Genomic DNA, 57,671 nt, shown 5'->3' with positions numbered 1-57,671 from the left:
TTACTATGGAAGAAGGAATGTACCGCTCGGAGGGTAGGAAAGCACACATGCTGAAACTGCAGATTCCCAAAAATCGAATGAACTACCTAATCAAGCAAATCCCGCTGCATTTCGATGCCGCCGTACTGGAGCAGGGCTGGGAGTATTATCATAAAGGCCGCGTGGCGGATGTTGATCTGAAGGGCACAAGCATTCAGTCGACGGTTGCAGGCAAGAGACTGCACAACACGACGGTGAATTTAGAACATTTTCAGGACAGCTCATGCAGCTGCTCCTTCGATGGTTTTTGCCAGCATATCGGTGCTACGTTCTTCAGCTTATATGCCCCATATGGTCGGCCGGAACTGCTGTTGCAACAGTTAAAGCAACAAATATTCGCTCGCAAAAAACCGCTGCGGGGCTCGTCTCCGGCACAGGAACGCAAAGATGCCGCCAAGGCCAATAAACCCGAAGAAGCGGCATCACCTGCCGATTGGCATCGCTTTTTCGAAGGAAGATTTCACGGGTTCTCGATCTCGCATCAGCACTCCATTGAAACGTTTTATGACTCTGCGTTAGAGTCATTGCCAGCTTTTGCAGCCGATTGGAAAAGCTCGATGCGCGAAATCTATATGCTTCATATTGTGCTTTTCATGATGCGTAAGATCGAACAATTTTATCAAGAGACCAAAAGTTCTTACTTGTCTTATTACCACGAAAATGGGTGCAAAATCGCCGCAAAAAACTGCGAGGATAAGCTCGTCGAGCTTGCCCAAGGGATGGATCTGAACGCTTCCTTCGCTGCTGAACCCAAACATATGCTGGCTACACTCAAAATGCTCGGTGAATTCGCGCTGCAAGGGAAAGACAGCCCGATTGACTGGCTATTCGTGTATCGGTTCATCTGGTGGAAACTGTCTGACCAAAAATCCGCGCAGAAAGAGGAGATCCAACGCCTCGATACCCTTCTGTCCAAAAAGGATCAGCTTGCTAAGAAAAAGGATGCACTGATCACGGCTAGAGCTCATTTTCACATTATTCAGGGAGATACAGACAGTGCCTTTAAGCTGCTGGAGCTCTTGGCTCATCCCCAAGCGAAGGATTACTTCCTGTACCTGAATTATTATTACAACGATAAGCAGTGGAAGGATATGCTGGTCTGGCTTCGCTGGTTGTTCAAGTCGATTGCACAGGCCAATCACGATGATTTCCGGACCTTCTGCCAATATTGGCTCGACACCACCAAGCATTTGGATTCTGACAGCGAATGGGTACAGGTCATGGAATCCCTGCTGCCTCGCTCCTATTACTATTACACAGCCTATTTGCTGCAGACCAAAAGGTATCGGCAATGGGTGGATTTGCAGCTAGCAAACCGTATTTCGCCACTGAATCTATATACGCTGGAGCTGAAAGCGATTGAAGAGCACGATGCCGCTTTGCTCCTTCCTCTGTATCATCAAGCGGCGGAACGTGCGGTTTTGGAGAAAAATAGAGCTTCCTACAAAACGGCTGTCCGGCTTCTCAAGAAACTGCACAGCATCTACAAACAATTAGGCCAGAACGATCGCTGGGAGCACTATGTGTATCGTTTAGCGGATAAATTCTCACGCTTGCGTGCCTTCCAAGAAGAGCTTAAGAAAGGAAAATGGATTCGATGATCGAAACCAGCGCCCTGACGGTTCATGTAAGCTCCCTCCCCAGCGGCTCCTTGTTTCTATGGGGATCCCGCGAGAACGGCGGCATTTGGGACGCCCTTGATTTGAAAAATATGCTCTTTGCCTGGCACCGCGCTTCCTTCTATGGCACTTTCATGGAGCCAAGCGAATGGCAAAATCGCGAAGGCATTGAGCTGCAGCCACTTGAGGCGCTCGATTATTTCAGCGATCCGCAGCCTGTGCAGCATCTACAGCTTAGCTGGCATCAGGACTCCGCGGATTTCATCAGCCTAGCGCCTGCGGTTCGCGAGGCATTAGCCACCGGAAGTTTCATGCCGGATTACGAGAAATGGAAGGCCGGCGAAATTGGCTGGAAGCTGCAGTTGCCGGAGGCTCTGCAGTCTCTGGAATCGCCAGCTGTTTCCCGCTGGATTCACGCGCTTATCCCCGAATGGGTGGACGCAGACGGCATCATGAAGGACAATCTGCGCAAGCTGGAGGCGGCGTACCCGCTCATGCGGCGAGGTGAACTCGCCGCTGATCTCTGGCTCGACGAGGAAGACTGGCTCGTCGCCATCGGCTGGCGCCAAGACCGCTCGCCGATGCGCACGTGCCTGCAGCTCGCAGAGCCGGACCTGGCGCATGGCGCGGGCTGGCAGCTGCGCGTGCTGCTGCAGGATCGGCTTGCGCCGGACGTGCTGCGCACGGTGACGCCCACCGGCGAGCCGGTGGCGGGCGAGCTGCCACTGCCGGAGGCGTGGCAGCCGGAGCTGAGCCGCGTCGAACGTGACGCGGCCAAATGGCTGCGCATCCTGCCTTGGCTGGATGCGGGCGATAACACCCTCCGTCAGACGTTGACGGAGGAAGAGGCTTGGCGCTTCCTCGCAGAGGGAAGCGTGCGGCTCGTGGAGGCCGGGACTAGTGTGTTCCTCCCGGCCTGGTGGGAGCGCATCCGCAAGATGAAGCCGAAGCTGCGCGCGAAGATCAAGTCTTCCGTCGGCTCAGGCCGGGAGACCATGTTCGGACTGACCCAGCTGATGCAGTTCGACTGGAAGCTGGCTGTTGGTGATTTGGAGCTGACGGAGGAAGAATTCCGTCTGCTGCTGGAAGAGAAGCGCAAGCTGATCCAGATTCGCGGCAATTGGATTCAGCTCGATCCGAAGTTCATGGCGCAGGTCGAGCAGATCATGAAGCAGGTTCAGAAGAAGCAGGGCCTCTCCTTCCGCGATGTGCTGGAGTTGCACTTCGCGGGCGATGCAGCCGGGCTGCTGCCTGAGGAAGATGATCCCGATGCGATGCGTTACATCGAGATGGAAGTCGAGCTGAACGAGCAGCTGCGCCACATGGTTGACCAACTAACGCAAACGGCAGCGATTCCCACCGTGGAGCCGCCGCCGAGCTTCCATGGCTCGCTGCGCCACTATCAGGTGGACGGCATCTCTTGGCTGCTATTCCTGCGCCGTTTCGGCCTTGGCGGCTGTTTGGCCGATGATATGGGTCTCGGGAAAACGATCCAGTGGATCACCTATCTGCTCACTGTCAAAGAGACCGAGCAGCCTGCTGCGCCTTCTCTCCTGATTTGCCCAACTTCCGTCCTCGGCAACTGGCAGATGGAGCTGAAGCGCTTCGCCCCATCCTTGAAGGTTCATCTGCACTACGGGCCTCAACGGTTCAAAGGAGCTGCCTTTACTGAAGCTGTTGGCCAAGTTGATTTAGTATTAACATCTTATACGCTGTCCCATCTGGATGAGGCGGAGCTGGGCGAAATCGCCTGGAACTCCATCTGTCTAGACGAAGCGCAAAATATAAAAAATGCTTATACCAAGCAAGCCTCGGCGATTCGCCGTTTGAATGGCTTCCATCGGATTGCCTTGACGGGGACTCCGATTGAGAATCGGCTCACGGAGCTATGGTCCATCTTCGACTTCGCGAATCCCGGTTATCTGGGCACGGTGCGTGAGTTTACCCATCGCTATGTGAATGCGATCGAGAAGACGCGCGATCCTGAGATCATCAACAAGGTTCAAAAGTTGATCCGTCCCTTCCTGCTGCGCCGCGAGAAGAAGGATCCCGCGATTCAGCTGGATCTGCCGGAAAAGAACGAGTCCAAAACGTTCATCTCACTCACCGCGGAGCAAGGCTCGTTGTACGAAAACTACATCCAGGACATGTTCGACCGGCTGGATACGCTCTCCGCGATGGAGCGGCGCGGGCTCATCCTCGCTGCCCTGACGAAGCTCAAGCAGGTGTGCAACCACCCTGCCTTGCTGCTGAAGGAAGGGCTGTCCGCTCCATGGAGCGGACGCTCGAACAAGCTGGAGCGCCTGCTTGAGATGGTGCAGGAGCTGCGCCAAGAAGGCGACAAATGCTTGATCTTCACGCAGTTTGTTGAGACCGGCAACCTGCTTCAGCATGTGCTGCAGCAGGAGCTGGGCGAGACCGTGTTGTTCCTGCATGGAGGAACAAGCAAAACGGGGCGCGATGAGATGATCGCGCACTTCCAAGACGCTGATGACCGGCCAGCAAACGAGAAGCGAAATGTGTTTATTCTTTCGCTGAAGGCCGGCGGCATCGGGCTGAACCTGACGGCGGCGAATCATGTGTTCCACTATGATCGCTGGTGGAATCCCGCCGTCGAGAACCAAGCGACGGACCGCGCCTTCCGCATTGGGCAGACGCGCCATGTGCAAGTGCACAAGTTCGTCACGCTCGGCACGCTCGAAGAGCGCATCGACGAGATGATCGAGCGCAAGCTCGGCCTCAGCCAGCAGATCGTCGGCTCCGGCGAGAACTGGATCACCGAGCTGTCGACTGACGAGCTGCGCGATTTGTTCTCGCTGCGGCGCGAGTGGGTCGAGGCTTAGGTAGGCGCACTGGACGCGGCTGAACTGGGTGCTTTAGGATGCAGTAGATGCGGTACATGCGGTAGGTGCGTAGAGTGCGGTAGTCCAGTAAACGACTAGATGCACAGCAGTCATAACCGTGTGGACCCAATGTGGCACTAGTTAGTTTAAGGCCGTATAGTGGAACTAAGGGGCCTTATTTCAGCAGAATGGGCCCTTTCTAAACTTAAAATGACGAAATAGAGGAACATAGTTCCCCGATTTTTGCTCAGATGGCTATTGTCGGTAAAATAGCGTCCTGTAGTTCCCTGAACGATGACGGAGAAGCTCACGCAGTTTATGTGTCTTTTCTTGCTTCCCATCTCATGCCCACAACAAAAAGACCGTCTAGGCAAAATGCAAAATGCCTGACGGTCTTTTCTATGTTGCACTTTGTACAACCATATTGCCGTAAATGCTCCTCTATTCGGCTCTATATTGCACAAATTGCAACGTTTTGGTTGAAATTCGCTGTTTTCGAGCTGTTTATGTCAATTTGATTGTATTTTGTACAATGAACCGCGGGATACCTAGAGGTAATTCGTCTTTATGCTGTATTTTATACAACGAAGATCAACGGTAAAGAGGCTCCTCATTTGTTCCTCTCTGCCTATATCAGCAAATCCAAAAACAAATAATACCCCTCACCCAACGTACAGGAATAAGTCTGAATCTGATGCGAGGTATCCAGATCTGTATACATTTGCGATAAGATCCCCTGCTTTTGCAGGTTCATCATAAGAATGTTGGAGATGAAATACGGGCGCCACGTCCAGTTCGCTCCGCGATAACTCTCGTCTCTGCTCCAAGCATGATCTTTGCGAATGTAATTGGATGAGATTTGATAGCCATCTTCCCTGCATATGTAGATCCGTATACAATTATCAGTTACGGTTTTGATCGTATGTACAATTAGCTGATCCGCGTCTTCTGCCGTTACGATACGAATAGCCGATTGGTTAAGTGCTTCCAGGCTTTGATGAATGGTTGAGAGGTGACTATTCCGCTGAAATTCCCCTTGGCTGAAAAGGCCCATCTCTTCTTTCAGCATAGGTTTAAAAACATCCTTATGCTGCAAATACGGTTCTGCTTTTGAGAAGAGATACCCTTGCACATACCTTGCACCAACCTGCAGCGCGCTGTGCAGTTCTTGCTTCGTTTCAATGCCTTCCACGAGTAGGGAAGCGCCCATTTGAGCAGCCAAGATGGAAAAAGATTGCATTAATGCTTTGTAACCCGCATGAATCGCGCTTTTTTTCAGTATATTAAGATCGATTTTCAATATTTTCGGCTGCAAACTCGCGATGCGATCGAAATTGCTAAACCCGCTGCCTACATCATCAATCGCAATGATACAGCCGAATTGCCGATATAACTCTACAATTTGGGTTAGCTCTTGCAGCTTTCCTGTGAATTCCTCTTCGGTAACTTCAATCACGATTCGCGCAGGATTTATATCATATTTCCGCAATAGTTCAATCGTTGGCAGCACGCCTGTGCGCTTATAGGTCCGATAGATCCATGAGGGTTTTAAGTTAATAAATAATAAACTTTCATCTTGCGTAGAGGCAAGCTGTTCAATAGCTCGCTCCCTTAGGTGTCGATCAATGGGAAGCTGCACATCTTCCGGAATGTCAGGATTTTTGAAAAAAGGCCCCAAGCTTTCGACGATATCCCCTCTAATTCGCCTTCCCAATGTCTCATAGCCGATGATTTCCTGCGTCTGAAGAGAGAGTATAGGCTGGAAGAATGGACGTACTTCATGTCTCAGCGGAATCCTGCTGTCTTTAACCTGCACGGTGTGCGCCCTCCTCATGTGAAATCTTCATGTTCTTAAATATGACATAAAATTTCAAAAACTTCGTAATGACTAGTATTGTAAACGACATTGTCGCTTCTTGCAACGAATTCATGGAAGAAAACATAACATGATTGATTTTTAAAGGAATATTGTTGAGGCTTGTCGAATTTTAAGCGAAATCGCATTCATTAATTCTATGTAGAATTCAGGTGACCAAGTGGCTATGAAAACATTCACGAGATCGCGAATCTCCATGCTATACGTTATTTTAATCGTGGCCTTACTTGCTTTTGTCAGTGTGTCGAACTATATTGCTTCCCGGAACATGGAAAGTGAGAGCAACGCGATCGTGAATGATGCCATTCCGATCTCCAAAACCACGAACAGTCTGCTCACCGACCTGATCAATCAGGAAACAAGCATTCGCGGTTTTGAATTAACGGGCAATGAGCAATATTTGGACCCTTATACCGCAGGCAAAAAACAACTGGAAGCAGATCTGGACAACATCCGTATTTATGATAAAAAGTATCCGACTCTCCAGCTCATCATGGATACACAAGCTATACCGGCCATTACTAACCTGCAGCGCTTCTTTGACAGCCAGTTAGAACTCATTCGTGCAGGCAAAACGGAAGAAGCCAGAACCCGGGTTAACTCAGGCAAAACGATGATGGATCGTTACCGTGTCATCCATACGAGTATCGAGAAGACGATTGTGCAAATCACAGAAGACGCCTACAACTCATCTCTCAAAGCTGGCCAAACCTCTCGTACGATTACCATGGTTGGAGGCATTATTGCACTCATCGCAGGCGTGATGTCCATCTTCATCTCATTCCGGGCTATTCATGCCGAAGAGGAGCTTCGTAAAAGCGAAGAAACCTATCGGTATATGGCTGAAAGCCTCGAAACCCAGAATGAGGAGATCATTGCACAGCAAGAAGAGCAGCAAATCACTTTAGCCAAGCTATCTGAAAGAGAAAGGGATCTTGAGCTGATCTCTTCCTACCAAGAGAAGCTTACTGGCTACGTAGAGCTCAAGGATTTCTTGAAGCAAACGCTGCCTGCCCTGCTAAACTCCCTACTACAGGACGCAGCTCTCGTTGTTATGAAACGTGAATCGGGCAGTAGCGATAATGGCTACTACACTTATGAAGTTATTCATTCTATCGGTTATCCGAAGGAGCATATTCAGGTTCATCAGAATGAGTTATTTGGACCGGCTAGGCGTGTTTTTGAAGAAGGTACGAATTTGATCCACACACGTGATGTATCCGGACATGAAAAGGGTGTACATGGCGGGATTATGCATGCCGTCGATCATTACGTTCCTCTTCTTGACGACAAACAGACGGTCATCGGCTTCCTGCTCCTAACGAGCTACCAAAGCTCTGTATTCCAGGAGAACAACCAGCGCCTGACGAAAGGCTTAGTCCGTCAGTTCGGCCTGGCATTTTTTGCACAAGTGATGAATGATGAGAGAGTGAAGCAAGCCGCCCATTTGGCGGAATTGAACGATGAGCTTATTGCCGAGAAGCTATTAATTGAAGGGCAACGCGACTTGATTCAAAATATTTTGGAATCGGCGCACGAAGGCATGATGATGTGCGACTCCGAAGGCACCATCCTTTTCGCCAATCATCGGATGAACCGCTATTTTGGCCTTAATGAGCGCATTGGCGAGAATTTGGTGGCTAGTTGTCACGCGATTGCTGCTGAAACTCCGAGTTTTTTCGGAGCAGCTTCTTCCATAGAAGCGCTAATTAGCGGTGCGCATACGCATCTGACTCAGCGCTTTGGTTTTGTGCTCGACGATCAGCCCCAGCATGCAGAGCTTTATGCGACTGTCGTCAGTGAAGATACGGAGCAGCAGGGTTACCTTTTCGTTTTCCGTGACCGGACGGAAGAAGAACGCGTCGATGAAATGAAAAATGAGTTCATTTCCATCGTCTCTCATGAGCTGCGGACTCCTTTGGCGAGCGTACTTGGCTTCATTGAGATTCTGCTCCATCGCGAGCTGCCGCAAGATAAACAGAAGAAATACATGGAAACCATCTATAAAGAAGCTCACCGCCTCTCGAATTTAATCAATGATTTCCTTGATTTACAGCGCATGGAGTCTGGGCGGCAGTTATACCACTTCTCCCCGATTAACTTGCTGCCAACCGTACAGGATATCGTTGATCAGTGGCAGGATAAACAAAACCACAGCATCGTCATCCATCAGCAGGAACCGGAATTATGGGTGCGGGCAGATGCGGATCGGATCCGGCAAGTCTTCCATAACCTGATCAGCAATGCGATTAAGTATTCTCCTGGTGCGGAGCGCATCGACGTTTATTTATCCACTGAGCATGGTAAAATCGTTGCAAAAGTGCAGGATTACGGTCTCGGTATCCCTGAGGATGCACATGATCAGATGTTCTCCAAATTCTTCCGTGTCGATAACTCCGACCGACGCCAAATCGGCGGAACCGGCTTAGGCTTAGCCATTGTGAAAGAGATCGTGGAAGGGCACAGCGGACAGATCTCCTACGAATCTCAGATGGGTGCCGGCACTACCTTCCGGATTGAATTCGATCAGTATCAGCTATCGTCCATGGATGGCAAAATCGTTATTTTCGAAGATGATGACGACCTCGCCAAGCTGATTCAAATTGCCTTAAATAAACTGGATCTCCCTTCCATCCAATTGCGGTCTGCCGAAGAGGGAATTATCGCTTTGAACCGTTGCAAAGGCGAACCGATTCTGTTCATCGTGGATATTCATCTCGAAGGCGTAAAAAACGGATGGGATTTCATTTCTGACTTATCCAGGCATCCCATGTACTATCAGACTCCAGTTATTGTTTCTACGGCGCTGGATCAACCACATGATTTCCATGAGAAGGAAATTCAGAAATATCTCAAAAAACCTTTCTCCATGGAGCGTCTGGTCCAGGTAGCGAAAAGTTTACTCGATAATAAGAAGAGCAATGCGTACGTTTTTCCCGCCCAGGACAAAGATTCTCTCTCAAATACTTTGCAGCGCAACGGCATCGATGTGGTTGAGATGAAAGAAAATATGGATATGATTGAGGTTGAAATTAAGAAGCCTACATCAGACGCCTAGCAGCGCCACATCTCTCCTTAACTAACTTAGTCATCTCTCCTCCTCCATCATGGGGGTGGGGGGATTTTTTTATTGTAAAGAGACAGGGATTTCTCTGCCCGGCAGCCAATATACTAGAGAATAACTAATTTATTTACGCAGGAAGGGTGACCCTGGTGGCAAAGCTTGAACCCGCTTCCAATCCCATGCAGACACGCAGCGCTTGGACGTTGTTCTTCTCCTTACCGATATTTGCTTGGGCCATGTACGATTTCGCGAACACCATCTTTTCCTCCAATATTGTGACGGTCTTCTACCCTTTTTACTTAAAAGAAACGTTAGGAAAAAGCGAGGAATTGAATCAGATAGCCAGCACCTTTATCACGTACTCCAATGCCTTATCGAGCTTATTTCTCGTCCTGCTCTCCCCTTTATTCGGGGTATGGATCGACCGTACTGGCAAAAAGAAAGCCTACCTTGTCCCCTTTACCTTGATTGCCATCGCGGCGACTCTGCTCATGGGCGCTTCGGCTATCTGGCATACCGATCAACAGTGGATGGGACTTAACACCTCGATTCTAGGTGTGATTTTCTTCTTCATGGTCGCCAAATTCTTTTATAATTCCAGTTTGATCTTCTACGATTCCATGATTTCGGATCTGGGCAGCGAGCGTGAAATTCCCATTATTTCAGGCGTAGGTGTAGCCGTAGGATATGTAGGCACGTTAGTCGGTCTAGTTGTTTTCCCATTAATTAATGGCAATCATTTTGAAAATACATTTATTCCAAGCGCGCTCATGTTCTTACTATTCTCCCTGCCGATTATGTTCCTCTACAAAGAGAAGCCACTAAAACCGATTAGCGAGAAAAAGTCGCTTCTAAGCGGCTACCGCGAGATTTGGGCTACCTTCAAGGAGGCGCGAAAGTATCGTGCTGCGTTCTTGTTCATGATTGCTTACTTCTTCTTTAACGATGCCATTGCCACAGCCATAGCTGTCATGGCGATTTACGCGAATACGGTGATGGGCTTCACAACGGGGCAGTTCATTCTGCTCTACCTGGTTTCGACCGTATCGAGCATCATCGGCTCCTTCCTCTTTGGTTATGTCACACGCAATGTTGGTCCAAAAAGAGCCGTAACCATCGTTGCTTTCGTTCTCATCATCGCGATTGCCATCGCAGCCTTAGCGACCAGTCAAAGCTTGTTCTGGGTTGCCGGAAGTCTCTACGGCGTATCGATGGGCGCCATGTGGGTAACGTCTAGGACCATGATCGTGCAATTGACGCCTGTAGAGAAACGCGGCCAGTTTTTCGGTCTATTCGCTTTCTCGGGAAAAGTATCCTCGATTGTTGGCCCTGCTCTGTATGGATCAATCACCTTGGCGCTCGCCTCCACAGGGAATTTGGCTAGCCGAGTCGCGCTTGGCTCTCTTCTGCTGCTGGTCATTATTGGACTCTTCGTGCACATGCGTGTTCCACAGAAATTGCATTCTTCTACCTAGTTCGTGTACAATAACTTTTAATCATAAGCGGAAAGGTGTGAGGGGTATGAAGGGTCCTGTGATCAAGCAGAAACAGTATCATTTCCTATTTCTCATTCCTAATAAACACTAAAGCGTTCATTGCTTTAGTGTTTTTTTTCGCTCTGAAAGCCGTCCTTTTCTAACGGGCAGCGTTGATTTTGAATCAAGGATAGGATACCAATTGTCTCAAGGGAGGAGAGATCCATATGCGGTACAAACGAGTCCTCATTAAGCTAAGCGGCGGGGCTGTTGCAGGGGAAAGCGAATTCGGTTTCGATCCTAAACAACTGGATCATATTGCGAATGAAATTATGACCGTTGTTCAATTAGGTGTTGAAGTGTGTCTTGTAATTGGCGGGGGCAATATCTTCCGCGGCAATATGGGCGAGAGCTGGGGCATTGAGAAAGCGGAGGCTGACAATATCGGAACTCTCGCTACCGTCATCAACAGCTTGATGCTGCGAGGTGTGCTGAAAGCGAAAACTGACGCGGAAGTGCGTGTCATGACGGCGATTCCGATCGCCTCCGTGGCGGAGCCTTTTATCCGGCTTAGAGCCATTCATCATTTGGAAAAAGGGTACATCGTTATTTTCGCAGGGGGCAATGGACAGCCATTCGTCACGACAGACTACCCTTCGGTCCAAAGAGCTATCGAAGTAAACTGTGAAGCCATTCTTGTTGCGAAGCAAGGTGTCGATGGCGTTTTCGACAAAGATCCCAAACATCATAAAGAGGCCCTCCAATACAAATCTCTCCACTACAACGACGTCATCCACCACAATCTGAAGGTCATGGATCAGTCAGCCTTTATTCTGGCGCGGGATTATCACATTCCTATCCATGTGTTCAATTTCGACAAACCCGGCTCCATGAAAGAAATATGTGTAGGGCAAAATACAGGTACGATCATCAGCGGTTCCTCTGAGCTCATTTATCAGCAAGCGTAATTGAACGGGCGAGGGCGCTATCTAGACAGAAAGTGATGATTCAGATTATCCAACGGGAACTACAGGCTCAACCGCCTATTTTCGCCGAAATAACACCATGCAGTTCCTCTCACTAGGCGCGAGACATAATAAAAGGATAGAGAACAGTCTAGCAACTGTCGCTCTATCCTTCTTTATTTACTCTGCTTGGTCTAGCATAAGCACGTAATAGTCATTTGCGTTCTTCGTTCTAAAGCCGCAAGATTCATACAACCCTAGCGCCTTCTCATTTTCCACCGAAACCTCGAGTTTGATCAAACCCGCCTGATGCTTCTGCTTCAGATACACAATAGTCTGACTCAAAATCTGACGCCCATAACCTTGACCACGACGCTCAGGCATTACGCAAAAGCCGTAGATGAATCCACTGGCATCTTCCCCAATCATGGCCCCGATTTTACCAATCGGCTCTTTCTGCTCCCCGTGCCCGAGCTCTGCAATCAAGGTTCGCTCTTTCTCCGCGGTAATTGTCTGGTTAACGTATTCTCTCGAATCGTCCTCCGACATATTGAAGCCGGACATGTTAAGTTGAATGAGCAGCTCGCTATCCTGCACATTCGCGGAACGCAGCGACAGCAGCTGTTCTCCGGTTTGCGGCACGCCTTCAGCACCCTCTTGAAGCTCCATCACGTATTCGGAGAAACGATAATCCGCCCCAAGTTTCATCAAAAAAGCTTTCCCGCTCACCGAGCCCCGTTCATTGATGAAAATCGCCTTCGGCACCCCTCTGCGTCTGCACGTTTCCAGCGCCGTCTGGACCAACTGGCCAAATATACCTTGGTTCCGCGCCTCTGGATGCACCATTCCGCTAATTTCCACTTCTGTAGACAGAAAGCAATATATCGCCAAAAATCCGATAATCCGGTCATCCCGGTAAAATAAAAAGTCATTCGTCACACCCGGTGGACGATCCGATAATGTACTCCAGTTTAACTTTATCTCAATATGGTCATGGCTGTTGCAGGCCTCCCATAGGTTCCTAACTTCCTCCAGCTCCTGCGGCGACAGCCCTGCCCGTGCAAATATGCCTTGTTTCAATAGATTGTCCTCCATACTACTTAGTAGCTTGCCTACTGTCATTATACATGTCTGTTCTTCAGCGTGGTAAGCTAATAAATAATTTTACATAAAGTTTCGTGCACGGTGAACGATTGATTCTTGTTGTTCGTATTATCTAAGAATTCAGGCAGAGAGGGTGACCCTTGACTTGGAAGAGCAAGACTTACTTGATCGGGCAACGCGGGGAGATCGCACCGCTCTGTCCTTGCTGTTACAGCAGCATTATAATTTTGTTTACAAATATTTGTTGAAAATAACGCTGAATCCATCGCTCGCGGAAGACCTTACGCAAGATACCATGATCCGATGCATCGAGAAAATAAAGCTGTATAACACGAAATCGAAGTTCTCCTCTTGGCTGATCACGATAGCCACTCGGTTGATGATTGACCAAGCGCGGCGGCGCAAACGCGAGAAGAAATGGCAAGAGCAGCAGCAGGCTGGGGCCCTGCGTCAGATGCAGTGGCACGCCGAAAGCCAGAACGAGGCTTGGCCCGATGTGCTGAACACCTTGGCTGAACTGCCGGAAGAAAGCCGCATTCCGGTCATTCTCAAGCATTACTACGGCTACACCTATGAAGAAATCGGCCAAATCCTTGCCATCGCGGAAGGGACCGTCAAATCGAGAGTGCATAACGCTTTGAAACAATTGCGAAAGGAGCTGGTGTAGATGGACGACTTTCAGGACGCCAATCATAAAAAGCCTCAGATGAGCAGCTCTGGAGGTGAGCAGGATGATCCCAGCAACAGCAACGAGGCTGAGTATGCCGTTCAGAGTCTGCAGCAAGGGCTAGACGCGTTGGACGGCTTATTCCCTGCTTCGCGTCCAAGCAGCGCTTGGTTCGATCAACAAATTGCGGCCGTTCAGAAAAAACAGCGTTCGCGGCTGCTCGGTGATCTGCTCAAACTGTGGGGCGCTGCTCTGCTGCTGCTTTATCTTCTCTTCATGATCGCAGCTGCACAGCCGGTTACCTTCATTACCTTCCAAGCCTTGGCGATCCTAGTGCCGCTAGCTTGGCTACTCCTTCGAAAGCAGGTGGATTCACATGAATCATGAGAATTGGGATGTACTGCCTTTATGGGCTTGGATTGGCCTTGCCCTTATTCTGCTCGTGCAAAGCACATGGCTGTTCGTTGACGCGCGCAAGAGGAGTGCTCGTTATCCTTGGTTTTGGGGGATTTGGGGTATCCTTCAGGCGCCGACGCCCCTCATTGTGTACTTGTTCGCGGTGCGTAAAATTCACCGCAGCTTCTCGGGCAGGGGGAATTGAGCTTTCATGTGTTGTTACTGGAGAAATAAATGGTGCTAGGCTGCCGCTAATTTCACCAGAACTAGCAGCTTTCGTCCAGCTACCGACGATTTAGCTGGAGTTTCTACCGCTATTTCATTCCCTGTCACAAAGCAGCGTAGAATAACGGTAGTTTCTCCATCTAGTATCAGCTAAAGTAGCAGCTAGATGGATTGTCCCCCTTGGAACTGGGATATAAAGATAACTGCAAGAAGAGCCAGCCCCACCAAGGGCTGGCTCTTCTTGCAGTTACAGCGCCTGCCGGGCATATTCGTCCGGCGTCTGCCCGATAATGGACTTGAAGTCCTTAATAAAATGCGACTGGTCATGATAGCCCAAATCCATCGACAGCTTGGACCAGTTCGGCTTATCGCTCACATCGGTCATCTCAGCCGCATTCTGGATGCGCGCCAGCTTAATGACCCACTTCGGCGTAACACCTACGTAGTGGTCGAAAAGGCGCTGCAGCGTCCTTTTGTTCACGTGAAAGTGCTCACAGAGACTGTCTACCTTCGTGATATCCGGCTGCTCGTTAATATAATCGATGATTTCATTGATAAAAGCTACCTGCATATCTTGTTCCGGCAGCTTCGGCCGAATCATTTGCTCGATGAGCGCTGCCATTTGCTGCTCATCTTCCTGTGCAAACATGTCGCCCTCTAACGCATGCGGATCGGCGGCATCAAATACGCTCTGAATGCTCAGCGGGTTGGTCATGCCGGAGACTGGCTGCTTGAAGAACGGATAGAAACCGCCGGGCTTAAATTTCACGCCAAAAACGCATGCATGACCTTCCAGGTGGTGGCCATATTTCTCTTTTCCAGGACCATAAATGGCCGATCGACCGGGCTCAACAATCAGGTTGACGCAGGGATTCGGAATCACGTGCTGTACATAAGGCTCTTGGCCCCTCAAATCCCAGCGAACAATCCAATAATGGCGAATGAAAAAGGCCAAGTCCTCCGAGGGTGCAAGCCTGGAAAGCTGAAATTTCTGTGCAGTTTGCTGGAGATTCATGATTCCTAGACTGGGCTTAATGAGGTCTGACATGACGTCAATCACTCCTTGTCGCGTTTTTACAATACTTGGTGCGAACAAACCTATATCATAAACTTAACACATACCGAGGGAGTGAATTAAAATTGGAATTAAAATACGAATTTTACATTGGTGCAACTTGCAAAGAAGTGTGGGATATTCTGGTGACACCGGAGGGGACGCGTCAAATTCTCTTCGGCAGCGTACTGGAGTCTACATTCGAGATCGGTTCTGATTACAGATACATTGGGCCCGGCAATGACGGCGATGACACGGTGCATGTATATGGCAAGATTCTGGCCTACGAACCGGAGAAACTTCTCTCCTGCATCGAGCATGCTGGCCCGTCCTACAACCCAAATCATGCGGATTTTGAATCGCGGATTACGTTTACGTTAGAGACAGTCGGCAGCTGTACGAAAATGACACTCATCAATGACCAATGGACGCCAAACCACCCAAGCTTCGAGACAACGAGGGCAAGCTGGTGGATGATTTTAAGCAATATTAAGACACTTGCGGAGACTGGTAAAACGTTAGACTTTGGTTGGTAAATAGACGGCTATCTCAGAGGGGGAAGAGTAACTTTCCGAACCCTTGAGATAGCCTTTTTCCACTTATAAAGGTAAAAGTGCAAGCGACGTTTTCCCCTCAAGCCCTTTAATCATAGCATGCCACGCTTGCGGTTTATTCGCGAGAACGGCATAGTAACGCTTCAAGAACTGCACGACAATCGCCGCATCAAGCTGTGTCATATCTTCATCTGTTGGAAGGAAGCACAGATCCAGCTCTTCCACAGCTTCCCCATTGTTTTCCCAAGAAGGATGAACATATGGGAAATCAATACGTTTGTAACCGAGATGCGACAAGACTTCTCGCCGCACGTAAGGGTCCATCGGCTTCACGCCGCCGAATGCATGCCCTTCGATCCGATAGGGATCATAGATCTCAGCAAACATCCCCAGCATCGGCTTGCCCGACTCGGCAGCTAAAGCCTCTAGGTCAGTCCAACGTTTGCGTGCCAGGAAACGGCCAATACCAAGTCCGGCTTGACCAATGATCGTGAAATCCGTCATTGCCACTTGAAAATCCTCATAGTAGCGGTACTCTGTCGTACCAACAACCTTCCCTTCGTGCACAGCGACGAACACCCGAATGCCCGGGTCTTCCAACGGCTCTTTCCATAGGGCATATTCCAGCACTTCTTCCGGTGGAAATACCTCTTTCATCAGATCATGCATCGCACGAAACAAAGGGTTGTCTATACTTGTTATCCGTATGTATTCCATTAGTTCCTCAAGCTCCTTTACGTCCTAATTCGAAATGGATTCCGCCATTCCATCAAAAGCGCATAGTTAAGTGATTCCTCGTCCTGCAAATAATCCGGCACTACCTGAACAGGTGTTCTCCCACAGCGTAGCAGAAACGTAATAACCGGGTCCTTGCAGGTACCTGCCATGACCGCCTTCGCATATTGCTCCGCAGTCATCTCTTCGGCCCGCTTGTGGTACCCCGGCATGCGCCCGCCTCCAAGCAGCCTGCGCAGCCCCAAATGCACGACCACCTCATACATGGACTGCATCATCCATTTACCGAGACCGAACTTGCGGAATGCAGGCATCACGCAAATATCTACAATATACAGGGTATCGCCGTCAGGCCGGTGCGTACGGATGTAGCCATCGTCTGTTAGCGTAGACCAGCTATGATCAGCGGCATGCTCTTCGTCATAGTCGACAAGCAGCCCCGTGATGGAACCAACAATCTTCCCCTCCACCTCTACACAGAGTGCGCCTTGGGGGAATCGCGTGATATGCTCCGTGAGCTGCTCCTCATTCCACCATAATTCGGATGGAAAAGGCAGCGGAAAGCTTTCCTGCTGAACGCGAATCAGCGCGCCAATATCCGCTTTTTCATAATTGCGTATAACTGCCTGAGTGGGCTTGTCGCCGTCGAAGACGTACAGCTTTTTAGCGTAAAATTTGTGCGAATTCACATACATAATGCTTGACATACCTCCTCGCCCTGTTTAGGACCAATCGGTGTACAGATCCGTCCTGCGGTCACGCCATGTGGTGACAGAGCCTTTTTCGCGAACGAGGGTTAGCAAATCTAGATCCAAATCAGCCGTGACTACCATATCACCGTTGATTTCGCCTTCGACCATAATGCCTTTTGGCGGAAAAGGCACATCATTCGGGGTTAGCACCGCGGCCTGCCCGAAATTCGCTCTCATGAAATCAACCGTTGGCAGAGCCCCGACCGTGCCCGTCGTAACGACGTAGATTTGATTCTCGATTGTCCGTGCATGGCACGTGTAGCGCACTCGGTGGAACCCGTGCCGGTCATCCGTACAGGAAGGAGCAAACAGCACATCAGCGCCGCGGGCTCTAGCCATTCGGACGATTTCCGGGAATTCCACATCATAGCAGACAAGTATCGCGATGCGGCCTTTCTCCGTGTCAAAAACCTGCAGCGAATCCCCAGCACCCATATGCCATTCCTTCACCTCGGTCGGGGTAATATGCAGCTTTTTCTGCTCCCCAACACGCCCGTCCGGATAAAATAAAAAGGCCGTGTTATACAGCTTCCCCTCCTCAGAGGTAATGTGCGTGCCACCAATGATGTGCATGCCCGTTTGCTTCGCCAACCCTTGAAAAAGCGTCCGATAAGCCTCCGTAAACGACGGCAATGCCTCAATCGGCAGCGCTTTGCCATGCTCATCGCCAATAGACAGCAATTGTGTCGTAAACAACTCGGGAAACAGTACAAAATCCGCCTCAAACTCCTGAGCCACCTTCACATAATGCTCCACCTGCGCAGCGAACTCTTCAAAATTATGTATCGTATGCAAATGGTACTGCACCGCCGAAACCCGCATTTTCAACGTCATCTCTCCCAACTTGTCATCATTTCTATAGGCCAGAGTTACAAGCTAACAAGCACTCGTCCTCTAACTTTTCCATCCAAAACCTCTTGTGTCGCCTGGGCAACTCCATCCAATGTCACTTCTTTGTACACCATCCGATCCAGAAGCCGCGGTTTCAATTCCCCAGCCATCCGTTCCCAAAGGGGCCGCCGAATGTCAGATGGGCAGAGCACCGAATCAATACCCAATAGATTCACTCCTCGCAGTATAAAAGGAAACACCGTCGCGGCAAATTCACCGCCACCTGTCACTCCGCTCAGCGCTACGGATCCACCGTATTTCATCCGGCTCAGCACACAGGCAAGTGATTCGCCTCCCACCGGGTCAACACAACCTGCCCAATATTCCTTGTCCAACGGCTTCCTGACGGACGGGGAGAGCTCCTCCCGGGGCACTACACGTTTCGCCCCCAATTCGAGCAAATACGCATGGTCAGCGGACTTGCCCGTACTGGCCTCTACCTCATAACCGAGGGCAGCCAACATCGACACGCTATTGCTGCCTACTCCGCCAGTAGCGCCGCGAACGAGTACAGGGCCCTTCTCCTTGCTCAGCCTGTTCTCCTCCATGCGCTGAATCGAGAGAGCTGCCGTAAAACCAGCCGTCCCCAGTATCATGGACTCCTTGTGGGACAACCCCTTCGGCAGCGGCACCACCCAATCGGCTGGAACTCGCGCGTAGTCGCTAAACCCGCCGTAGTGTCCCGTTCCCAGCTCATAGCTGGTCACAAGCACCTCGTCACCCTCGCGAAAGCGCGGGTCTGACGAAGCTGCCACTGTACCTGCCAGATCGATGCCAGGCACGATTGGGTACTTGCGCACAACGCGCCCGTTCGGAGTGCAAGCCAACGCATCTTTATAATTAATACCCGAGTAGCGCACGCGTATCGTCACTTCACCCGGTGGTAAATCTTCGATTCGCAGCTCTTTCACTTGGGCGGAAAAACGTTCCTCTGTCTTCTCCACCATTAACGCCTTAAAGCTATCCATGTTGGTTTAGCCTCCTCGGTCCTCATAGGATTCGATCAAGTGAATCTTCCATTAACTACCCCTTTAGTTTACTAAAATCGTGTCCAGTATTCAAAGGGTTGATGCGGGCATAGCATACCTTAGTTCCCTCCCGCTGAAATCCCCTGTGGTAGATCCGATGAAATTCTAAGGGGGTGGTTGTAAGAGAGGGGAACTACAGGGCCTTATTCACGCTCGAATCAGTTTAGTTCCACCAAAATTGGCAAAATAGTGGACTGTAGTTCCCACGGCACGCGGGAGTGCTCCTCCTCCCGGAAAAGAAGTAAAAAGCTCCCCGGTCCATATGACCAGGGAGCTACTCTTATTGCTGCTGCGCAAAGCCCGCAGCTATCAAAAACCGTTCAAAAGCCGCTTGCCCGGCTTCATCACGTTTGAACACGCCCGCGTCGAGCAGCACGTCCATGAACTTGCTGCCGACTTCCTCCTGCAGCACCGCTTTCGCGCCGTCTGCCGTCAACGCAGCGCCATGCTTCGCGATCATCGCCTCGATCCAAGCTGCATGCTTATGCAGGGGATGAACGGCTTCATCGCGGATCGCGCTGCCGAAGTCGGCTTCGCCAGTGAGGATCTTGGCGATATCCGCCAGTTCCTCCTGCAAGCGGCCTGGCAGTACCGCCAGCCCCATAACCTCAATCAAGCCGATGTTCTCCTTCTTGATGTGGTGCAAGTTCTGGTGCGGATGGAAGATGCCATCCGGATGCTCTGCGCTGGTGCGGTTGTTCCGCAGCACCAGGTCAAGCTCGTACTCGCCCCGTGCGTTGTTGCGGGCAATCGGGGTGATCGTGTTATGCGGGATCCGCTGTCCATCCTTCTCGCTGAAGGCGAGGACGTCCGCTTCCGCATCGCTGTATGCGCGCCAGTCTTCGAGCAGCTTGCTCGAGAGCTTATAGAGCTGCTGCTTGTTATGACCGCTCAAGCGGATTACCGACATCGGCCACTTCACGATAGCAGCCTTTACACCAGCGAACTCAGCGTTCAAGAATGTTTTCTCACTCGGAGCTTTTTCCATCGGGAATTGATGGCGTCCGCCTTGGAAGTGGTCATGGTTCAGAATGGAACCTCCCACGATCGGCAGATCCGCATTGGATCCGATGAAGTAATGCGGGAATTGATCGATGAAATCCAGCAAACGGTAGAACGTATTCGTCGTTGTTTTCATCGGGATATGTTTTTCATGGAAAATAATGCTGTGCTCGTTGTAGTACACGTAAGGTGAGTATTGCAAATACCATTTCTCATTATCCAGCTCTAACGGTATGAACCGCAGATTCTGTCTCGCCGGGTGATTCACACGTCCGGCATAGCCTAAGTTGTCTGCGCAGAGCAGACAAGCGGGGTAGCTGCTTTGCGGCAGCGTTTTGAGCAGGGCAATTTCCTTCGGATCCTTCTCCGGCTTGGAGAGATTGATCGTGATCTCAAGATCACCGTAAGCAGTGCCCGCGAGCCAGTATTCATTTTTCTGAATACGATCCATCCGAATATAGTTGGAATCAATGGATTGTTTGTAGAAATAATTCGTTGCCGTCTCTATTCCATTGGTCTTCGCCGTGTTCCAGAATTGATTCACAACCTCGGAAGGACGAGGCATGAGCAGCCCCATAATCCGTGCGTCCAACAGATCTCGGTACGTGGCTGTGTTCTCTTCCAGAAGGCCTATCTCGAAAGCGGCATCCAGCAGCTCTTCTAGCAGGGCTACAGGGCTGCTTAACTTCTCATCCGGCACTTCTCCTGCATAAGGCTCAGCAAGCCCGAATAAATCAAGCAAAGCATTTCGTGAAAGATAGACATCCAACTGCTCAATGAGTCCATTTTGCTTCGCAAACTGAAGGAGCCTTTCTATGGTCAATGCCGTAAACGGCGATGCTTCAACTGTCCGTTCCATGTGCCACATTCCTTTCTAGACAAGCCTACTCAGCGTAACCGCTCGGGTTATTTTGGTGCCAGTTCCATGCGCTTTCAATGATCGATTCCAACGAATCGCGGCTCGGCTTCCAGCCCAATTCCGTTCTTGCACGCTCAGAAGAGGCAATCAATGTTGCAGGGTCACCCGCTCTGCGCGGCTCCATCACCGCAGGAATTGCATGCCCCGTTACTTTGCGGGCGATTTCAATGACTTGTTTAACCGAGAAGCCTGTACCGTTGCCCAGGTTATAAATATTGCTTTCCGCTCCGCCGCGCAGCTTCTCTACCGCAAGCACATGGGCGCTAGCCAAATCGCTGACGTGAATGTAGTCGCGAACGCAAGTGCCGTCTTCCGTAGCATAATCGTCTCCGTAGATGGAGATATGTGCTCTTTGACCGAGTGCTACTTGTAAAATGATTGGAATAAGGTGCGTCTCCGGGCTATGATCCTCGCCGATTTTACCGCCGGCATGCGCGCCTGCTGCATTAAAGTATCGAAGAGATACATATTTGATGCCATGGGCCGTGTCGAACCATTTCATCATTTTTTCCATCGCGAGCTTCGTTTCGCCATACGTATTCGTAGGCAGGGTACGGTCACTTTCCAAAATCGGAATGTTCTCAGGCTCGCCGTAGGTAGCCGCTGTCGACGAGAACACGATATTTTTCACGCCGTATTGATTCATTTTCTCAAGCAAGCAGAGCGTTCCGTACACGTTATTGTGATAGTATTTGGCAGGATTCGTCATGCTCTCGCCAACTAGCGAATTCGCTGCGAAATGGATGATGGCATCAATGCTGTTTTCTGAAAAAACCGTATCGAGAAACTCACCGTCACGCAGATCGCCGACATACAGCTTGCCGCCAAGCACAGCATCTCTGTGTCCTTGTTGCAAGTTATCGACAATAACAACCTCTTCCCCTTTTTCCAGCAGCTCAGCCACTGCATGCGAACCGATATAACCAGCTCCGCCCGTTACTAGAATCGCCATTTACAACGCCTCCCCGATCTGTTCAACGCCATTCCCGATATCGCATACGTAGAAGCTTGGTGTCAAACCTGTTTGTTCTGTATATTCTTTGCCGACTTGATCGATAAATGTTTGTACGCTGTCTTCGTGAACCAAGGAAACCGTACATCCGCCGAAGCCTGCGCCAGTCATGCGCGAGCCTAGTACGCCAGGAACCTTCAACGCTGCCGCAACCATCGTATCCAGCTCAACGCCAGTTACTTCATAGAGATCACGCAGTGAGTTGTGGGAGCCAACCATCAGCTTGCCAAAAGCTTCAAGATCATTTTGCTCTAGAACTTCGATCGACTTAAGCACACGATCAATTTCTTCTACAACGTGCTGCGCTCTGCGGCGAACCGTCTCGTCCGGGATCAGATGCTTGTATTCGTTGAATTGATCAAGGGTTAACTGGCCAAGCAGCGTGATGGACGGGAACTGCTTTTGCAAGTAGGTGACCGCCTGCTCGCATTGGCTTCTTCTTTCATTGTAAGCGGAGTCGACGAGACCTCTGCGTTTGTTCGTGTTTCCGATCACCAGCTTGTAGCTGCTGCTATGGAACGGCACATGGCGGTACTCAAGCGTATCGCACATGAGCAGGATCGCGTTGTCCTTTTTCCCATTAGCTACAGCGAATTGGTCCATGATGCCACAGTTCACGCCAACGAATTGATTCTCTGTTTTTTGCGCTAGAAGGGCAATTTTCACGGTATCAATCGGATATTTCTCAAGAGTCTCAAGAGCATAGGCCGTCACAACCTCAATGGAAGCTGAGGACGAGAGTCCCGCGCCGTTCGGAATTTCACCGTGGAACAAAAGATCGTAGCCTTTCGTAACCGGCATGCCTTCTTGGGCCAAGTGGACAAAGATGCCCTTCGGATAGTTCATCCAGTTATCTTCTTCTTGGTAGGTCAAGTCATCTATGGAAATTTGTTTGCGAAGCGCCAGATTGGTCGATGCAAATCCGATGACACGGTCTTGTCTTGGACGGATCAGCAGAGTCGTTCCGAACGTTAATGCCGCTGGGAATACGTAACCGCCATTGTAATCCGTGTGCTCACCGATCAGGTTAACCCGGCCTGGAGCATGAAACGCTGAAATTGGCGCTGCGGATTCCCCGTAAATTTCAATAAACGTGTCTTTTAAAGCTTGCAAATCTGCCATTCTGGCACCGCCTTTAGTTTTTTATAGGATTGATGTAAGAGCAAGTTTGTAACTTCAGTATAAGAGAAGAACGCACTGTTGGCTATGGAAGCATGTTATTTTCACATGGAAAAATGTGATTTCAACCTTTCCACTTGTCAGCTGACTATGGTAAATTAAAAGGACCATTAAGACATATCCATCGGAGATGAAGACAAGCTATGCCCAAGCAGGAAAGCTACTATGTCGTTTCTAATCCATTACCATCTGGAGAGAGCGCTTTGACCGTGCTGTTTGCTGGAGAGAGTCAGACGAAGCCTGTACACCGGTTAGGTCCCAAAGTGTACGACTACTACTTAATTCACTATGTGATTTCAGGGAGAGGCGTGTTTTCCACACAAGGGGAAGAATATGCGCTAGGTGCGGGAGACAGCTTCGTCATAGAACCAGAGCAGCTTATTAGCTATGTTTCGGATGAAAATGATCCGTGGCATTACTGTTGGATTGCCTTCACAGGCGGACAAGCTCCCACGCTGGTAGCTTCTACAGGCATCAATCCCCTGCAGCCTATCCTGCACAGCAAACGCAATCGGCATATCCCTGTTCTGTTTCGCCATATTCAACAAGCTTTACGCGCCAAGAAAGTGAGCGCACAGTTGAAATCCATCGGATATTTACTCCTTTTATTAGGTGAGTATTGCGAAGCTCTATCTGCCTCCACAGCAGCCGGCACCGTCACGGAAGCGGAAAGTGACCGAATCGTGCAGCAGGCTATTCACTATTTGTCCACCCAATATGCCGAGCCGATTACCATTGAAATGATGGCAGAGAGCTTAGGCTATAACCGCGCCTATTTGTCACGCCTATTCAAGCGCCACACCAAGGTCACTCCCGTCACATTTCTGCTCAAGCTTCGTGTCGATAAAGCGCGTCAACTGCTCCGCGAGCGGCTGGAACTGACGATTGAGCAGATCGCAGCCTCTGTGGGCTTTTATGATCCGTTATATTTTTCCAAACAATTCCGCCGCTTATACGGCGTTTCTCCGAGTGAGTACCGGAATCAAATCAAATCGCTGTGAGGGTGTTGGTCCCTTCGCCGCAAAATCGGCAATAACAGCTCCCGCGTCCGTTAGAAATGAAACAGGATGATTTTCATAACATTAACGGCAGTGGTGTCCGTTAGAACTGGCAGGCTAGATCGCCCCAAGGTGTTCCACCTCGGGATGCTATATTCCCCTTGAAATCGCTACTTCTGGCTGGCAAAGGGAACTATGGTCCTTTATTCAGCAGGAAACCACCATTCTGCCGAGCAAAGGGAACTATGCTCCTCTATTTTGCCGATTTCGGTGGAACTAAGTCGATTCGAGCAAGAATAAGGCCCTGTAGTTCCCCACAAACAAAAAAACACCTCTTAGAATTCATCGAATCTACCCAAGGGTATTTCCAATGTCTATTCTAAGAGGTGCTCTTCACCGTTTAACGTTCTAGGTGATGTTTCCTGCTCTTATCGTTTGCCCGGATCGTAAGGCTCACCAAGTGCCGATGGCGCTTTCGCCCGGCCTACTGCGCCTGCCAGTACCAAGATCGTTAACACATAAGGCAGCATGTACAGGAACTCCTGCGGGATGTTCTTGGAGAAATCGAACAACCGCATGAAGTTGTTGAGCGCCTGTGCCATACCGAAGAATACGGCAGCGCCAAGTGCCCCAAACGGATGCCACTTGCCGAAGATCATCGCAGCCATAGCAATGAAGCCTTGGCCGGATATGGTGTTATGCGAGAAGGCACTTGTTGTCGTCAATGTGATCGTTGCGCCGCCAAGGCCGCCAAGCAAACCGCTGATCAAAACAGCGATATAACGAACCCGCTTAACTTTAATCCCAACGGTATCCGCAGCACTCGGGTGCTCACCAACGGAGCGAAGGCGCAGACCGAATGGTGTTTTGAACAACACATAGTACGTAACACCAACGAGAATTAAAGCAATATAGGTAGTCGGATAAGCGGTAAATAAAGCATATCCGATATACGGAATTTTCGACAAAAGCGGAAACTCCCATTTGGAAAATACATCGTTTAGCGTTTCAGTTTGCCCAGCGCCATTGAATAGCACTTTTACCAGAAAAAGCGTCACACCAGCAGCCAAGAAGTTAATGACCACACCGCTGATAACTTGATTCGCTTTAAAGGTAATTGTCGCTACCGCATGAATAAGCGCAAAGATCAGGGCAAACACCATAGCCGTTAGCAAGCCGATCCACGGAGACCAAACTCCCATGTTTGCCTCTTCCGCATAATAAGCGCCAACCGCAGAAGCGAAGGCTCCGGAGACCATAAGTCCCTCAATCCCGATATTGACCACGCCTGAGCGCTCTGAGAAAATACCAGCTAGAGCTCCAAAGATAAGCGCCGTGGAGTAAACGAGCGTTGTGTTAATAAGTTCACTGAATTTCGTGAAAAACGCGTTGAGCATTGTGAGCAGGTCCATGTTACGACGCCCTCTCTTTCTTGCGTTTGCTATAGAACGGGATGAGCACCCATTTGACGATACCTTGCGTGGCTACGAAGAAAATCACTGAGCCGATAACGATGCGGATAATTTCCGGCGGCACATCGGCCCCGAAGCTCATTCCCGCTGACCCGTAGGATAAACCGCCGAATAACGCGGCTCCGAGGACAATCCCGAACGGATTGTTCGCACCTAACAAGGACACGGCGATACCATCAAATCCATATCCAGGTGATGCCGCGGCTACGACCTGATAGTGGAACACTCCCAGAATTTCAAATACGCCGCCGAGACCGGCAAAAACACCCGAGATAAACATCGCTTTCACAATGTTGCGATTCACGTTCATGCCCGCATACTTCGCAGCATCAATATTATGGCCAACGGCACGCAGCTCGTAGCCTTGTCTTGTTTTCCAAAGAATCACATAGAAGATTACTGCCGCGAGGATCGCAATCACCGTACCCCAGTGGATCCTGGCATGGTTCATAAGATCCGACAACCAAGTAATACTAAGCGAAGCTGAGTCTTGAATCATATAAGAGCGCTGCTGCTTCGGCTCCAATAGGAATGTATTTACGATATAGTTCGAGAAGAATAACGCGATCCAGTTGAGCATGATCGTTGTGATAACCTCGTTAACTCCGCGTTTTGCTTTCAAATAACCTGCGATAGCTCCCCAAAGCCCACCAACAAGCGCTCCGACGATAACAGCCAAAGGCGCATGAATGATCCACGGAAGACCTGTCACTTTCACACCAATGAAAGTAGCCCCTGTCATTCCCATGACGAACTGCCCTTCAGCACCGATGTTAAAAAGGCCTGTCCGGAATGCGAAAGCAACGGATAATCCCGTCAAAATCAAAGGAGTAATCGCACGAATCGATTCCCCGATGTCATACGAATTTCCGAAAACACGAGAAAATAATGCCCCATAAGCAGCAATCGGATTATATCCGCCTGCGAGCATGACGAGCGCTCCGAATAACAGCCCGAGCACAATCGCCACGATGGGATTCACCGCTGATTCACTTGTAAAAATACGAGCAACCTTATTCATGAGCAGCTCCTTTCCCTGTGCGTTTACTGCCAGCCATCAGAAGTCCGATCTCTTGATCGTTCGTCTCTTGCGGCAGCACTTCTCCCACAATCTGTCCTTCGTAGATTACGGCAATACGGTCCGATACATTCACAATTTCATCCAGCTCAAAAGAAATCAGCAAAACTGCTTTGCCCTTGTTCCGCTGCTCGATCAGTTGACGATGTACGAATTCAATCGCTCCTACGTCCAGTCCACGCGTTGGTTGAGCGGCAATTAACAGGTTCGGATTCTTGTGTATTTCCCTGGCAATAATTGCTTTTTGTTGGTTTCCTCCCGACAAAGAACGGGCCTTGTTGTAAATGCTTGGCGTCCTTACGTCGAACTGCTTAATCAGCGCTTCCGCATGGCGATCAATCGCTTCGTAGTTAAGGAAGCCTGCTTTGTTATAGGCCGGATGGAAATACGTCTCCAACACCATGTTCTCACTCATGGAGAAATCAAGCACGAGTCCATGCTTATGCCTGTCCTCTGGAATGTGCGACAAGCCTGCCTCCGAGATCTCTCTCGGTGTATGGTTTGTAATGTCGCTCCCCGTTAGCAGAACTTGTCCGCTATCAATAGATCGCAGCCCAGTTAATGCCTCGATCAGTTCACTCTGTCCGTTGCCATCTACACCGGCGATACCCAGAATTTCTCCGGCTCTCACCTCGAAATTGATTTCTTTCAAAGCAGCCAGCCCTTGTTGATTCCGAACAACCAGGTTCTTAACTTGGAGAACAGGCTCCCCAAGCTTCACTTCTTTCTTATCCACTTTAAAGGAAACATCGCGCCCGACCATTTTCTCCGCCAAAATTTGCGGATTCGCATCTTTGCTTGCAATGGAACCAATCACTTTCCCGCGGCGAATAATCGTTACGGTATCAGCAATCTCCATAATTTCTTTAAGCTTATGTGTAATGAGAATGATGGATTTGCCCTCTTTCACAAGATTGCGCATAATGACCATCAATTCACTAATTTCTTGCGGCGTTAGTACAGCTGTTGGTTCGTCAAAAATGAGAATATCGGCGCCGCGATATAGCGTTTTCAATATTTCAACGCGCTGCTGCATGCCGACGGAAATATCTTCAATTCTTGCTTTGGGATCAACACGAAGCCCATATTGCTCAGATAGCTTGCGTACTTTGTCTTGCGCTGTTTTAATATCGACATTCAGACCTTTTTTAGGCTCCATGCCCAAAATAATATTCTCAGTTACTGTAAACGGCTGTACAAGTTTAAAATGCTGATGCACCATCCCGATGCCCAGCTCAATCGCCCGATTCGGGCTATCAATAAATACCTCGTTGCCTTGCACTTTTATAAAACCCTCGTCCGGCTGATACAGTCCGAACAAAATATTCATCAATGTGGATTTACCCGCACCATTTTCGCCTAGCAGGGCATGGATTTCACCCTTCATCAGCTTCAAGCTGATTGCATCATTCGCCACGATGCCTGGAAACCTCTTCGTAATGTTGTTAAGCTCAACAACAGGGACTACTTCACTCATCAGATCACCCTAAGGATCAATTTTTTTAAATACCTCAAAACTAAGAACAAGGCTAGTTATTATAACTAGCCTTGTTTGAACAAAAGTACATCTATCGTTCGTAGCTGCTATGCCTATTATACACTTATTATGGTTTTTCTGGGACTTTGATTTCGCCGCTGATGATTTTTGCTTTGTACTCGTCAACTTTTTTCAAGATATCTGCAGTTACGTTTTTCTTGGAAGTCTCTGGAAGACCTACGCCGTCATCTTTCAGACCCAGTGTAACGACTTTACCACCTTGGAATTTGTTGTCGATAACGTCTTTGGACACACGAGCAACTGCATTGTCAACACGTTTCAACATGGAAGTAAGTGTCACTTCATCGCCGAACTCAAGGGATTGGTCTTTATCTACACCGATAACCCAAACTTTTTTACCGTTTTTCGCACGGTCTTTTGCTTCGTTGAACACACCGTTACCTGTGGAACCAGCTGCGTGGAAAATGATGTCTGCGCCATCGTTATAGATCGTTGCTGCTGCTGCTTTACCAAGGTCAGGCTTATCGAATGCGCCTGTATAGTTGATTTGAATTTTAGCATTAGGATTAACTGCTTTCACGCCGGCTACGAAACCAGCTTCAAAGCGTTTGATAACCGGGATGTCGATACCGCCAACGAAACCGATTTTGTTGGATTTTGTCGTAAGACCTGCAACCACACCTACAAGGTAAGCACCTTCTTGCTCGGAGAATGTTACGGACTCTACGTTTGGAGCTTCTACAACGTTATCAATGATCGCAAGTTTAGCATTTGGGTTTTGAGTCGCAACCGTTTTAAGCGCGTCACCCATCAAGAAACCAATACCCCATGTCAGGTTATAGCCGTCTTTTACGAATTGGTTCAAGTTAGGAGTGTAGTCTGCATCGCTTTTACTTTCCAAGTTCTTAACGTTTGCGCCAGTTGACTTTTTCAGTTGTTGCAAACCTTCCCATGCGCTTTGGTTAAAGGATTTATCATTTACGCCGCCAATGTCTGTTACCATGCCGATTTTGATATCTTTACCGCTGTTATTGCTTGGTGCTGCAGATGCCGCTGCACTTGCAGCTGGAGACGCGGAAGCGGCCGGTTTTGTTTCTTCTTTTTTGGCTCCGCAACCTGTCAAAGCAACCGCGGAAACAGTGACAGCCATTAACGCTGTTGTGAATACTTTTTTCATCATCTTTACCCCCAAAATAAATTTAAAATTGTACCTTAAATCCCACATTCTAGGTTGACCAAATTCAGTTAAACTATGTATGTCTGATCATAGACCGAGTGTATCACTTAGAAACTTAAGTGAAAAGCAATCCATACAGTAAATGAGCATAATTCGTGATGTTAACCAAGTTGACATGGTCTTTTTGTAAAGCCCCACAATATAGGTTTTAAGCCCCAATTATTTATTATACTACCGCCGGTCAATAAAATCTAGATGACCTATTTTTAATTTTTTTCGGTCATCAATGTCAGGAATTGAGCAGGGGATAGCGGACTGCTGAACAGTTTTCCTTGCACCTCCGTACATTGCAGAAATTTCAGGTACTCGAACTGTTCTTCCGTTTCGACACCTTTCGCGATTAAATTCAACCCTAATCGGTGAGCCATCCGGACAATGGCAGCAGCAAGCTGTTGATTCTCGTCATCATCGACAAGATCTCTGATCAGCGTGCTGTCCAGTTTCACACTATCTAGCGGCATACCCTCTAATCCGCTGCGTGTAAATAGCCCCGTACACAAGTCATCCATGGCAATGCGCACGCCAAGCTTTTTCAACATCGTCAGCTTCTTGCTCGCTTCTTGCACGTTCGAAGATGTAATGCTCTCCGTAAGGTCTAGTTCGACCAGACTGGGATCAATCCCTATTTCTTGCAGCACATCAGCTATATAGGCAATGAAATGATCATCTTTGAACTGTGAAGATTGAATCGCGAACGTCATTCTAAGAGGCTCTTGGCCGGCATCCTGCCAAGCTTTCATCTGCTTGCATGCGGTTTGAAACGCCCATTTGCCAATAGGCACCATGAATCCCAGTTCGTCCGCAGCTTTCCGCCAATCCATGAGCTTACGCAGCTGCTTGCTCCCCTTCTCCCAGTAAAGGCTGACCTCTGTGCCGATGAGCTTACGACCTGCGATTTCATATTGCGGCTGATACTGTAATTCGAACTGTTCCTGCTCTAAAGCCAGACGGAGTTCGTTCTCCATGTGAGCTTTGCTCTTCACCATTGTATCAATGTCCGACGCATAGAATTTAAAGCGATTAGCATTCTCATGGTTTTTGGCCTCGTACATCGCTTCATCTGCACGTTGAAGAAGCTGTTCAGGCCGAGTGCCATCTAATGGATACAACGCAATCCCCATACTAGCGGTTATCGTAATGGTTTTTCCATCCAGGATAAAGGGTTCATCGAGCACATTTTGAATACGTGTAGCCACTACTCTAACATCTTCAGGTTTGGTGAAAGATTCAAGCAAAATAATAAACTCATCGCCGCCCTGCCGGTACACCGTATCCGATCCACGCAGACAACCTAGCAACCTCTCAGCAGCCAAACGAATGAGCTGATCGCCAGAGGCATGGCCAAATACATCATTGACTTCCTTGAATTTGTCCATGTCGAGAAATACAACAGCTGCAAGCTGGTCATAGCGCTGAGCATGAACGAGCACGCGTTTCAAGCGGTCCTCAAACAGCCGTCGATTCGGTAATCCCGTTAATGTATCATGGTAGGCTAGATAAGCTAACTGCTTACTCTTCTCCTCCTGTTCGATTCCATTAAGCCGCAGGCGACGGATACAAATGGCAAAAAAGAAGCAAATGAGCGCTTGAATGAGAACGAACACGATAATCTTCGGAGTAAATGTAAAAGAAGCAGCGGCAAGTAGATTGGCCGTCAGCAGAAAGAAACCCAGTATGCTCAAATTGCGGAGTTCCTGTGCTTGCGTCTGTTGGATCCACTTTAAAAAAAGGCTTCTCATTGGGGGGGAACCTCCATTCCAGTCATCAAAAAAGGCTATTCCATTTGGAATAGCCGTAGGCGTACCTGTATCGGTAAATTGCTCCTGTCGGCAGCCCAGCCATCATCGTTGCGGGTGCAACCTAAGACCCGGAGCTTTGCGTCCTTACCTTTCGGCAAGTTTGCCTTTTACGATATTCAGGTAAAAAAACAAAAAGCAGGACTAATTAACTATATCACAACTGTTTCTACTCTGGCTATTTTTACTTAAATTAGCAGATTAAAAAGTTTCGGATCTTTATTAATTTCAATGTAACCATAGTCCTTACGTGACAAACGCTCAATAAGACCTTCATAATCATCTTTATTTTTCAATTCGATACCGACTAGTGCTGGAGCATCATCCCGATTATTCTTTTTCGTATACTCAAAGCGGGTAATATCGTCCGTCGGCCCAAGAACTTCCTCCAAAAACTCACGCAAAGCGCCCGCGCGCTGAGGGAAATTGAGAATAAAGTAGTGCTTCAAGCCTTCATACACGAGCGATCTTTCTTTGATTTGCTGCATCCGGTCTATGTCATTATTACCACCGCTGATGATGCAAACCACGTTCTTGCCGCGAATTTGATCCCGGTAAGCATCAAGCGCCGCAACCGGAAGAGCGCCTGCAGGCTCGATAACGATGGCATTGTTATTGTAGAGCTCCAGAATCGTCGTACATTCCTTGCCTGAAGGGATAACAACGATATCGTCCAGCTTCTCTTTGCATATTTCAAAGGTAAGCTCACCTACCTGCTTCACAGCTGCGCCGTCGACAAACTTCTCAATCGTAGAGAGGGTCACGACTTTACCCTGCTTGAGCGACTCCTGCATACTGGCGGCACCTTCAGGTTCAACGCCAATAATCTTAGTACGCGGAGAAACGCTGTCGACATAAGTCGCCACACCAGCTACAAGACCGCCGCCGCCGATGGTCGCAAAGATAAAGTCCGGCGTATCGGACATCTGATTCATGATCTCCAGACCTACAGTGCCTTGTCCCGCAATCGTGCGAATATCATCAAAGGGGTGAATAAACACCTTATTCTCTTTGGCGCAGTAAGCCTTGGCGTGATTGGACGAATCGTCGAAAGAATCCCCTGTCAGAATCACTTCTACAAAAGATCCGCCAAATAACTTCACCTGCGAAATTTTTTGCCTTGGCGTTGTCGTGGGCATGAAGATTTTCCCTTCAATCCCTAACTGCTTGCAAGAGTAAGCTACGCCCTGAGCATGATTGCCGGCGCTTGCGCACACGACTCCTGCTTCGCGTTCTTCCTGCGTCAAGCTTTGGATCACATTGTACGCCCCGCGAATTTTAAAAGATCGAACGACCTGCATATCTTCACGTTTCAAATAAACGTTACATTCATACAAGTTAGAGAGCAGCTCATTGCGTTGCAGAGGCGATGGTTCAATCACCTTGCTGAGCACATGATTGGCCCTAATAATTTCTTCCAAACCTACTTTTCCGGAAACAACCATTTTCTCTTACTTCCTTTCTCTCCAACATGCGTAATAAATTTTAAAGATTATTGTAGCACACTGAAGAGCGCCTGTAAGAAAATATTATTGGAACATTTTATGAATGCTGATGTTTCACTCCAAAATGTGGCGGGTATTAACTAGCAAGATACTTATTAAGGAGTGATTACGATGTCGACTCAGCCACGTAATATTGACATTGAAGAGCGTCATGTGGAAAAGAAATCGGATTCCAGCTTAGTAGCTTCCACCTTCATTAAGTATGCAGCTTACATCATTATCATCTTCGGAGTTCTATATTTCTTAGTTCACTATGTATTTCCAATGTTTTAGTACATGGATAAGCGCGTGAAGAAGGGGCTATCTTGCGGGTCTATGACCTGTAAGATAGCCTCTTTTCATTGCTAACTATGCGAATCTCGCGCTAGTGGGAACTTCCTAATAGTAGTAACGTGGCTGATCCTGCAGCTCCGCCCGCTTCTGCAAGAAACGGTAAAAAGCGCTTGCCGCTTGAGCCCTAGACACTTCTTGCTGCGGTGCAAATTTGCCATCGTTGAGGGACATAATGTTAAGCCCTACCACAATCGCTGCGGTACCTACCTGCTTAACCTCAGCGGCATCCGAGAATTGGCTGTTGAACACGCCATCGAATTTCGCCAAGCTCTTGTACCCAAGTGCCTTAACGATCAGTTGTGCCATCTCTTCGCGACTCAGTGTAGCCTCTGGGTTGAAATCAACACCAACGTCCAGCAGACCACGATCAACCGCATTTTCGACATAGGCAAAATAAGGTGAAGCATTGCTTACATCAGCAAAGGAGGCTTTGCGCTCAGCTCCGTAATAAATGCCACCGTTCCCGCCATTCATAGCGATGACAAGCATTTTGACCAGCTCGCCCCGCTTAATCAGTTGATCCGGATTGACCTTGCCATCTTGTACATCCAATGCTTGATAGTCCAGCATCAGTTGAAGTTCGTTCTTAGCCCAGTGATTGTCGATGTCGCTGACTGTCACTTTATCCAAGGTCATGACTTCACCTGTTTGGCTGTTTCTCCATTTTCCAGTTTGCGCGTCAAGCAAGTACGGTTCCCGGCTGAATTTGGGAATGAGCGTGTAAACGAGCTTGGCTTCTAATTTCTCATTCGCGTTGGTCGCAGGTGCAGTTGGAGGAATTTCTCCTGCAGCCACCATAACTTTGTATTTTTCAATTGGCAATACGCCATTGTATCCGCCATTCTCGAGGACATAGTTTAATTTAATGTCGAACTGGGAAAGCCACAGTTCTTTCGCCTTATCGAGGGCTAGAATCTCTGGTTTCTGCTTCGGATACGGCATGTCACTGAGTCCGAATTGGTAGTTCATGATTTGACCAGTTACACGGTCGATGCTGATCGTCACAGCCTCACCACCTGCACTAACACCGTCAATGACACGATTGAAGCGAATTTCCCAATTCCGCATATGCTTCAGCTGCTCTTCTGGATAATCCTTTGTGGATGGCTGATTGAGCACCAACTGATCGGTGTAAGATGGAATCTGCTTTTTCATGAAATCTACGCTTTTGGCTACAGCATCGTCCAAGGAGATTTTGCCTTCGATATCCTTGTTGTTATCAGGGCTGTACGGTAGATAGCTATTAAAATTAGTGATTTCTCCGGTTTTGCTGTTGACACTTGCCCAAGCTCCACTGCCCATGATCTTGCCTGTAGGATCCTTCTCAGAAACCGTGTTCCAGCTCAAGTTCCAATTCGAGTTCGTTTCCCCCGTTTCAGGGTTCGTCCCTTCATTGTAGGTGGCTTCTTGGAGCTTATAGTCCGAAGAAAGATTGAACACCGTGCTCACTTTCTTCACAGCTTCATCCTTAGTTAGGTTCAAAGCAGCGGTCGGGCCTTCGGCCAGCGGTTTGTCCGTTAACGGCTTAGACTCCTCCGGATGTGGAACTGGATTCCACAATTCGCCGGTTACCGCATTAAGCGAAAACGCTCCCAACATATAAGAAATAATCGGTAATTTCTTGCTTTTGGCACCATATGGAATCTGATAGAGAAGCGACATATCCGCCTTATCGTGGAACAATTGCGCCGCTTTCTCTTTCGTAACAGGCCCACTATTCGGTTGGAAAGTAACGTCATCCGTCCAGTTGTAATTATAGCTCGTAACTTGGCCATCCCCATTCACACTTACCGAAATACCATTCGCAGCAAAAGGAACGCCGTCAACCGAACGATCGAACCGGATGTTGTACTGGTAATTCCCGTTCAGTGGTGTGCGGAACGCTTTTTCTTCCGAGTCGTCGTAAATCAGCTCTTTCTGCTTGTCTGGATTCACTTTAGCAATAAAGGCGGAAGCGACATCTTTGGCAGCAACGAAATCAACCTTCGGCGGATAACTTGGCTTATGGTCGGGATCACTGTCATTCATCGAATAAGCCGTTAGCGTTCCGTCCAGGCCATTAATCGATACGTTCAAGTAACCGTAGTTCTGATCCTTTACCTTTTTCGCATAATTAATGTTCCACGTAGGGATATTTCTGCCGTTCATCCCATAGTAAGCATTTAAGCTGATCGATTGAAATGTGAACCCTTCAGGCAGCGTGATATACGCTTTAGCCCGCTCCAGCGCTTGCTCTTTCGTAATTTTGGCATCTAACATCTTGCCATCGATGATGCCAGGAAAGGCAGGCACTGAGATGCTCGTGCTGTCTACACTTACCTCATTTGCCCAAACAGCTGGAGCAGCCGTGAGCAGTAAACTCGAAGCTAGTACTAACGTTCCTGCTTGTTTGACTAATTTCAAAGTCCTCTTCCTCCTTTTGGAAGTGAAATTACCATAATAAACCTTGACGCTGGAAACGAAGAAAAAGTTGCTGTAAACCCACAAAAAAATAAAAAATAAAAAACACATCCTCAAGCCCCCTCATAAGGAGGCATGAACATGTGCTGCTGCTTTAACTGTTATTCGGCTGGTTGCCCGTTTTGGCATTTTCCTTGCTCAACGTGAGCATGAGATCCTTCATTTCACCTTGCGTCAAATCGCGCCATTTCCCTACCTTCAAGCTCCCCAGATGAATATGCATAATCCGAACGCGCTGCAAACGCACCACCCGATAACCGAACGCTTCGCACATACGGCGAATTTGCCGATTAAGCCCCTGCGTCAGGATAATTCGAAAAACACGATCACCAACCGGATAAATCTCACATGGCTTGGTTACCGTGCCCAGAATCCGGACTCCACTAGCCATTCCCTTCAGAAACATAGGTGTAATCGGCCGATTCACAGTCACGATATACTCTTTGTCATGATTATTTTCTGCGCGCAAAATCTGGTTCACTATGTCTCCGTTATTCGTTAACAGAATGAGACCTTCCGAATCTTTATCCAGCCTGCCGATCGGGAAAATACGTTCCGAATGCCCAACAAAATCTACAATGTTGCCTCTAATATGAGCTTCCGTCGTACTGGTGATTCCTACTGGTTTATTAAGCGCAATATAGACATGTTCCTTCTTCTCGCCAATCGCTTTACCATCAATCCGAACTTCATCGCCAGGACCTACAACACTTCCGAGCCCGGCAACCTCGCCGTTGATCGTAACACGCTTCGCTTCTACCCACTTGTCCGCTTCCCGTCTGGAGCAAACGCCTGTCTCGCTAATAAACTTATTGATTCTCATGCTTGGAAAATCCCTTCTATGCCGTAATCCTATTTTTCTACTATCTCCTATTATGCTGGATTCGCTACATTCGTTCAAGTCAGGTGTCAAATGGGAAAAAGAATCGCCCTCCATTCTATGAACGGGGGCGAACTTCTAATGCTCTATTTTTTCGGCATAGCACGAACAATACGTACCAATTTTCGTTGTGTCACCGTCAAAGGCCGGGTATAAGCATAGTTACCTTTAGGCGCAGGGTTAATGGCCGTACCACTTTTGAAAGTGCCTGTTCCAGCTAATACGGCTACTCTAATATTAAACGTATTCATTACACTCGCAATCGGTGTGGAGATAGAACGAGGGCCGCTGCCGGCAAAGTTCAATGCTGCCGCAAATTGTCCTCTCATCCATACGGACCCGGAGTCGCCAGGCAGCGAGATATTCGTAGGAGCCGTAAGGATCGTCTGATTACGGAACTGCAGCGTTGCGCCTCCCAATTCGGGGTAAGGGCCGATATTAATCTGTGCACCGATACTCTCGACAGTACCGATAACAAACCCCGTGGTGCGTCCTGATTTAAAGAAGCGGTCTCCCACACGGTAGCTGAGCAGATGACCTTGCGGGTTCACGAATTGCCCCGTATTGCTGACCAAATATCTTGGTGTGAGCAAACTATTATTAAAAGGAATGGCAGTGGCAGCATCCATAAAGTTGGGCCCTGTTAGATTAAAAGGAACAAAACGGAATGCCGTGCCGACACGATCTGTTACATTTACGCCTCCATCCAGGTTCCCAGGTTGAACAATGTTCGCACCGAATCTGTTCGCTTCAATAAGCACATGGTTATTGCTCAACATCAATAGTTGGCCATTCTGAATGACGATTAGACCGCAAGTCCCTGTCCCTCGATTCTCTCTGCCAATGCTAACGCCGCCCGGAACCGGACGATGTTTACCACGGAATTGCGTGGCTCTGAAACGCTTCACTGGAGCTTTCACAGTTCGTCTCATCTTCTTCGGGGCTGCTACGGAATTAGGTCTGAATGGAGCTCCACCAATATAGCGGACGGGAATGCTGGTGCCGACAACCTTAGCGATGCTTTTGCCGATTTCTGTCGTAACCGAACCTTTACGCGTGTACACGATAATCGCCGCACCGCTTCCAGGTTTATCCGGGTCGGCATATCCAACACCAGTACCCAAAACACCCGGCATTTGCAGCGTTGGGAAAAGCCTGCCATTTTGCCTTAAAGCCTCATAAAAAGTTGCCATGTGCATTCTCCTTTGTAAGGGGATGCATTCAACTTATGCTAGCTTGTGTGAGTTTGTCTCCTCTACTAACCTATCTTTAAATAATTAGATGAATCACTCTGAGTTGCTTGTACTACGTCCATTTCTCTAAGATAAGCAAGAAGCGTATAATAGAATTCACAACGTTTGAAACATGGAGGCTAGCTATGCATTTTCTTCTATTGGGAGCAACAGGAAGAGTCGGAACTCGCGTTCTAGAGCGAGCTTTGGCAGATAATCATAAAGTAACTGCACTCGTACGCAATTCGCAAAAGGTCAACAAACTCTCCGAACAGCTTACCTTGCTGCAGGGTGACGCCTGCAATCCGGGTGACATTCATCGTTCTTTGGAAAACGTAGACGTCGTCATCAGCTGCCTTAATACGGGTGGCGGTACGGTGCTGACGGAGTCTATGCCCCTTCTCATCGAAGCCATGAAAGCTCAAGGTGTAAGCCGTGTCGTCACCATCGGCACAGCCGGCATCCTGCAAAGCAAAGAGCACCCCAGCCTGCTGCGCTATGAGACGCCAGACACGAGGCGTTCCTCTACGCGAGCTGCCGAGGAGCATCGCAAAGCTTGGGAGCTGCTGCAAGCTTCTAGCTTGGCGTGGACCGTTGTCTGCCCAACCTACTTGCCAGACGGCGAGGCGCTCGGGACCTACCGCGTGGCGCGCGATTTCCTGCCGGAGGACGGCAAGTCGATCACCGTGGGCGATACGGCAGCTTTTACTTACAACACTGCGTGTTCGGACGAGTACGTTGGTTGCCGCGTTGGATTGGCCTACTAGCGGGGAATGAAAAAGAAGCTCTCCCACAAGTCATCCAATGACCGATGGGAGAGCTTCTTTTGGTTTCACTAACGTCTGCTTCTTTCTTTCGACAAGGCAGCAATGTTAAGACCTGAAATCACGATACCGACAATGCGGAACACATACCCCGCAACCGGGATGAAACTCAAGAAAGCCATAATGATGTTAATCACTGTCTTCGTCGTTGTTCCATTATGGGTGAGAATCGCAAACACTAAATTCACAAACACGAGCGGGATCACCCACGTGTAAGACCAAAGGTAAACGAATGGGATCAGTCCCAGCAAATACCCCACAGCAATCGCGATTTCCGACAGCAGTTGAAGCAAGTTTAGTAATCGAAGTGTATCTGAACGCATATAGACCCTCCATTTCAGCAAGAAAATTATCTATTGTTATTGTAGCATAGGCTGCACAAAAAAACCGTAGGCAACCTTGATGCCTGACGGTTTTTTCTATGTTGTACAATGTGCAACATTATCACGGAAACTAGACCTCCGCACCCCTGTATGTTGTACTTTGTACAACGTCTTAGCCGGGAAACGGCCATATTGAGGGCTATTCCACCCAGTTGATTGCACTTTGTACAACGAAAAGCGGAATAGCAACATGTACTGCGCTTTATCGTTGTACTTAGTACAACGAAGACTCGGTCGAGCGGGAGGTCCGGCTGCCCTACAAGCCGCTCCGCACTTCGTCCTCGTTGGCGGCCGCCGTCTCCGGATGTCCCTGCTGCAGCTGGTACATCTGAAAGTACCGCCCACCGAGCACCATCAGCTCATCGTGGTTGCCGCGCTCGACGATTTCACCGTGGTCGAGCACTAGAATTTGGTCGGCGCTTTTAATCGTCGACAGCCTGTGGGCAATGATGAAGGTGGTCCGCCCCTTCGACAGCACCTCGAGAGCCGCCTGAATGACGGCCTCGGTCTCGGTGTCGATGGAGGCCGTCGCCTCATCGAGGATCAAGATCGCCGGGTCGAACGCCAGCGCCCGGGCGAAGGAGATCAGCTGCCGCTGCCCAGCCGACAGCGTGCTGCCCTTCTCGATCACGGGCTCGTCGATGCCGCGGGGTAAGCTTTGAAACATAGCCGCTGCGCCTACCTCACGCAGCGCGGCCTCGACCCGTTCCCGGGTGATGGACGGATCATCCAACGATACGTTGGATGCGATCGTCCCTGTGAACAGGAACGGATCTTGCAGCACGATGCCCATATGCTGCCTAAGCAGCTGTTTGGGCATCTCGCGCACATCGCGGCCGTCGACCGTGATGCGGCCTTTATCCACATCGTAGAAGCGGAACAGCAAATTCAAGATGGAGCTTTTGCCCGAGCCGGTGTGCCCGACTAGCGCAACGGTTTGCCCTTGTTTGGCCTCGAATGTGATATCCTTCAGCACATCTTCGCCTTCTTTGTAAGCAAAACGAACCTGCTCAAACTTCACGTTACCCAGATAGCGCTCCGATTTCTCAGTCGCTACGTGAATGCCCTGCTCATCCAGCAGTTCAAATACACGATCAGCCGAGACAATCGCTCGTTCCAGGTTGGGCAGCTGATTCACAATCCCCACCATAGGGTGGAACATGCGGTTCAAGTAATCAACGAATGCGTATAGAACGCCAACCGTGATTAACGAATTTAAGGAGCTGCCGCCGACATACCAAATGAGACCGAAGAAGAACAAATTCCGCACAACGTTCATCAGGTTATGGGAGGTCAGCGAGTTGAGGCTGAGTAACTTGTTTTGAAAATGCGTGTATTCATCGTTCAATTGCTCGAATTCTTGTGTCGTTTCCTTTTGCCTGCGGAAAGCTTGAATAATTGTCATCCCTTGAATCGCCTCATTGATCATTCCGTTGATGGAACCGATCCGTTCACGAATCTCATGATTATAGTGAGAAGCATATTTGCGGTAAACAATAATCCACACGTAGAGCAGAGGAAGCACCGGCAGCGTGAATAAGGCCAATCGATAATCAAGGATGAACAGCGCTACAATAATACCTACGATATAGATCGTACCTGTAAAAAAGTTCGCCAACACTTGAACGTAAAGGTCTTTGACAGACTCCGTATCGTTCGTAATCCGTGAAACAATTTTACCAGCAGGCTGATTGTCAAAATAATTGATAGGCAGCCGCTGAATTTGCGCAAATACATCGCTCCGCATGCGCTGAATGATCCGATTCGCCGCGGACTGCAGCAAATACCGCTGACCATAGGTAAAACCAGCGCCAATGAGAATGAGCACGAAGTAGATACCAGCCAGCTTCATTAAACTGATAAATTCAGGTTCATAGAACATGTAGAGTTCCTGAATGCTTAGCTTTTTTGCCGGATACTCCGCTTGCTCCGTTCCCTGTGTAATCGTTAACTTCCCATCCTCCGTCAGCTTGCGGGCACCGTCAAAGGCGATCGGCTGGTCCACCCACACAAACTGGGTACCTACCTGCAGAATGCGAACCTCTTGCCCCCTCGGCTCCCCTTCCGCGTAATGATCGCTCCGTTTATAGAGGACGCCGTCCATTGGAACCGCGTTTTCCGTTTTTATTGCCGACGTGGTCTGGAACCACGGCTTCTCAATGCCAAGAATGTGTGTGTCGATCATCTTCTTGGCGATGAAAGGACCTGCCAGCTCCGTCGCAACAGCGACAGATAAACATAGCAGCGCGATCAGCAGAGGTTTTTTAAACAATGTCGCATATTGAAATAATCGCTTACTTGTTTGTTTCATTAGGGTTTTCACCTTCTTTTCATGAGATCATCTATTTGTCCGTTCAGCCAACCTGTTGTTCTTCTAACTGCTGACGGTCATACTGCTCTTTATACCAGCCACCGAGCGCCAGAAGTTCCTCATGCGTACCTTCTTCCACGATATACCCCTCATCGAGCACAATAATTCGATCAGCGTGTTGAACCGCAGACAGGCGATGCGTTGTGATGAGTGTCGTTTTGCCGGCACGTTCGGAGCGAATCCCGCGGATGATTTCAGCTTCTGTCTTGGCGTCCACAGCAGATAACGCATCGTCCAGCATGAGGATTTCCGGATCCACATAAAGCGCTCGCGCGATGGATACGCGCTGTTTCTGACCACCGGATAAAGCCACGCCTTTCTCGCCAACCAAGGTTTCTAAACCTTCCGGCAGGAACTGAACGTCCTTGCGGAATGCCGCCAGCTCAAGCGCCTGGATAAGCTGCTCTTCTGTGCCTTGGCTAGCACCAAACTTAATGTTTTCCTTCACCGTTTTGGAGAACAGAATCGGCTCCTGTGGAACATACCCGATCCATCCATGTACCGTGTCGATCGTCAACTGCTCAATCGGTGTATCCGAGAGGGTGATCGCGCCTTTCCCTAGCGGATATTCACGCAGCAGTTGCTTGAGCAGCGTTGTTTTGCCGCTTCCAGTCCGCCCTACAATGCCGAGCGTCTCCCCACGCTTCAAGTCAAAGGAGATATTGACGAGATTGTCAATGGAGGATGAAGGATAGCGGAAGGTTACTTCTTTGAAGCTAATCGAATTCGGCAGCAGCATCGTTGTTGCATTCGGTTCGTCTGTGACATCTGGTTTATAGCCAAGCGTCTCATTCACACGGTCCAGGGAGGCATTGCCGCGCTGCATGATGTTCATAAGCTCCCCGATTGCGAACATCGGCCAAATCAACATGCCAAGGAACGTATTGAAGGAAACGAGCTCCCCGAGCGTCAATTCACTATGAAACACCATATATCCGCCGTAGCATAATCCGATTAAATAGGAAATACCGACAAGAATTTTGACCGTTGGTTCAAAAAGAGCGTCGATAAGAGCAACCGCAATATTTTTCCGAAAGACATCGTCCGTCATCGTTTTAAAACTTTGTTCACTAGCTTTTTCTTGCACAAAAGCACGTATGACGCGCACGCCGGCGATCGTTTCAAGCACCCGGTCATTCATTTGGCCGAAAGCATCCTGAGCGAGAATGAACCTCTCGTGGATGCGCCCCCCGTAGATGGTGATCGCAGCAGCCATAAAAGGCAGCGGAATAATCGAAGCAAGTGTCAGCTTCCAGCTAATGAAGAAGCCCATCATGCTGAGAATAGTTAGCATAAACAACGTCGAGTCTACGAAGGTCAAAATGCCAAATCCTGCTGTAGTTGACACCGCCTGGAGATCGTTCGTAGCTCTAGCCATGAGATCGCCCGTACGGTTGCGTTCATAAAACGTTGGCGTCATGCGCAGCAGCTGCCTCATCAAACGAGAGCGAAGCACGCGCTCCAGAACAAAAGCGCCTCCAAACAGCTGATACAACCAAACATAAGATAATCCATAGCCAGCTACAATCAACGTCCCCCAGAAAGCGAGCAGCTGGAACAGCTTGCTGCCTGTTAAAGTCCCCATGTGTATACCATCAATCGCATAGCCGATTAGCTTCGGAGGTATCACATCAATGATCCCGACGATGATAAGCAGCCCAATCGCTAGCGTATATCGCTTCCAATTCATTCGGAAGAACCAGCCTAATTTTTTTAATACGATAAACATCGATTTCATCACTCCTTTACTTTACTTATCCACGCAAAAAGGCACACCGCACGCAGCGATATGCCTTTTCAAAAACAGAAAAGCGCTCGTTACGAACTTCTTCGTAACCCGCGCTTTCTTCATCAGCGTATGTGAAGGGGTTGCAGCAGCCGAACAAACACCATTAAGGCGCTTCGGTATCGGCTAACAGGCGGGTTACTCCGTATGAATTTGTATGGTTGTTATCTTGGTGCTTACGATGTCCATTTGGATCTAGAACCAACTTAATCATCTTGAAACCCTCCTTCTCTACCGCAAACCTGCTGCGTCCTTTATCATTTCCAAAAGTTGTATAACTGCGCTTACAGAGGTGATCTTAACACCCTTTTCAAGCCCCTGTCAATCGGAGAAAAAGACTATAAAAGAACTATCTTACCCCGTCCATTTCGGATCAGAATACTTGCTTTTTCCCTCTGCACATTTGTCACACATGTTTCAAAATCTCGCGGCATATTCATAGCATAAGAGTTCAAATCGCGCAGAGGGAGTGGATGGGCATGGTCGATCAAGTGTTTGCTTTGTTAGGATGGATTGCCGCATTCGGTGTCGTAATTTGGGGAGTTATTGCACTTGTTGCCCGGTTTGTATCGCGCGATTCGACGCAGTACGATATGGTTTTTTTGTGGGATAATCGTTTTACGTTGGAAGAGCTGGAGCTGGACGAGCCTGCGTGATGAGGATAATGTCTTTTGGGCAAAAAACGGGGCTATCTCATAAGGTCTGAATAGACCTGATGGATAGCCCTGTTTTATTTATTTGAAGGAGCAGCTGATGTCGCTGGTGAAGCCGCTGGCCCTTTAGCTCCCTGAGCTCCAGCACCTTGTCCACTTGGCTCACCCTGCCCACCTGGTGCTTGTCCACCCTGTGCTCCGCCCCCAGGCGCCATGACCGGCATCGGTCTATGTACCATTTGTCCGCCAAGATGGCCTGTATAACTGACGAGGATCACCGCCGCGAGCGAGCCTACTAAATACATCGGATTTCGTCCGGCATCTTTCTTTTTCCAAATCAGCAGACCAACACGAATAACCGCAAGTACAATCGCTGCAAGCATGGTTAATTTCGCATAAAATTCATGGGGAACAACCAGAGGATTACGCCAAGGAGACGGGCCCGTCATGACAGCCGCAACCGCGCCAAGCGCACCTACTACGAGGCAAAGCATACCGGCAGAGTGCCACTCCCGTTTTTTCACAATCATCGCAATGAAATCAAAAACAAAGCTGAAAATAAGAAGTGCGATAGGGACATGCGTCACTATGAAGTGCAGATTTTTCAAGATATAATCCATCAATCTCTCTCCTCACTCATCTATTTTATCTACACTACAAAGTGTAGTGTTAACTAAGTGGAAAGTCAAGCCTTGCCAATCAGGGCTCTAAATGAGCCCCATCAGCAGGATGAAAATGAGCAGCGATATCGCTATCCGAAGCCGTGGCCACGGTAGATACAAGGTCATTTGCGGGTCGAGAATATGTTTGATGCGAACATTCATTGATGTTTCAGCGAAAGAGGCGTGAGATAAGGATAGATTCGGAACCGGCGACTGTTGTTTGAGTAGTTTGAGGAGAGCGCTGCCTAAATCTGCAGGCTGATTCATTTGACCAATGGCATACTTATCTGCCCTAAGTTCAATCATAATGGGGTATTTCTTAGCAATCCAAGCAAAGATCGGGATGTATAACAACGCCTTAGAGATCACAGAAAGCAAGAAAATAGCGAGCGGATCGCGATGCTTCATATGGCATTTCTCGTGGTCGATTACGGCATGGAGTTCTGTAGGCTCCAACATGTCGAGTAAACCGGTCGATAGAATGATTTGCGGCTTCAAGAAGCCTATCGTCATAGCCGTTGGTGCTTTGGAAGAAATAATTCGCAGTTCATGCTCATCAAGCTGGTAAATGCCGTGGTATTGCGAGGTGATCGCAGCATCTTGGTATCTTGCAACTAGCCTCTTCGCTTTCATTGCTTGGAAGGCTTGTCGCACTACCAACACAAGGACAGCGCTAAGGGTATAAAGGATCACAACATTCACCAAATTAAACGCAATGGGTGCAGGTATATGAAGATTTTTAAATAAGATGACGCACAAATCAAAGATGTTATAGCGTGCTTTCCATTTGAAGAGATGCTGTCCGACAAACAACAGCATTTGTCCCAAGACAAGCCCCGACAAGGTCAAAGAAGCAGCATACAGCCATTTCAATCGCTTTTCCATCATCGTTATCGATCCTTTTTCATTTCTTTGATTTTTTGCTCCAGTTGGTCGAGTAGACCTGGATCTACTTTATCCAGCGCATCCACCATGTGAGTCACCGCTAAGGAGCCGAACTCTTCAATCAGATCTAGCGTAAGCTCTTTGGACTGAGCTTCCATAAAGGCTTCTCTAGTAACAACAGGCCTGTACTGGTACGAACGAGCAACCGCTTTTTTCTGCAAAACACCTTTGTCCACCAAGCGGTTCATCACCGTCATGACGGTATTGAAATTGATCGCTTTAGCCTCCTTATCGAGCTTCTGCTGGACATCCTTAATCGTCATTTCCTCGGCACTATTCCAAAGAATCTCCATGATTTTGGCTTCTAAGGGACCGAAAAAACGGTTAAGCCCGCTTCCTTCATATTTAAAATTTTGCATTTTCATGGTAGGCACACTCCTTACACTACAAATTGTAGTAGGAGTCGTACTTAGAAGTCAAGATATGCTGTTGGAGGAACGGGATTTCCCTTTACATGGGGTAAAAAAAGGATTATAATACTTACATATAGTAAGTAATTAATTATTTTAAAGAAAAGGAGCGATTCTTATGCATATACAACTATTTTCAGCTGACCAGCAGGGTGTTGGCGCATTTGACGGCGGCAAATTTGTCGAGCAGCGTGCCATCAGCTTTCCAAGAGAGAAAACAGCTGTGGATCGTGTTGGTTCCTTATTTTACTGGGCCTGGGGCAAGGCTACCGATGCTGCTGAGATCGAAATGCATCCGCATAAAGCATTCGAAATTGTCACTTATGTGATTGAAGGTCTCGTGGAACACCGCGATTCTCTTGGCTCACTGGAGACTGTATCGGACGGCGGCGCTCAAGTCATTCAAGCCGGGTCCGGCGTTTATCACTCCGAAGCATTCCGGACCGCGGGCACCGAAGGCATGCAAATCTGGTTCGAGCCTCATCTTAGTCAATCCGTGAAAAAGCCTGCCACCTACAATCAATACGAACACGAGCAATTCCAGGTCATCCAACAGGATGGCGTGACGTTGAAAAACGTCATTGGCGGAGGCGCTCCGATTAAGTTGGATACCGACGCTAATATGTTCGACTGGAGCCTTGAGCCGGGCGCATCATTCACGTATTCGCTCGCTCCGCAGCAGCAGCTTGCTTTTCTCGTAATCCGAGGACAAGGCAGAAGTGAAGCCTCCGCGGATAACAAGGGGCCTCAAGCTTTGTCTCATAAGGATTTCGTCGTTGTCCAGAATGACAAACAAGTGGGAGAGACTTTGCTGCTAAAGGCTGATAGCGAGCAAGGTCTGCGCATCATCGCGATTGAGGTGCCGGTCGATCCAGGGTATGCCTTGTACCATAAATAATACGGGAATACGGATCTGAGCAATCAGAGTCGACATATTAGGGGCTATCTGAGAGGATCAGGGATGATCTTACGGGTGGTCTCTTTTTGCTGAGCGGGTGAGTGTGAGTTAGTGGTTGCTGAGGGTTGGGCGAGTGGTTCAGGGAGTGGCTGCTGCGTGAGGAGCGAGTGTGGGGCAATGGACTAAGCAGCTGGGTGTAAATGATGGGAATGGGAACTACGATCCGTTATTTTCAAATAATCGCGCGATCTGCTCGTAGTAGTGAACTATAGTCCTCTATTTTATCATTCACCTCCAAATGTGAGCATTTCAGGGCAAATAAGGCCCTGTAGTTCCATTTAACTCGAGAAAATAGCTATTTGTCTAAAATAACGCCTGTAGTTCCCCTTCAAGTACTATTCAGCTGTATCTACCTCTTTCACACTTTAACTATCTCTTCCCCCTATCTATCTCCATTCCCATCTCCCCCTACACCGCTCTCTGCATCCACCGCAAACTAGCTGTAGTTTGTCTCCAATCAACCCCCGCAAAAACACAAAGGAGCTAACCCCCAAGTAGTTAAACTACTTAATGGATAGCCCCTTTGACTTTATTCCAGCGACTGAAGCCTAGCTTCATCCTCGCTGAGCGATTCAGCAGCTTGCTGAACAGCCGGCGCATCGGATTGATCTGTAGCCTGATCCAGCGCGTTCTCGGCTTTACCGATAGCATTCCGAGCCTCTTGCAGCGTTTGAGGTGTCGGATGGGACATAGCATGATTCACCGCTTGATGGACATTATCAGCTGAATTTTGTGCAGAAGAAATAGGATTCTGTGACTGTAAGCTTGAATCGGTCTTGGTCATCGTTTAGATTGCCTCCTCAAATTGAAATTGTTACAAGGGCTATATTGAGGCAATTGGTCACATTTTATACCCTGCCTTTCATTTCAACTTGACCTGAGCGATCCCGTCTTGTGAAAGCCGCGAATAGGCTGTAGGCCAGACTTGCCCCTAATATGTTCAATATCAAATCATCCACATCCAAGCTCCCCACTCTAAGCAGCATCTGCAGCAGTTCCAGGCCTACCAGCGGACAACCAAAAAGCAGAAGAAATAATCTGTAGCGCCTCGCCACCCTAAACAAATATGGCAGCAGTAACCCATACGGCATGAAGACACCTACATTACCAAATAAATTGATCACCCACGTTCGCATCGGAAATAGATTGGCATGCCGGATATACATCACGATGGTCCTGAAAGGAACCACATTGTAGTTATAGACGAAATGTCCCCCGCTTCGCAGGCTCTCACGCCCGAAGCCCACAAACATCCAATACAGCAAACAACCTGTGTATCCGATGAAAAGCAGCCATACGAGCGGCCGAACAAGCTTCTTCCTCATGATGATCGCCCCCTTCCTCTGCCAATAAAGAACCCTCCCTTCAGTCACGACTGATGAGAGGGTCATAAATTCCCTATTGCTTTCGCAGTGCTATTTGTTCACAACATCCAAAAATTGGAGAGAGGCAAAAGCTTTATTCAACCGAGCTTCATTAACGTCCGTTCGAACGGCCTCGTCCATCCGCAACCTAACGGTATAGGATATCTGATTTTGACTGAACATGTATGTTGTTTCTTTATAAGGAACTTTGGCACTTACATAATTAACTTCGTATTTCTTCGCCTTCACGCCGCCAAGTACAGTAGTTTCCTCGTCGGTATAGGCATATTCGCTATCGCTTTCATGGCTCTTCTTCTGCGCGGCGTCTTCTTCTTTCACCAAATCTTCATACGCCGTTTTGGTGTCTGCATCGATCGTCAAGTAGCCCCCAGTGAAGAGGAAGGACTTGCTCACCTGATCTTTATTGTCATATGATTTGCTGCTTGTCCACATTTCTGGAATTTGCAGCGTGTATTTATATTTCTCATTCTTATAGGCAATGGTACGATTCGGATCGATCAGCTCATCCAGATCTTGAATGAAACCAAGTTCTTGATCCCTGTTGTCTTTATCCACTTCAATCGTGGAGGTCAAACTGTGCAAGAGATCATCGAGCTCAGCCCCCTCCTCATCCTGCGGATAGCTGACTTCAACCTCATACTTATATTTATCCTTAATGAAAAAGAGGGAATACCCCGCGGTCCATTGGTTACCGAGTGTTTCTGCATAAGCTGTCTTCAAAGCCGGAACGCCAGCCAAAGTAAGCTCCTCAGGATCTGTGATCTTACGGTATTTCTGCACATACTGCGCTTCAAACTGCTTGCGCTCACGATCAGCCCACGCGGCTAGCGTATCACCGGAAGAAGCCGAAGTAACATGAACCTGAAGCGATTGCGAATAATCCGCATTAAAAAAGGATGAGGTGCCAGTATAACTGCTTTTCTGCCAGCTAGAGGGCAGTGCAAAAGATAAACCATATTCATTCGTATAGGTGGTATTGCCGTTAGAATAAGTCGAAATATCCTTGAGCGATTCATCCTGCGCATTGAAGGAAAGTTTGAAGGAATCAAGTAAATCATTATAGCTATTTTGTTTAAAATCGTTGTTGTAGTGATCTTTCATTACAAACAATTGCACTTTGTATAGGCGTCCCTCGTGAAGATACCCACGGGTTTGAATATAACCCTCGTCCCCGGAGCGGCCTACAATTTTGGCGAACGGGCTGCCTTCACGCTTCACATATTGACGCTCCAGGATGGTGGATGCTGCCATATCGTCATAATCATCCTCTTCACTGCCAGTCAATTTGTTCAAAAGCGCCGACGGAGATAACTCATCGCTCTCATTATCAACTTGGATGGACAGGGAGAACTCCCCTTTGGCATCCATGAAGCTAACCGAATCTCCCTCCTCGGACTGATGCCCCTTCACTAAGCCTGCTGGATATTTCATCGACCAGCCAAAATGGCTGTCGCCGATCTTTGTTTTACCGCGATCTGCATCCAAATCAGACCCCTCTGCGTCTTCCTTCCACTTCGTTTCGGGATGGAGCACTTCGCCCAGGGTGACGGACTTCGTTACGGTCGTACCCTCGGATTGAATGGTGATATCCACCTTCTCATCCGGCAAATATTTCTTAATCGCCTCATTGTAGTCGACGAGCGTCTTCACCTTGTTCGCACCAATCGAAACAACTAAATTATCCTGCTCAATACCGGCTGCAGCCGCTGGTGAATCAGGGTCGACATAAGCAACCCGCAGGCCTGTGGAGCTAGGCAAGCCTACAACAGCTTCCCAGCTTTCTTCGAGCTCCAACCCCAAATAAGGGCGTTTCACTTTCCCATACAATTGAAAATGCTTCAACACATACTTGACGGTGTCCACCGGAATGGCAAAGCCGAGATTTTCAACCCCGAAATCGGCATATTTCATCGTATTAATACCGATAACTTCACCTTTCATGTTAATCAAAGCACCCCCGCTGTTGCCTGGATTGATCGCCGCATCCGTTTGAATGAGCTGATATTGCGAGCTCACCGAGCGGTCAAGTCCACTGACGATGCCTACGGTAACGGAATTTCGTAAAGCGAAAGAAATCGGCGTCCCAATAGCCGCGACGGTTTCCCCCACTTTAATGTCTGAGGAAGAAGCGAACGTCGCGGGCGATAGGCCTGAGGCTTCGATTTTGACCAATGCCAAATCGCTCTCCTCATCGATATTCGTTGCATGCCCGTTATACGTAGTCCCGTCTGATGTGACAACTACGATATTGTTCATATCTTTGACCACATGCGCATTCGTCACGATGACACCATTAGACTCAACGATCACGCCTGTACCGTGCGCAAGATTAAAACGATTTTTCTCTAGTGTTTTATCTGAATCGTAGGAGGGTTTGCCTATAATTGCTACTACGGACGGTGAAGCTTTTTCGATCACCTTAGGAACCTCTGCATTTATTTCGGCTGCATAAGAAGGCGAAGGCCCCTGCAGGGAGACAAGCAAGAAGGCTGCCAGTAACGCTGTTGCCCCTTTTTTTGCAACGGTATTCCAATTCCCCATGACGGTCTTCCTCTCTTAACAAAATATGACAGTAGCTAGAATCTAGCATATTTGTGGTAGAGAGACAATACAAATTTTCCCACATAAAAAGGGCTTTATCGACATTCCGATATGCGCTGCGGGTGGGTGTAAACCGTTAATTGGTCCCTTCGAATGAAACCAACGACCGTAATCCCTAGGTCCTGCGCTAATCTAAGCGCCAAGTCGGTTGGCGCAGATTTCGACAGCAAAATACCGACCCCGATTTTGGCAGCCTTGAGAGCGACCTCAGAAGAGACCCTTCCGCTAAAAGCAATGACTTTATCCCGAACGGATATTCGCTGTCTCAGCAAGTGTCCATAAATTTTATCCAGCGCATTATGCCGACCGATATCCGATCTGCTCAAGAGAAGGTCATCCACCGTACACAGTGCTGCATTGTGCAGCCCGCCCGTAGCCCGAAAATCGGCCGACTGCTCCTGCATCAGATTCATAAGATGAAAACATTGCTGAACGGTAATCTGGAGTTCCGTGCGAACGGTTTTGGCCGTGCGAGCATCATTGTGAAAATAAAACTGACGGCTTTTGCCGCAACAGGAGCCGATGAACCGTTTGGACACCATTTGCCGGCTAAGCTGGTGCAGATGCCGCAGCTTCACATTGGCAAAGCCGCGCTCCACCTCCAATGTGAGGGACTCGATCTGATCGACGAATCGAATCAAGCCCTCAGAAGCTAGAAAGCCAGTAACCAAATCAACTGTATCCGTTGGTGTGTACACCAGCGTTGCGAATTCCTCGCCATCCACCTTGATCGTTAACGGCGTCTCAGTCGCGATGGTGTCTTCTTGAGGGAGAATCTCCGTTCCGTTATAGCGGTAAATGCTCCAAGTTGTCGTTGACGAAAGCCCTGACTCTGCAGACCCAGCTGGGCCAACAGGCTCAACCTGATCCTGTTCGTTATCCATCGTGTTCACCCCGCTTCGATCTCCAGTTCTTCAATCCGTTTCTCGACGTATCGCGTGTCTTTGTGAGCATGGTACGTTTCTGCCTTCTCCACGATAACCGCTGTATTGTATTCCGGGATGCCGGCATGCGGCTCGTAAACGCCTTTCGGGATCAAGCTGTTCCCTTCCGGCCAATGGACTTCAATGTTACCGGTTTTGATCTCGGCAAATTTGACCCGGCCGTGCATGCTGCCGAACCGGTTGTAGACCACAATCGCCTCCCCTTCGCTTAGCGCAAGGGGAGCGGCATCCCCAGGATGGATCAGCACATCGTAGCGATCCGCTTCATTGAACGGATCGATGTCGCTGTAGATCATCGAGTTGAACTGCTTGCCGCGCCGCGTCGTCACGGCAAAGTGCCCCTCCGGCTTCCGCAACTGTGGAAGCTCGATCGGCAGCAGCGCGCCGCGGCCATCCGGCGTCGGACAGACGCCGTCTTCGCACAGCCAAGCGCCGCCGTATTGAAACACATCGCCGCGCTCACGCAGGTGCTGAATGCCGTTGTAGCTTGGCGCGGCCAGAGCAATCTCCTCGCGAATGGCCGCGGCGCTGCCGCAGCCGAGATGCTGACCGGCTGCTTCGGGCTTCACGCGGCGGGCCAGATCGGCATAGATCGCCCACTCCGCGCGGGCCTCCCCGATCCGCGGGCCGGCGATCTCGGGCGAGAAGTACACCATCCGCTCCGTCGAGGTGGACGTGCCTCCCCCGGGCTGCTCATAGCGCGTCATCGCGGGCAGCACCACCACAGCCTCCCGCGCATCCAGCAGCGTGGAGGTATTCAGGATGATGTCCTGGTGCACACGGACGTCTACAGCCGTTAGGGCTTCACGGACGAATGCCGGGTCAGGCATCGTCTCCAGGAAGTTGCCTCCGGATGTGTAAAACAGCCGGAGCTTCCGCTCCTGCTCTTCAGGCAGGAGCGCATTCTCTAGGGTGACACCGACGATGTCACCCTGCCAGCTCGGCAGCGCGAAGCCCCAGAGCTGCTCGATGCGGTTGCGGTCGGCGGCGCTGCTTATGTCGCCGCCGGGCAAGGAGAAGGGGTCCGCGCCCATTTCGCCGGAGCCCTGTACGCCGCTGTGGCCGCGGATGGGCATCAGCCCGCAGTGCTCACGGCCGAGGAAACCCCGCAGGAGGGCGAGATTCGCCACCTGCGAGATGTTGTCCGTGCCGAAGCGGTGTTGTGTGAGCCCCATGCTCCACACGAAAACCGCGGACGCGGCACGCGCCAGCAGCTGAGCGAACTCGCGCATGCGTTCGCGGGAAAGCCCGGACGACTGCTCCAGCGTCGTCCAGTCCTGCTGCGCCACGTGGGCGCGCAGCTGCTCGTAGCCGTTCGTGTGCGCCTGCACGAACGCATGGTCGATGGCGGAGCCGGGCACGGCCTCCTCCATCTCGAACCAGACCTTCATGACGCCGTTCATGAAGGCAATGTCTCCGCCGATGTTCACTTGGTACACATCGTCGGCGAGTTTGGTCCCGAATAACGCGGATTCGGGAATCGAAGGGATCCAGTACTGCTCCATCGACGGCTCGAAGTACGGGTTAATGACAATGATCTTCGTCCCTTTGCGCTTGGCCGCGTACATATACTTCGTCGAGACCGGCTGATTGTTCGCGGCCACACTGCCCCAGAACACAAGGACGTCCGTTCCGATCCAGTCCTTGTAATTACAGGTCGAAGCGCCGACGCCTACGGAGCGCTTCAAGGCCGTCTTCGACGGCGAGTGACAGATGCGCGAGGCATTGTCGATGTTGTTCGTGCCGAGCAGCCTCGCCACCTTGGCCGCGGCATAATACGACTCGTTCGTGATCCCTCTAGCCGTCAGATAGAAAGCCATCCCCTTCGGGTCAATCGCGCGTGCTTTCGCCGCGATGGTGTCCAGCGCCTCATCCCATGTGGCGCGGCTGAATTTCCGTTCCCCGTGCCGACGTATGAGCGGATAGGGAATTCGCCCGAGCTGCCTGAGCTCCGTGCTGCTCATGCGGCTTAGCTCGTCGATGTCCGCATGGAGCAGCTCCTCACGGATCGCCGGCATCGTATTCAGTCGAAGCACGTTCAGCCTTGTCGTGCAGAGGTGAGGTCCCGCCAGCGTCTGGTCGTACAACCCCGACACGCCCAGTGCACAGCCGTCGCATACCCCTTGCGTCAATATCCGGTAGGCATAAGGAAGATTATCCCGATTCTGCCAGGCAATTTTGGCCGTTTCCCGAATATGCTGCGGTTTCACTTTACCTAGCCCGAACGGCACCTTGCTGACCCACAGCTTCGGATCGGGTTTTGCGGGCAGTTTGATCGGCCCGGTGTGCTTCGTTTTTCCCATTTTGAGCAGCTCCTTCATCGCGTTATTGGATTGGTATGAAGCAAAAAACCACCGCAAAACACGCCCTGCAAACTTTCTTTTTCAAGAAAGTAACAAGCGATGTTCTACAGTGGTTAGTCTCCGGCAGGTTCGCTACCAAGTGCCAAGCACCTTTGCTATGTATATGTCATTCTTGGATGTTTGCCTTTGCGTTTGAGTCTGCATTGGCTTTTGCGGTGCCCGTGTGTGCAAGTCACGCTCCCAAATTGCATAAAGTACATCTAATTCATGCTGACTACGTATTAATTCCATTGAATCCTGCAAAAAGTACATCTAAATTGGGGCTGAAGCTCTATTTGGAAGCTATAATCCGCAATTTGCTGTACAAAATACACGATTCACTCTCAAAATCGCAAAATTGCGATGTTTTGCTGCACTTTTTACATGATTGTGCTGGTCAGCTTTAGCAGTCATGGGGTCTGGGGTTCGCGGTTCGCGGTCTGCGGTCTGCGGTCTGCACTCTGCGCTCTGCAGTCTGCGCTCTGCACTCTGCGGTCTTGCGGTCTGACAAGGTTCCCCATGACAGCCACAATCTACTTCCCGCCAAACTTTTTCTCCAAATCCTGATCAAAAACGAATACCGACATCCCCAAATCCTGCTCAATGTCGATGTCAACGAACAACTGGACGAATTTCGCGCCAAGCAGCTCCTCCATCTCCACAGGGGGATGATCGCGATACATCTCTTTGACCATTTCCGTACGAGCCGTGCGGAGCATTTGTCTGCCATCGCCCGTCTTCGCCATAAACTTTTCCACTGGTGATAGGTTTCCAGCCATCTCGCAGATCGCCCAGCACTTGCAAAAGGTCGTTGTTACGCGCTCCGGCCCTTTGCCCATATGTCTTTTGCGATAAGCCTTGACCAGGTTACTGAATTCGGCCTCCATTCGGTTCATCGGCCAGCCACCTTTATGTTTGCTCCCTCAATCATAGCAAGAAAGCGCATACCTGACTAGAGGGAGGATACCCGCACGGGCTGCTCTCCTCAATCGTGCTCCTCTTCATCCCATCTGCGGGAGTACGCCTTCCGCGTTACCCAGAACGTTGCTCCAAGTATGATAACAAGGGCAATTACGCCCAAAATAATAGCAGCGGTCATTTCCTTCCACTCTCCTTTTACACCTTATCTATACAATACCTGAAATGCGTAGAGGCGTGCAAAGAGCATTTTCTAATCGTTTAAAAAGTTAAAAATCGTATTGACAGAATGTGGAGACGTATCTAAGATATTAATTAGTCACCTAACAAAAAGGAGGATATCCGTTGTCGCGTCACCCGAATCCCGAATCTCTTACCCATATGATGTCTCATTTGCTGAAAATGCACCGCCGTACGATTGATCAAATCATTCATCCGTATGATGTTTATCCCGGTCAACCGCCTTTGCTCCTTGCCTTATCCGCCGAAGACGGACTCAGTCAGCGCGAGCTCGCTGCGCGCATTCACAATAAGCCCGCAACACTAACTGTGATGGTGGATCGCATGGAGAAAACAGGTCTTGTCGAGCGCCGGCCTGACCCTGATGATCAGCGGGTTACTCGCGTTTATTTAACCGATAAAGGCAGGGAAGTCACCGTCCATGTCAAGGAAGCCATCAAGGCGACGGATGAGTTGACCTTTTCGCATTTTCTGCCTGAGGAAATCCTCTTATTTCGCCGTCTTTTGCTTCAAATGCAGGAGAATCTGCGCTCGAAAGAGGAAGAAAATTAGTTAGCCACCAAACAAAAGAAAGGATTTCTTGCGATGTGGAAACTACGATCATTTGTTAAACCTTACTGGCTGATCACCCTGCTTGCCCCCTTGCTGATGGTGATGGAGGTCTGCATGGATCTAACTCAGCCCCGCCTCATGGCGGCTATTGTCAATCATGGCGTTGCCGATGGCAATCTCCCACTGGTATGGTCAACGGGCTTGCACATGCTGGGCGTTGCCTTCGTTGGCCTTGTCGGCGGGGTGGGCTGTACGTTTTTTACAGTGAAAGCCGCACAGAACTTCGGCGCTGACCTTCGGCTCAGCGTATTTGAGAAGGTGCAGTCCTTCTCGTTCCGGCAATTGGATACTTTTTCAACAGGATCGCTGATTACTCGTTTGACCGGCGATGTCATGCAAATGCTGAACATCCTGCAAATATTGCTGCGTCAATTTGTACGCGAGTCTTCGCTGCTTATTGGCAGCATCGTGATGGCGATTGTTATTTCGCCGCGGCTTTCTTTGATTTTACTGGCTGTTGTCCCGATTCAGTTTCTTATTTTGTATGTGCTAATGAAACGCTCTACGCCACTTTTTCGCCTGATGCAAGCGAGGCTCGATCGCGTTAACACCGTTATGCAGGAAAGCACTTCAGGCATTCGGGTGATCAAAGCTTTCGTTCGTGCCGCCTTCGAGCGAACCCGCTTCGGCAAAGCGAATACCGCGTTGCTCGACGCGAGTCTCAGCTCCGCTCGCGCCTTGGCTACAAGTGGACCGCTGATGACATTGATTTTGAACATAAGTATTGTGGCGGTACTATGGTTCGGCGGCGGGCAGACTTGGAGCGGCTCGGTGGCAATTGGCGATTTGGCGGCTTTTATCATCTATATCACGCAAGTTCTCTATTCGCTGGTTTCAATCAGCAATACGCTAATGAATATTTCCCGCGCACAAGTTTCTGCTGAGCGCATCCGCGAAGTGTTGGATACAGAACCGGACATGAATGAACCCGTGCAGGAGCGGAATGAGGATGAAGTACATAGGGAAATGAGTTCACCTGTGCCAGGCTGTGAATTGGAATTTGAACATGTCTCCTTCGTGTATGATTCTGCTCCTGACCAGCCAGTTCTTGAGGACATCTCTTTCAAGGTACTGCCAGGCCAAACGATCGGGATTCTTGGAGCGACCGGCTCCGGTAAATCTACGCTCGTCAGCTTGATCCCGCGGCTCTATGACGCAACAAATGGCCGCATTCTTCTGGGCGGCGTTGATATTAAGGAGATGCCCGTCGAACAGCTGCGCGGTCAGATTGGAATTGTCCTGCAGCAGTCCATTTTGTTTAGCGGTACGATTCGCGAGAACCTTCTTTTCGGCAGGCCAGGGGCCACTGAAGCGGAGATCGAGGAAGCTGCCAAGGCAGCGGAAGCCGATAGCTTCATTCGCAAGCTGCCCGAAGGTTACGAGGCGAAGCTGGGACAGCGCGGCGTGAATCTGTCCGGCGGTCAAAAACAGCGCATAGCGATTGCCCGAGCTCTACTCCTGCGCTCGCCGCTGCTTGTACTGGATGACAGCACCAGTGCCATCGATCTTGGCACGGAGAAGCGCATCCAGCGTTCGCTGCAGCAGTTGATGGCTGGCAGCACACGCATCATTATCGCGCAGCGCGTCTCATCGGTGATTCACGCCGATCAAATTCTTGTTCTGGATGAGGGACGCGTCGCCGCACGTGGAACCCACCAGGAGCTGCTGGCCACAAGCGCCATCTATCAAGACATTTACCGCTCGCAGCAAGGAAAGGAGACTGCCCTTCATGGCTAAAAAGCAGACACC

General features: G+C 49.4%; 49 protein-coding genes and 1 riboswitch (1 of these 50 running past the window's edge). Of the genes, 18 read left to right on the top strand and 31 right to left on the bottom strand.

What is annotated here, in order from left to right:
* The first annotated feature begins 47 nt into the window (after positions 1 to 47).
* Complete coding sequence (locus tag AC58VC_RS28615; protein WP_497373760.1) at positions 48 to 1,640, top strand: SWIM zinc finger family protein; 1,593 nt, start codon at positions 48 to 50, stop codon at positions 1,638 to 1,640.
* Positions 1,628 to 4,501 (top strand): DEAD/DEAH box helicase, encoded by a 2,874-nt coding sequence (locus AC58VC_RS28610; RefSeq protein ID WP_497373758.1) that lies wholly within the window; start codon positions 1,628 to 1,630, stop codon positions 4,499 to 4,501. Before AC58VC_RS28615 ends, AC58VC_RS28610 begins: the two co-directional genes overlap by 13 nt.
* A 628-nt stretch (positions 4,502 to 5,129) precedes the next feature.
* Here AC58VC_RS28610 and AC58VC_RS28605 read toward each other — a convergent pair.
* Positions 5,130 to 6,317 (bottom strand): EAL domain-containing protein, encoded by a 1,188-nt coding sequence (locus AC58VC_RS28605; protein WP_497373756.1) that lies wholly within the window; start codon positions 6,315 to 6,317, stop codon positions 5,130 to 5,132.
* Positions 6,318 to 6,543: 226 nt separating this feature from the next.
* Between AC58VC_RS28605 and AC58VC_RS28600 the strand changes: the two genes are divergently transcribed.
* The 3 genes from AC58VC_RS28600 (at position 6,544) to pyrH (ending at position 11,884) form a co-directional block, all read left to right on the top strand.
* Positions 6,544 to 9,435, top strand: coding sequence for an ATP-binding protein (locus AC58VC_RS28600; RefSeq protein WP_497373754.1), 2,892 nt, complete (start codon positions 6,544 to 6,546; stop codon positions 9,433 to 9,435).
* Between the two features lie 185 nt (positions 9,436 to 9,620).
* Entirely contained in the window at positions 9,621 to 10,916 is a 1,296-nt protein-coding gene (locus AC58VC_RS28595; protein WP_497373824.1) for an MFS transporter, read from the top strand.
* Between the two features lie 227 nt (positions 10,917 to 11,143).
* On the top strand, positions 11,144 to 11,884 hold the full coding sequence (gene pyrH, locus AC58VC_RS28590) for a UMP kinase (protein ID WP_497373752.1): 741 nt from the start codon (positions 11,144 to 11,146) through the stop codon (positions 11,882 to 11,884).
* Between the two features lie 177 nt (positions 11,885 to 12,061).
* On the opposite strand, the gene AC58VC_RS28585 is transcribed toward pyrH, so the two are convergent.
* Positions 12,062 to 12,961 (bottom strand): GNAT family N-acetyltransferase, encoded by a 900-nt coding sequence (locus AC58VC_RS28585; RefSeq protein ID WP_497373750.1) that lies wholly within the window; start codon positions 12,959 to 12,961, stop codon positions 12,062 to 12,064.
* 169 nt (positions 12,962 to 13,130) lie between these two features.
* On the opposite strand from AC58VC_RS28585, the gene sigY reads away from it, so the two are divergent.
* From sigY to AC58VC_RS28570, 3 genes are read left to right on the top strand one after another with little or no spacing between them, the layout of a single operon-like run.
* On the top strand, positions 13,131 to 13,652 hold the full coding sequence (gene sigY / locus AC58VC_RS28580) for an RNA polymerase sigma factor SigY (protein WP_497373748.1): 522 nt from the start codon (positions 13,131 to 13,133) through the stop codon (positions 13,650 to 13,652).
* Positions 13,653 to 14,039, top strand: coding sequence for a DUF5345 family protein (locus AC58VC_RS28575; protein WP_497373746.1), 387 nt, complete (start codon positions 13,653 to 13,655; stop codon positions 14,037 to 14,039).
* On the top strand, positions 14,029 to 14,253 hold the full coding sequence (locus AC58VC_RS28570; RefSeq protein WP_497373744.1) for a sigmaY antisigma factor component: 225 nt from the start codon (positions 14,029 to 14,031) through the stop codon (positions 14,251 to 14,253). The genes AC58VC_RS28575 and AC58VC_RS28570 overlap by 11 nt, the downstream gene beginning before the upstream one ends.
* 267 nt (positions 14,254 to 14,520) lie before the next feature.
* On the opposite strand, the gene AC58VC_RS28565 is transcribed toward AC58VC_RS28570, so the two are convergent.
* Positions 14,521 to 15,321: a DUF6597 domain-containing transcriptional factor gene (locus AC58VC_RS28565; protein WP_497373742.1), complete on the bottom strand. Its 801-nt coding sequence runs from the start codon at positions 15,319 to 15,321 to the stop codon at positions 14,521 to 14,523.
* 92 nt (positions 15,322 to 15,413) lie between these two features.
* On the opposite strand from AC58VC_RS28565, the gene AC58VC_RS28560 reads away from it, so the two are divergent.
* Positions 15,414 to 15,863 carry an SRPBCC domain-containing protein gene (locus AC58VC_RS28560; protein ID WP_497373740.1) on the top strand — a complete coding sequence of 150 codons (450 nt, stop codon included), beginning with the start codon at positions 15,414 to 15,416 and terminating at the stop codon, positions 15,861 to 15,863.
* Between the two features lie 63 nt (positions 15,864 to 15,926).
* Here the strand turns inward: AC58VC_RS28560 and AC58VC_RS28555 are convergent, their stop codons facing one another.
* The 7 genes from AC58VC_RS28555 to AC58VC_RS28525 form a co-directional block, all read right to left on the bottom strand.
* Positions 15,927 to 16,598, bottom strand: coding sequence for a GNAT family N-acetyltransferase (locus AC58VC_RS28555; protein WP_497373738.1), 672 nt, complete (start codon positions 16,596 to 16,598; stop codon positions 15,927 to 15,929).
* Between the two features lie 17 nt (positions 16,599 to 16,615).
* Positions 16,616 to 17,323 carry a GNAT family N-acetyltransferase gene (locus tag AC58VC_RS28550; protein ID WP_497373736.1) on the bottom strand — a complete coding sequence of 236 codons (708 nt, stop codon included), beginning with the start codon at positions 17,321 to 17,323 and terminating at the stop codon, positions 16,616 to 16,618.
* 15 nt (positions 17,324 to 17,338) lie between these two features.
* Positions 17,339 to 18,196 (bottom strand): carbon-nitrogen hydrolase family protein, encoded by an 858-nt coding sequence (locus AC58VC_RS28545; protein WP_497373734.1) that lies wholly within the window; start codon positions 18,194 to 18,196, stop codon positions 17,339 to 17,341.
* Between the two features lie 41 nt (positions 18,197 to 18,237).
* Positions 18,238 to 19,227, bottom strand: a complete 990-nt coding sequence (locus tag AC58VC_RS28540) for an acrylyl-CoA reductase family protein (protein ID WP_497373732.1) — start codon at positions 19,225 to 19,227, stop codon at positions 18,238 to 18,240.
* 340 nt (positions 19,228 to 19,567) lie between these two features.
* Complete coding sequence (locus AC58VC_RS28535; protein ID WP_497373730.1) at positions 19,568 to 21,148, bottom strand: UDP-glucose--hexose-1-phosphate uridylyltransferase; 1,581 nt, start codon at positions 21,146 to 21,148, stop codon at positions 19,568 to 19,570.
* Between the two features lie 25 nt (positions 21,149 to 21,173).
* Positions 21,174 to 22,160 (bottom strand): UDP-glucose 4-epimerase GalE, encoded by a 987-nt coding sequence (galE, locus tag AC58VC_RS28530; protein ID WP_161407086.1) that lies wholly within the window; start codon positions 22,158 to 22,160, stop codon positions 21,174 to 21,176.
* Positions 22,161 to 23,342 (bottom strand): galactokinase, encoded by a 1,182-nt coding sequence (locus tag AC58VC_RS28525; protein WP_497373728.1) that lies wholly within the window; start codon positions 23,340 to 23,342, stop codon positions 22,161 to 22,163.
* A 200-nt stretch (positions 23,343 to 23,542) separates the two neighbouring features.
* Between AC58VC_RS28525 and AC58VC_RS28520 the strand changes: the two genes are divergently transcribed.
* On the top strand, positions 23,543 to 24,400 hold the full coding sequence (locus AC58VC_RS28520; RefSeq protein WP_497373726.1) for an AraC family ligand binding domain-containing protein: 858 nt from the start codon (positions 23,543 to 23,545) through the stop codon (positions 24,398 to 24,400).
* Positions 24,401 to 24,825: 425 nt separating this feature from the next.
* On the opposite strand, the gene AC58VC_RS28515 is transcribed toward AC58VC_RS28520, so the two are convergent.
* The 6 genes from AC58VC_RS28515 to ilvA form a co-directional block, all read right to left on the bottom strand.
* Positions 24,826 to 25,809: an ABC transporter permease gene (locus tag AC58VC_RS28515; RefSeq protein WP_497373724.1), complete on the bottom strand. Its 984-nt coding sequence runs from the start codon at positions 25,807 to 25,809 to the stop codon at positions 24,826 to 24,828.
* Position 25,810: 1 nt separating this feature from the next.
* Entirely contained in the window at positions 25,811 to 26,890 is a 1,080-nt protein-coding gene (locus AC58VC_RS28510; RefSeq protein ID WP_497373722.1) for an ABC transporter permease, read from the bottom strand.
* A complete protein-coding gene (locus AC58VC_RS28505) occupies positions 26,883 to 28,424 on the bottom strand; it encodes an ABC transporter ATP-binding protein (RefSeq protein ID WP_497373720.1) in 1,542 nt (513 codons plus the stop codon). Before AC58VC_RS28505 ends, AC58VC_RS28510 begins: the two co-directional genes overlap by 8 nt.
* A gap of 127 nt (positions 28,425 to 28,551) precedes the next feature.
* Positions 28,552 to 29,622: a BMP family lipoprotein gene (locus AC58VC_RS28500; protein ID WP_497373718.1), complete on the bottom strand. Its 1,071-nt coding sequence runs from the start codon at positions 29,620 to 29,622 to the stop codon at positions 28,552 to 28,554.
* A gap of 266 nt (positions 29,623 to 29,888) precedes the next feature.
* Positions 29,889 to 31,421 (bottom strand): putative bifunctional diguanylate cyclase/phosphodiesterase, encoded by a 1,533-nt coding sequence (locus AC58VC_RS28495; RefSeq protein WP_497373716.1) that lies wholly within the window; start codon positions 31,419 to 31,421, stop codon positions 29,889 to 29,891.
* Between the two features lie 86 nt (positions 31,422 to 31,507).
* A riboswitch (cyclic di-GMP riboswitch) is annotated at positions 31,508 to 31,596 on the bottom strand.
* Between the two features lie 70 nt (positions 31,597 to 31,666).
* Positions 31,667 to 32,923, bottom strand: a complete 1,257-nt coding sequence (gene ilvA, locus AC58VC_RS28490) for a threonine ammonia-lyase IlvA (RefSeq protein WP_497373714.1) — start codon at positions 32,921 to 32,923, stop codon at positions 31,667 to 31,669.
* Positions 32,924 to 33,094: 171 nt separating this feature from the next.
* Here ilvA and AC58VC_RS28485 point away from each other — a divergent pair, with 171 nt between their 5' ends.
* Positions 33,095 to 33,256, top strand: coding sequence for a hypothetical protein (locus AC58VC_RS28485; protein ID WP_186456555.1), 162 nt, complete (start codon positions 33,095 to 33,097; stop codon positions 33,254 to 33,256).
* A 105-nt stretch (positions 33,257 to 33,361) separates the two neighbouring features.
* On the opposite strand, the gene AC58VC_RS28480 is transcribed toward AC58VC_RS28485, so the two are convergent.
* The 3 genes from AC58VC_RS28480 to AC58VC_RS28470 form a co-directional block, all read right to left on the bottom strand.
* Positions 33,362 to 35,719, bottom strand: a complete 2,358-nt coding sequence (locus AC58VC_RS28480; protein WP_497373712.1) for an S-layer homology domain-containing protein — start codon at positions 35,717 to 35,719, stop codon at positions 33,362 to 33,364.
* A 151-nt stretch (positions 35,720 to 35,870) separates the two neighbouring features.
* Positions 35,871 to 36,599, bottom strand: coding sequence for a 23S rRNA pseudouridine(2604) synthase RluF (gene rluF, locus AC58VC_RS28475; RefSeq protein ID WP_497373710.1), 729 nt, complete (start codon positions 36,597 to 36,599; stop codon positions 35,871 to 35,873).
* Positions 36,600 to 36,742: 143 nt separating this feature from the next.
* Positions 36,743 to 37,849 carry a chymotrypsin family serine protease gene (locus tag AC58VC_RS28470; protein ID WP_497373708.1) on the bottom strand — a complete coding sequence of 369 codons (1,107 nt, stop codon included), beginning with the start codon at positions 37,847 to 37,849 and terminating at the stop codon, positions 36,743 to 36,745.
* Between the two features lie 185 nt (positions 37,850 to 38,034).
* On the opposite strand from AC58VC_RS28470, the gene AC58VC_RS28465 reads away from it, so the two are divergent.
* A complete protein-coding gene (locus tag AC58VC_RS28465) occupies positions 38,035 to 38,655 on the top strand; it encodes an NAD(P)-dependent oxidoreductase (protein ID WP_497373706.1) in 621 nt (206 codons plus the stop codon).
* A gap of 68 nt (positions 38,656 to 38,723) precedes the next feature.
* On the opposite strand, the gene AC58VC_RS28460 is transcribed toward AC58VC_RS28465, so the two are convergent.
* From AC58VC_RS28460 to AC58VC_RS28450, 3 genes are all read right to left on the bottom strand, one after another.
* Positions 38,724 to 39,035, bottom strand: a complete 312-nt coding sequence (locus AC58VC_RS28460; protein WP_497373704.1) for a hypothetical protein — start codon at positions 39,033 to 39,035, stop codon at positions 38,724 to 38,726.
* Positions 39,036 to 39,351: 316 nt separating this feature from the next.
* Complete coding sequence (locus AC58VC_RS28455; RefSeq protein WP_497373702.1) at positions 39,352 to 41,406, bottom strand: ABC transporter ATP-binding protein; 2,055 nt, start codon at positions 41,404 to 41,406, stop codon at positions 39,352 to 39,354.
* 43 nt (positions 41,407 to 41,449) lie between these two features.
* Positions 41,450 to 43,195, bottom strand: a complete 1,746-nt coding sequence (locus tag AC58VC_RS28450) for an ABC transporter ATP-binding protein (protein WP_497373700.1) — start codon at positions 43,193 to 43,195, stop codon at positions 41,450 to 41,452.
* 536 nt (positions 43,196 to 43,731) lie between these two features.
* On the opposite strand from AC58VC_RS28450, the gene AC58VC_RS28445 reads away from it, so the two are divergent.
* Positions 43,732 to 43,908, top strand: a complete 177-nt coding sequence (locus tag AC58VC_RS28445; RefSeq protein ID WP_497373698.1) for a hypothetical protein — start codon at positions 43,732 to 43,734, stop codon at positions 43,906 to 43,908.
* A 74-nt stretch (positions 43,909 to 43,982) separates the two neighbouring features.
* Here AC58VC_RS28445 and AC58VC_RS28440 read toward each other — a convergent pair whose 3' ends face one another.
* The 3 genes from AC58VC_RS28440 to AC58VC_RS28430 form a co-directional block, all read right to left on the bottom strand.
* The gene (locus AC58VC_RS28440) at positions 43,983 to 44,525 is read right to left on the bottom strand and encodes a DUF2231 domain-containing protein (protein ID WP_497373696.1); all 543 of its coding nucleotides are present in this window, start codon (positions 44,523 to 44,525) and stop codon (positions 43,983 to 43,985) included.
* Positions 44,526 to 44,612: 87 nt separating this feature from the next.
* On the bottom strand, positions 44,613 to 45,455 hold the full coding sequence (locus AC58VC_RS28435) for a M56 family metallopeptidase (protein ID WP_497373694.1): 843 nt from the start codon (positions 45,453 to 45,455) through the stop codon (positions 44,613 to 44,615).
* A 2-nt stretch (positions 45,456 to 45,457) separates the two neighbouring features.
* Entirely contained in the window at positions 45,458 to 45,877 is a 420-nt protein-coding gene (locus tag AC58VC_RS28430) for a BlaI/MecI/CopY family transcriptional regulator (protein WP_497373692.1), read from the bottom strand.
* Positions 45,878 to 46,040: 163 nt separating this feature from the next.
* Between AC58VC_RS28430 and AC58VC_RS28425 the strand changes: the two genes are divergently transcribed.
* A complete protein-coding gene (locus AC58VC_RS28425) occupies positions 46,041 to 46,820 on the top strand; it encodes a pirin family protein (RefSeq protein WP_497373690.1) in 780 nt (259 codons plus the stop codon).
* 589 nt (positions 46,821 to 47,409) lie between these two features.
* Here AC58VC_RS28425 and AC58VC_RS28420 read toward each other — a convergent pair.
* From AC58VC_RS28420 to AC58VC_RS28400, 5 genes are all read right to left on the bottom strand, one after another.
* Positions 47,410 to 47,664: a hypothetical protein gene (locus tag AC58VC_RS28420; protein WP_157318318.1), complete on the bottom strand. Its 255-nt coding sequence runs from the start codon at positions 47,662 to 47,664 to the stop codon at positions 47,410 to 47,412.
* Between the two features lie 64 nt (positions 47,665 to 47,728).
* Positions 47,729 to 48,205: a VanZ family protein gene (locus tag AC58VC_RS28415; RefSeq protein ID WP_497373688.1), complete on the bottom strand. Its 477-nt coding sequence runs from the start codon at positions 48,203 to 48,205 to the stop codon at positions 47,729 to 47,731.
* A 90-nt stretch (positions 48,206 to 48,295) separates the two neighbouring features.
* Positions 48,296 to 50,806: a S1C family serine protease gene (locus tag AC58VC_RS28410; RefSeq protein ID WP_497373686.1), complete on the bottom strand. Its 2,511-nt coding sequence runs from the start codon at positions 50,804 to 50,806 to the stop codon at positions 48,296 to 48,298.
* A gap of 95 nt (positions 50,807 to 50,901) precedes the next feature.
* Positions 50,902 to 51,750, bottom strand: a complete 849-nt coding sequence (fdhD, locus tag AC58VC_RS28405; protein ID WP_497373684.1) for a formate dehydrogenase accessory sulfurtransferase FdhD — start codon at positions 51,748 to 51,750, stop codon at positions 50,902 to 50,904.
* 5 nt (positions 51,751 to 51,755) lie between these two features.
* Positions 51,756 to 54,113, bottom strand: coding sequence for an FdhF/YdeP family oxidoreductase (locus tag AC58VC_RS28400; protein WP_497373682.1), 2,358 nt, complete (start codon positions 54,111 to 54,113; stop codon positions 51,756 to 51,758).
* Positions 54,114 to 54,148: 35 nt separating this feature from the next.
* Between AC58VC_RS28400 and AC58VC_RS28395 the strand changes: the two genes are divergently transcribed.
* A complete protein-coding gene (locus tag AC58VC_RS28395) occupies positions 54,149 to 54,559 on the top strand; it encodes a hypothetical protein (protein ID WP_497373680.1) in 411 nt (136 codons plus the stop codon).
* A gap of 126 nt (positions 54,560 to 54,685) precedes the next feature.
* Here the strand turns inward: AC58VC_RS28395 and AC58VC_RS28390 are convergent, their stop codons facing one another.
* Entirely contained in the window at positions 54,686 to 55,048 is a 363-nt protein-coding gene (locus tag AC58VC_RS28390; protein WP_127456818.1) for a Na-translocating system protein MpsC family protein, read from the bottom strand.
* 367 nt (positions 55,049 to 55,415) lie between these two features.
* Between AC58VC_RS28390 and AC58VC_RS28385 the strand changes: the two genes are divergently transcribed.
* The 3 genes in view from AC58VC_RS28385 to AC58VC_RS28375 are tightly spaced (at most 33 nt apart) and all read left to right on the top strand, a layout consistent with a single transcriptional unit that may run on beyond the window.
* Positions 55,416 to 55,862 (top strand): MarR family winged helix-turn-helix transcriptional regulator, encoded by a 447-nt coding sequence (locus AC58VC_RS28385; protein ID WP_497373678.1) that lies wholly within the window; start codon positions 55,416 to 55,418, stop codon positions 55,860 to 55,862.
* A gap of 33 nt (positions 55,863 to 55,895) precedes the next feature.
* On the top strand, positions 55,896 to 57,659 hold the full coding sequence (locus AC58VC_RS28380) for an ABC transporter ATP-binding protein (RefSeq protein WP_497373676.1): 1,764 nt from the start codon (positions 55,896 to 55,898) through the stop codon (positions 57,657 to 57,659).
* Positions 57,652 to 57,671: the start of an ABC transporter ATP-binding protein gene (locus AC58VC_RS28375; RefSeq protein ID WP_497373674.1), read on the top strand. 1,762 nt of this gene lie beyond the right edge of the window; 20 of the gene's 1,782 nt are visible here — the first part of the coding sequence; its start codon is at positions 57,652 to 57,654; its stop codon lies off the right edge, out of view. Before AC58VC_RS28380 ends, AC58VC_RS28375 begins: the two co-directional genes overlap by 8 nt.

It is taken from the genome of Paenibacillus sp. J22R67 (assembly GCF_059692175.1).
The sequence above is the reverse complement of the archived record's forward strand: the minus strand, read 5'-3'. Positions and strand labels throughout refer to the sequence as shown.

Bases quoted from the DNA above. Each gene is read 5' to 3' on its own strand.
- AC58VC_RS28615 (WP_497373760.1), top strand. From the start codon at position 48: ATGCTGAAACTGCAGATTCCCAAAAATCGAATGAACTACCTAATCAAG.
- AC58VC_RS28610 (WP_497373758.1), top strand. From the start codon at position 1,628: ATGGATTCGATGATCGAAACCAGCGCCCTGACGGTTCATGTAAGCTCC.
- AC58VC_RS28600 (WP_497373754.1), top strand. From the start codon at position 6,544: ATGAAAACATTCACGAGATCGCGAATCTCCATGCTATACGTTATTTTA.
- AC58VC_RS28595 (WP_497373824.1), top strand. From the start codon at position 9,621: ATGCAGACACGCAGCGCTTGGACGTTGTTCTTCTCCTTACCGATATTT.
- pyrH (WP_497373752.1), top strand. From the start codon at position 11,144: ATGCGGTACAAACGAGTCCTCATTAAGCTAAGCGGCGGGGCTGTTGCA.
- AC58VC_RS28575 (WP_497373746.1), top strand. From the start codon at position 13,653: ATGGACGACTTTCAGGACGCCAATCATAAAAAGCCTCAGATGAGCAGC.
- AC58VC_RS28570 (WP_497373744.1), top strand. From the start codon at position 14,029: ATGAATCATGAGAATTGGGATGTACTGCCTTTATGGGCTTGGATTGGC.
- AC58VC_RS28565 (WP_497373742.1), bottom strand. From the start codon at position 15,321: ATGTCAGACCTCATTAAGCCCAGTCTAGGAATCATGAATCTCCAGCAA.
- AC58VC_RS28555 (WP_497373738.1), bottom strand. From the start codon at position 16,598: ATGGAATACATACGGATAACAAGTATAGACAACCCTTTGTTTCGTGCG.
- AC58VC_RS28550 (WP_497373736.1), bottom strand. From the start codon at position 17,323: ATGTCAAGCATTATGTATGTGAATTCGCACAAATTTTACGCTAAAAAG.
- AC58VC_RS28540 (WP_497373732.1), bottom strand. From the start codon at position 19,227: ATGGATAGCTTTAAGGCGTTAATGGTGGAGAAGACAGAGGAACGTTTT.
- AC58VC_RS28535 (WP_497373730.1), bottom strand. From the start codon at position 21,148: ATGGAACGGACAGTTGAAGCATCGCCGTTTACGGCATTGACCATAGAA.
- galE (WP_161407086.1), bottom strand. From the start codon at position 22,160: ATGGCGATTCTAGTAACGGGCGGAGCTGGTTATATCGGTTCGCATGCA.
- AC58VC_RS28525 (WP_497373728.1), bottom strand. From the start codon at position 23,342: ATGGCAGATTTGCAAGCTTTAAAAGACACGTTTATTGAAATTTACGGG.
- AC58VC_RS28520 (WP_497373726.1), top strand. From the start codon at position 23,543: ATGCCCAAGCAGGAAAGCTACTATGTCGTTTCTAATCCATTACCATCT.
- AC58VC_RS28515 (WP_497373724.1), bottom strand. From the start codon at position 25,809: ATGGACCTGCTCACAATGCTCAACGCGTTTTTCACGAAATTCAGTGAA.
- AC58VC_RS28510 (WP_497373722.1), bottom strand. From the start codon at position 26,890: ATGAATAAGGTTGCTCGTATTTTTACAAGTGAATCAGCGGTGAATCCC.
- AC58VC_RS28505 (WP_497373720.1), bottom strand. From the start codon at position 28,424: ATGAGTGAAGTAGTCCCTGTTGTTGAGCTTAACAACATTACGAAGAGG.
- AC58VC_RS28500 (WP_497373718.1), bottom strand. From the start codon at position 29,622: ATGAAAAAAGTATTCACAACAGCGTTAATGGCTGTCACTGTTTCCGCG.
- AC58VC_RS28495 (WP_497373716.1), bottom strand. From the start codon at position 31,421: ATGAGAAGCCTTTTTTTAAAGTGGATCCAACAGACGCAAGCACAGGAA.
- ilvA (WP_497373714.1), bottom strand. From the start codon at position 32,923: ATGGTTGTTTCCGGAAAAGTAGGTTTGGAAGAAATTATTAGGGCCAAT.
- AC58VC_RS28485 (WP_186456555.1), top strand. From the start codon at position 33,095: ATGTCGACTCAGCCACGTAATATTGACATTGAAGAGCGTCATGTGGAA.
- rluF (WP_497373710.1), bottom strand. From the start codon at position 36,599: ATGAGAATCAATAAGTTTATTAGCGAGACAGGCGTTTGCTCCAGACGG.
- AC58VC_RS28470 (WP_497373708.1), bottom strand. From the start codon at position 37,849: ATGGCAACTTTTTATGAGGCTTTAAGGCAAAATGGCAGGCTTTTCCCA.
- AC58VC_RS28465 (WP_497373706.1), top strand. From the start codon at position 38,035: ATGCATTTTCTTCTATTGGGAGCAACAGGAAGAGTCGGAACTCGCGTT.
- AC58VC_RS28460 (WP_497373704.1), bottom strand. From the start codon at position 39,035: ATGCGTTCAGATACACTTCGATTACTAAACTTGCTTCAACTGCTGTCG.
- AC58VC_RS28455 (WP_497373702.1), bottom strand. From the start codon at position 41,406: ATGAAACAAACAAGTAAGCGATTATTTCAATATGCGACATTGTTTAAA.
- AC58VC_RS28450 (WP_497373700.1), bottom strand. From the start codon at position 43,195: ATGTTTATCGTATTAAAAAAATTAGGCTGGTTCTTCCGAATGAATTGG.
- AC58VC_RS28445 (WP_497373698.1), top strand. From the start codon at position 43,732: ATGGTCGATCAAGTGTTTGCTTTGTTAGGATGGATTGCCGCATTCGGT.
- AC58VC_RS28440 (WP_497373696.1), bottom strand. From the start codon at position 44,525: ATGGATTATATCTTGAAAAATCTGCACTTCATAGTGACGCATGTCCCT.
- AC58VC_RS28435 (WP_497373694.1), bottom strand. From the start codon at position 45,455: ATGATGGAAAAGCGATTGAAATGGCTGTATGCTGCTTCTTTGACCTTG.
- AC58VC_RS28430 (WP_497373692.1), bottom strand. From the start codon at position 45,877: ATGAAAATGCAAAATTTTAAATATGAAGGAAGCGGGCTTAACCGTTTT.
- AC58VC_RS28425 (WP_497373690.1), top strand. From the start codon at position 46,041: ATGCATATACAACTATTTTCAGCTGACCAGCAGGGTGTTGGCGCATTT.
- AC58VC_RS28420 (WP_157318318.1), bottom strand. From the start codon at position 47,664: ATGACCAAGACCGATTCAAGCTTACAGTCACAGAATCCTATTTCTTCT.
- AC58VC_RS28415 (WP_497373688.1), bottom strand. From the start codon at position 48,205: ATGAGGAAGAAGCTTGTTCGGCCGCTCGTATGGCTGCTTTTCATCGGA.
- AC58VC_RS28410 (WP_497373686.1), bottom strand. From the start codon at position 50,806: ATGGGGAATTGGAATACCGTTGCAAAAAAAGGGGCAACAGCGTTACTG.
- fdhD (WP_497373684.1), bottom strand. From the start codon at position 51,750: ATGGATAACGAACAGGATCAGGTTGAGCCTGTTGGCCCAGCTGGGTCT.
- AC58VC_RS28400 (WP_497373682.1), bottom strand. From the start codon at position 54,113: ATGGGAAAAACGAAGCACACCGGGCCGATCAAACTGCCCGCAAAACCC.
- AC58VC_RS28395 (WP_497373680.1), top strand. From the start codon at position 54,149: ATGAAGCAAAAAACCACCGCAAAACACGCCCTGCAAACTTTCTTTTTC.
- AC58VC_RS28390 (WP_127456818.1), bottom strand. From the start codon at position 55,048: ATGAACCGAATGGAGGCCGAATTCAGTAACCTGGTCAAGGCTTATCGC.
- AC58VC_RS28380 (WP_497373676.1), top strand. From the start codon at position 55,896: ATGTGGAAACTACGATCATTTGTTAAACCTTACTGGCTGATCACCCTG.